The 57,671-nt window shown below is 57.4% G+C and carries 36 protein-coding genes and 12 pseudogenes (1 of these 48 running past the window's edge); 18 read left to right on the top strand and 30 right to left on the bottom strand.

Features of this window, described 5'->3' with window-relative positions:
- The 7 genes and pseudogenes from GCT13_RS17905 to GCT13_RS17875 form a co-directional block, all read left to right on the top strand.
- Positions 1 to 1,131 carry the 3' portion of an acyl-CoA carboxylase subunit beta gene (locus GCT13_RS17905; RefSeq protein WP_087737924.1) on the top strand. Its footprint begins 360 nt before the window's first position, so 1,131 of the gene's 1,491 nt are visible here — the last part of the coding sequence; its start codon lies off the left edge, out of view; the stop codon is at positions 1,129 to 1,131.
- Between the two features lie 10 nt (positions 1,132 to 1,141).
- Positions 1,142 to 2,365, top strand: coding sequence for a hydroxymethylglutaryl-CoA reductase (locus GCT13_RS17900; protein ID WP_087737925.1), 1,224 nt, complete (start codon positions 1,142 to 1,144; stop codon positions 2,363 to 2,365).
- The gene (locus GCT13_RS17895) at positions 2,362 to 3,858 is read left to right on the top strand and encodes an acetyl-CoA carboxylase biotin carboxylase subunit (RefSeq protein ID WP_087737926.1); all 1,497 of its coding nucleotides are present in this window, start codon (positions 2,362 to 2,364) and stop codon (positions 3,856 to 3,858) included. Before GCT13_RS17900 ends, GCT13_RS17895 begins: the two co-directional genes overlap by 4 nt.
- Before the next feature lie 10 nt (positions 3,859 to 3,868).
- Positions 3,869 to 4,483, top strand: coding sequence for an acetyl-CoA carboxylase biotin carboxyl carrier protein subunit (locus GCT13_RS50875; protein ID WP_087737927.1), 615 nt, complete (start codon positions 3,869 to 3,871; stop codon positions 4,481 to 4,483).
- Positions 4,484 to 4,523: 40 nt separating this feature from the next.
- A complete protein-coding gene (locus GCT13_RS17885; protein WP_235851031.1) occupies positions 4,524 to 5,906 on the top strand; it encodes an MmgE/PrpD family protein in 1,383 nt (460 codons plus the stop codon).
- A 55-nt stretch (positions 5,907 to 5,961) separates the two neighbouring features.
- Positions 5,962 to 6,396 carry a MaoC family dehydratase gene (locus GCT13_RS17880; RefSeq protein WP_087737929.1) on the top strand — a complete coding sequence of 145 codons (435 nt, stop codon included), beginning with the start codon at positions 5,962 to 5,964 and terminating at the stop codon, positions 6,394 to 6,396.
- Positions 6,397 to 6,656: 260 nt separating this feature from the next.
- Positions 6,657 to 7,479, top strand: a pseudogene (locus GCT13_RS17875) (IS630 family transposase); the annotation flags it as partial.
- Between the two features lie 209 nt (positions 7,480 to 7,688).
- Here the strand turns inward: GCT13_RS17875 and GCT13_RS17870 are convergent.
- The gene (locus tag GCT13_RS17870) at positions 7,689 to 9,323 is read right to left on the bottom strand and encodes a pyridoxal-phosphate dependent enzyme (protein WP_087737930.1); all 1,635 of its coding nucleotides are present in this window, start codon (positions 9,321 to 9,323) and stop codon (positions 7,689 to 7,691) included.
- 1,273 nt (positions 9,324 to 10,596) lie between these two features.
- On the opposite strand from GCT13_RS17870, the pseudogene GCT13_RS17865 reads away from it, so the two are divergent.
- Positions 10,597 to 10,768: pseudogene (locus GCT13_RS17865) on the top strand (IS3 family transposase); the annotation flags it as partial.
- A gap of 261 nt (positions 10,769 to 11,029) precedes the next feature.
- On the opposite strand, the gene GCT13_RS17860 reads toward GCT13_RS17865, so the two are convergent.
- Positions 11,030 to 12,055, bottom strand: coding sequence for an IS110 family RNA-guided transposase (locus GCT13_RS17860; protein ID WP_087737958.1), 1,026 nt, complete (start codon positions 12,053 to 12,055; stop codon positions 11,030 to 11,032).
- A 56-nt stretch (positions 12,056 to 12,111) separates the two neighbouring features.
- Between GCT13_RS17860 and GCT13_RS17855 the strand changes: the two are divergent.
- A pseudogene (locus GCT13_RS17855) lies at positions 12,112 to 12,615 on the top strand (integrase core domain-containing protein); the annotation flags it as partial.
- Between the two features lie 508 nt (positions 12,616 to 13,123).
- Positions 13,124 to 15,247 carry a prolyl oligopeptidase family serine peptidase gene (locus GCT13_RS17850; RefSeq protein ID WP_152760287.1) on the top strand — a complete coding sequence of 708 codons (2,124 nt, stop codon included), beginning with the start codon at positions 13,124 to 13,126 and terminating at the stop codon, positions 15,245 to 15,247.
- 1,339 nt (positions 15,248 to 16,586) lie between these two features.
- Here GCT13_RS17850 and GCT13_RS17835 read toward each other — a convergent pair.
- The 6 genes from GCT13_RS17835 to GCT13_RS17810 all read right to left on the bottom strand — a co-directional run bounded on the left by GCT13_RS17835 (position 16,587) and on the right by GCT13_RS17810 (position 22,777).
- Positions 16,587 to 17,435: a GNAT family N-acetyltransferase gene (locus GCT13_RS17835; protein WP_143811083.1), complete on the bottom strand. Its 849-nt coding sequence runs from the start codon at positions 17,433 to 17,435 to the stop codon at positions 16,587 to 16,589.
- A gap of 72 nt (positions 17,436 to 17,507) precedes the next feature.
- Positions 17,508 to 18,617, bottom strand: a complete 1,110-nt coding sequence (blsG, locus tag GCT13_RS17830) for an arginine 2,3-aminomutase (RefSeq protein ID WP_087737934.1) — start codon at positions 18,615 to 18,617, stop codon at positions 17,508 to 17,510.
- Positions 18,618 to 19,515: 898 nt separating this feature from the next.
- The gene (locus GCT13_RS51215; protein ID WP_407670814.1) at positions 19,516 to 19,848 is read right to left on the bottom strand and encodes an arginase family protein; all 333 of its coding nucleotides are present in this window, start codon (positions 19,846 to 19,848) and stop codon (positions 19,516 to 19,518) included.
- Positions 19,736 to 20,062 (bottom strand): arginase family protein, encoded by a 327-nt coding sequence (locus GCT13_RS51210; protein ID WP_407670813.1) that lies wholly within the window; start codon positions 20,060 to 20,062, stop codon positions 19,736 to 19,738. Before GCT13_RS51210 ends, GCT13_RS51215 begins: the two co-directional genes overlap by 113 nt.
- Before the next feature lie 678 nt (positions 20,063 to 20,740).
- Positions 20,741 to 21,088: a helix-turn-helix domain-containing protein gene (locus GCT13_RS17815; RefSeq protein ID WP_160111789.1), complete on the bottom strand. Its 348-nt coding sequence runs from the start codon at positions 21,086 to 21,088 to the stop codon at positions 20,741 to 20,743.
- Positions 21,089 to 21,901: 813 nt separating this feature from the next.
- Complete coding sequence (locus tag GCT13_RS17810) at positions 21,902 to 22,777, bottom strand: PhzF family phenazine biosynthesis protein (protein ID WP_087737939.1); 876 nt, start codon at positions 22,775 to 22,777, stop codon at positions 21,902 to 21,904.
- A 914-nt stretch (positions 22,778 to 23,691) separates the two neighbouring features.
- On the opposite strand from GCT13_RS17810, the pseudogene GCT13_RS17805 reads away from it, so the two are divergent.
- Both GCT13_RS17805 and GCT13_RS17800 read left to right on the top strand, forming a co-directional pair.
- Positions 23,692 to 23,955 (top strand): annotated as a pseudogene (locus GCT13_RS17805) (transposase); the annotation flags it as partial.
- Between the two features lie 520 nt (positions 23,956 to 24,475).
- Complete coding sequence (locus tag GCT13_RS17800; protein ID WP_087737959.1) at positions 24,476 to 25,108, top strand: reverse transcriptase domain-containing protein; 633 nt, start codon at positions 24,476 to 24,478, stop codon at positions 25,106 to 25,108.
- Positions 25,109 to 25,639: 531 nt separating this feature from the next.
- Here the strand turns inward: GCT13_RS17800 and GCT13_RS49305 are convergent.
- Positions 25,640 to 26,723, bottom strand: a pseudogene (locus tag GCT13_RS49305) (recombinase family protein); the annotation flags it as partial.
- A 313-nt stretch (positions 26,724 to 27,036) separates the two neighbouring features.
- Between GCT13_RS49305 and GCT13_RS51205 the strand changes: the two are divergent.
- The 3 genes and pseudogenes from GCT13_RS51205 to GCT13_RS17780 all read left to right on the top strand — a co-directional run.
- Positions 27,037 to 27,225, top strand: a pseudogene (locus GCT13_RS51205) (reverse transcriptase domain-containing protein); the annotation flags it as partial.
- Between the two features lie 47 nt (positions 27,226 to 27,272).
- Positions 27,273 to 27,728: a group II intron maturase-specific domain-containing protein gene (locus GCT13_RS50580; protein WP_143811084.1), complete on the top strand. Its 456-nt coding sequence runs from the start codon at positions 27,273 to 27,275 to the stop codon at positions 27,726 to 27,728.
- A gap of 78 nt (positions 27,729 to 27,806) precedes the next feature.
- A pseudogene (locus tag GCT13_RS17780) lies at positions 27,807 to 28,616 on the top strand (IS3 family transposase); the annotation flags it as partial.
- A gap of 27 nt (positions 28,617 to 28,643) precedes the next feature.
- On the opposite strand, the gene GCT13_RS49295 reads toward GCT13_RS17780, so the two are convergent.
- The 9 genes and pseudogenes from GCT13_RS49295 to GCT13_RS17735 form a co-directional block, all read right to left on the bottom strand.
- Positions 28,644 to 29,357 (bottom strand): MerR family transcriptional regulator, encoded by a 714-nt coding sequence (locus GCT13_RS49295; protein ID WP_218274556.1) that lies wholly within the window; start codon positions 29,355 to 29,357, stop codon positions 28,644 to 28,646.
- Between the two features lie 159 nt (positions 29,358 to 29,516).
- A complete protein-coding gene (locus GCT13_RS49290; RefSeq protein ID WP_218274557.1) occupies positions 29,517 to 30,713 on the bottom strand; it encodes a recombinase family protein in 1,197 nt (398 codons plus the stop codon).
- The gene (locus GCT13_RS17770) at positions 30,706 to 30,897 is read right to left on the bottom strand and encodes a hypothetical protein (protein ID WP_087737944.1); all 192 of its coding nucleotides are present in this window, start codon (positions 30,895 to 30,897) and stop codon (positions 30,706 to 30,708) included. Before GCT13_RS17770 ends, GCT13_RS49290 begins: the two co-directional genes overlap by 8 nt.
- A 592-nt stretch (positions 30,898 to 31,489) precedes the next feature.
- Positions 31,490 to 31,692, bottom strand: a pseudogene (locus tag GCT13_RS49285) (ATP-binding protein); the annotation flags it as partial.
- A 243-nt stretch (positions 31,693 to 31,935) separates the two neighbouring features.
- Positions 31,936 to 32,661, bottom strand: a pseudogene (locus tag GCT13_RS17760) (ATP-binding protein); the annotation flags it as partial.
- A pseudogene (locus GCT13_RS51200) lies at positions 32,645 to 33,311 on the bottom strand (Mu transposase domain-containing protein); the annotation flags it as partial. The pseudogenes GCT13_RS17760 and GCT13_RS51200, both read right to left, overlap by 17 nt.
- A gap of 1,367 nt (positions 33,312 to 34,678) precedes the next feature.
- Positions 34,679 to 35,830, bottom strand: a complete 1,152-nt coding sequence (locus GCT13_RS17745) for a porin (protein WP_152760285.1) — start codon at positions 35,828 to 35,830, stop codon at positions 34,679 to 34,681.
- A gap of 933 nt (positions 35,831 to 36,763) precedes the next feature.
- The gene (locus GCT13_RS17740) at positions 36,764 to 38,287 is read right to left on the bottom strand and encodes a CoA-acylating methylmalonate-semialdehyde dehydrogenase (protein WP_087737960.1); all 1,524 of its coding nucleotides are present in this window, start codon (positions 38,285 to 38,287) and stop codon (positions 36,764 to 36,766) included.
- Positions 38,288 to 38,334: 47 nt separating this feature from the next.
- Positions 38,335 to 39,660, bottom strand: coding sequence for an aspartate aminotransferase family protein (locus tag GCT13_RS17735; RefSeq protein ID WP_152760283.1), 1,326 nt, complete (start codon positions 39,658 to 39,660; stop codon positions 38,335 to 38,337).
- Positions 39,661 to 39,773: 113 nt separating this feature from the next.
- Between GCT13_RS17735 and GCT13_RS17730 the strand changes: the two genes are divergently transcribed.
- Entirely contained in the window at positions 39,774 to 41,177 is a 1,404-nt protein-coding gene (locus GCT13_RS17730; protein ID WP_087740322.1) for an aminotransferase-like domain-containing protein, read from the top strand.
- A 122-nt stretch (positions 41,178 to 41,299) separates the two neighbouring features.
- Here the strand turns inward: GCT13_RS17730 and GCT13_RS17725 are convergent, their stop codons facing one another.
- Together GCT13_RS17725 and acs are read right to left on the bottom strand one after the other, a co-directional pair.
- Entirely contained in the window at positions 41,300 to 41,704 is a 405-nt protein-coding gene (locus GCT13_RS17725; protein WP_087740323.1) for an HAD family hydrolase, read from the bottom strand.
- Positions 41,705 to 41,770: 66 nt separating this feature from the next.
- A complete protein-coding gene (acs, locus tag GCT13_RS17720) occupies positions 41,771 to 43,753 on the bottom strand; it encodes an acetate--CoA ligase (protein ID WP_087740324.1) in 1,983 nt (660 codons plus the stop codon).
- 610 nt (positions 43,754 to 44,363) lie between these two features.
- On the opposite strand from acs, the gene GCT13_RS17715 reads away from it, so the two are divergent.
- Positions 44,364 to 44,840 carry a PaaI family thioesterase gene (locus GCT13_RS17715; protein WP_152760281.1) on the top strand — a complete coding sequence of 159 codons (477 nt, stop codon included), beginning with the start codon at positions 44,364 to 44,366 and terminating at the stop codon, positions 44,838 to 44,840.
- Positions 44,841 to 45,109: 269 nt separating this feature from the next.
- Positions 45,110 to 46,000 (top strand): FadR/GntR family transcriptional regulator, encoded by an 891-nt coding sequence (locus tag GCT13_RS17710; RefSeq protein ID WP_087740326.1) that lies wholly within the window; start codon positions 45,110 to 45,112, stop codon positions 45,998 to 46,000.
- 185 nt (positions 46,001 to 46,185) lie between these two features.
- Here GCT13_RS17710 and GCT13_RS17705 read toward each other — a convergent pair whose 3' ends face one another.
- The 10 genes and pseudogenes from GCT13_RS17705 to GCT13_RS17660 all read right to left on the bottom strand — a co-directional run.
- A complete protein-coding gene (locus tag GCT13_RS17705; protein WP_227746888.1) occupies positions 46,186 to 47,133 on the bottom strand; it encodes a BKACE family enzyme in 948 nt (315 codons plus the stop codon).
- Positions 47,134 to 47,329: 196 nt separating this feature from the next.
- Positions 47,330 to 49,492 carry a N,N-dimethylformamidase beta subunit family domain-containing protein gene (locus tag GCT13_RS17700; protein WP_143811233.1) on the bottom strand — a complete coding sequence of 721 codons (2,163 nt, stop codon included), beginning with the start codon at positions 49,490 to 49,492 and terminating at the stop codon, positions 47,330 to 47,332.
- 267 nt (positions 49,493 to 49,759) lie between these two features.
- Positions 49,760 to 50,464: pseudogene (hisM, locus tag GCT13_RS17695) on the bottom strand (histidine ABC transporter permease HisM); the annotation flags it as partial.
- The gene (locus GCT13_RS17690; protein WP_087740330.1) at positions 50,461 to 51,147 is read right to left on the bottom strand and encodes an ABC transporter permease; all 687 of its coding nucleotides are present in this window, start codon (positions 51,145 to 51,147) and stop codon (positions 50,461 to 50,463) included. The pseudogene hisM and the gene GCT13_RS17690, both read right to left, overlap by 4 nt.
- A gap of 46 nt (positions 51,148 to 51,193) precedes the next feature.
- A complete protein-coding gene (locus GCT13_RS17685) occupies positions 51,194 to 51,961 on the bottom strand; it encodes an ABC transporter ATP-binding protein (RefSeq protein ID WP_087740335.1) in 768 nt (255 codons plus the stop codon).
- A 184-nt stretch (positions 51,962 to 52,145) separates the two neighbouring features.
- Positions 52,146 to 53,393: a Zn-dependent hydrolase gene (locus tag GCT13_RS17680; RefSeq protein ID WP_235851247.1), complete on the bottom strand. Its 1,248-nt coding sequence runs from the start codon at positions 53,391 to 53,393 to the stop codon at positions 52,146 to 52,148.
- Between the two features lie 87 nt (positions 53,394 to 53,480).
- Positions 53,481 to 54,260, bottom strand: coding sequence for a transporter substrate-binding domain-containing protein (locus GCT13_RS17675; protein WP_087740331.1), 780 nt, complete (start codon positions 54,258 to 54,260; stop codon positions 53,481 to 53,483).
- A 76-nt stretch (positions 54,261 to 54,336) separates the two neighbouring features.
- The gene (locus tag GCT13_RS17670) at positions 54,337 to 55,680 is read right to left on the bottom strand and encodes an aspartate aminotransferase family protein (protein WP_087740332.1); all 1,344 of its coding nucleotides are present in this window, start codon (positions 55,678 to 55,680) and stop codon (positions 54,337 to 54,339) included.
- Positions 55,677 to 56,585 (bottom strand): dimethylarginine dimethylaminohydrolase family protein, encoded by a 909-nt coding sequence (locus tag GCT13_RS17665; protein WP_160111885.1) that lies wholly within the window; start codon positions 56,583 to 56,585, stop codon positions 55,677 to 55,679. Before GCT13_RS17665 ends, GCT13_RS17670 begins: the two co-directional genes overlap by 4 nt.
- A gap of 668 nt (positions 56,586 to 57,253) precedes the next feature.
- Positions 57,254 to 57,671, bottom strand: a pseudogene (locus tag GCT13_RS17660) (IS6 family transposase); the annotation flags it as partial.

Here is a 57,671-nt window from a genome sequence, read left to right as displayed (position 1 = left end):
GATGCGGGAGTCCAGTTTGCCGATGTGTTCTACAAGACTGTGAAGGCATCGGGTGTTGTGCCACAGATCTCTGTGATATTCGGTGACTGCGCCGGCGGTGCGTCTTATACGCCCGCGTTGACCGACTTCATTATCATGGCCGGCGATGATGCTTCAATGTTTCTGACCGGGCCATCCGTCATTCGGGCCGCAACCGGCGAAAGTGTGACCAACGCCGAGATTGGTGGTAGTCGCATGCACGTTCAGGTAACTGGTCTTGCCCATTTTCGCGCGGAAGGACGACCTCACGCCGTCGCCCTCGCGCGTGACCTGCTCGGCTATCTTCCCCAGAACAACACCACCCGCCCGCCGTTCAGGGATGAGGGCGATATAGCGTACCGCGCCACCGGCAAGCTCGAATTTGTTATCCCGTCAGAGAAATCTGAACCATATAGCGTACTCGATGTGATACAGGAAATTGTCGATAACGGTCAATTCCTGGAAATTCAGCAAGAATTCGCTCGGAATATCGTTTGTGCTTTCGCCCATCTCGCAGGCCGGTGCATCGGTATTGTCGCCAACCAGCCCGCCTTCAAGGGTGGGTGTCTGGACGTTAGCGCATCCATCAAGGCGGCCCGATTCGTAAGGATGTGCGATTCATTTGACATACCGCTCCTTACGCTTATTGACGTGCCTGGCTATCTTCCTGGTCTTGAGCAGGAAACCGGCGGCATTATCGGAGCGGGCGCGAAGCTGTTGCATGCGTACTGCGAGGCCAACGTTCCGAAAATCGCCATCGTGCTGCGCAAGGCGTATGGTGGGGCCTACCCAACTCTCGCGAACGCGTCGGCGACGGATTTCATTTTTGCCTTACCCCAATCGGAAATTGCGGTCATGGGGCCGGAGGGTGCCGTTTCTGTGATCTTCAAACGGGAACTCGAGAACGTCGGACAGGCGGCGGCACGGCGCCTCGAACTGATCGAGGAATATCGCGAGGCTCATGCGAGCAGCATGTATTCCGCTCGGAAGGGATATATCGACAACATCGTTGCTCTGCAAGAAGTGCGGAACACGCTCATATCGAGCTTCGAACTTCTAGCCGAGAAAATATCGAGTACACCGCTACGTCGCCACTCGAACATTCAACTGTGAGGGACACGACATGAAGATTCCCCGATTTCCAGAGAACGACTACAGCACGGATGCGATCGCAACGCGCCTTCACTGGCTGGAGGATCGCACCGGTCGGTCGTTTCCTTACTTGGCAGGGGAGCGCGTTCCGACCGAGCTGGTCACCGGAACGTGCGAGAACGTCGTAGGCTTTGTGGGTGTGCCGGTTGGCGTCGCGGGTCCGGTGAGGATCAACGGCGTTCGGGCGCGTGGAGATTTCGTCGTACCGCTTGCTACGACGGAGGGTACGCTCGTTGCCTCGTTTTCGCGCGGCATGCGGATCATCACGGCGAGCGGCGGATGCAGCGTAACCGCACCGGAGAACTCCAGTGCACTGGCCGGCAGAGGCACGTATGCTTTCTTCGGCGACGCGCTCATCAAAGTCTCTGCCGTCGTCCTTCGGCATGCCTCTCTGGCGACACAGTTCGACGCATGGCTGCGATCCAATGCGGCTGCGGTAGCCGATGCGGCGAACGACACGAGCCGGTACGCTCGGGTAAAAGAAATCAGTCCGCTGTATCAGGGCGATTTGGTGGGCCTTTCGTTCGTCTACGAGACCGGTCAGGCGATGGGTCTGAACATGGCCACGAAAGCCAACGAAGCGGCCTGCAGGTACATTCTGGCCAATGCCGGCGATCTGATCTCCGATTACTACAACACCCTCGGCGGCGACAAACGGTTTGTGCCCGATGAAGCCAAGGGGCGCTATGTCTCGGCGAGCGTTCTCATTCCGCGAGAAGCGCTTCGGGAAATCATGCGCACCACGGCCGCGCGAATGAACCGGTTTCTCGGTGCATGCAATACACTTCTCGCGCAGCGGGGAGCAACCGCCCCCAACATCCACGTTTCAAATGCACTGACTGCGCTGTTCATCGCGTGCGGACAAGACCCGGCGTTTGTGACCGTATCGTTCAAGAACGCCACCACGTCGTTTGAACCGCGGGATAACGGCGATCTACTGGCGTCGGTGACCCTGCCCAACATGATTGTCGGCACTGTGGGCGGCGGCACGCGCCTTCCTGTACAGCGCGAATGTCTCGCAATGATCAACTGCGAGGAGGATGCTCGCAAGCTCTCGGAGATCGCCGCCGCGGTGGCTCTAGCCGGGGAAATCTCGGTCGCCGGCGCTATCACCGCGAATGAGTTCACACGCGCACACACGACGCTTGGCCGCGGAGTGAACAGCGCGTTAACGGCCGCAGGAGCAGCGTCATGATCCGCAGGCTGCTGCTGTGCTGCCGCGGTGAGATCGCGATGCGGTTCATTCGAACTTGCCGTGAACTGGGTATCGAAACGGCTGTCGCGTACCCGGTTGAAGATATGGGCGCGCCTTATGTGATGGCAGCGGATCGACGCATTCCTTTACAGGCTCGCACACCATCTGAAGCGATCCCCGAAGTCATCGCGGCCGCGAAGCTTCTCCCTGCGGACGCAATCGCGCCGGGCTATGGACCGCTCGCGGAAAACGCCGGATTTTCGGCGCTCTGTGCTTCAGAGGGCTTTGTATTTGTCGGTCCCAATGTGAACGCGATCCGTCTCTCGGGCGACAAGCTGCAGGCGAGACAGGCCGCTGAAGAAGCTGGCGTCCCCGTGATTCCGGGCGCCATGATGCCGGCGGACATGGATTTGTGCGTGAGCATCGCAAGGCAGATCGGCTTTCCGATCATTGTGAAGGCTGTACTGGGCGGGGGCGGCCGCGGAATTCGCGTTGCTCAGGATGAACACGAACTCGTCGGCGTGCTCGAGGAAGTCAGGCGCGAGGCACAAGGTGCCTTTGGAAGTGACCAAGTCTACGTCGAGCGATTTCTTGGCGAGAAGGTCCGGCACATCGAGGTGCAGATCATTGCGGACCAACATGGCACGGTATTACATTTGGGTGACCGCGAATGCAGCGTCCAGAGGCGGCGCCAGAAACTCGTCGAGGAGGCGCCCGCCCCCAACCTGAGTGCTCGCGTTCGCCGGAGTCTGTATCGCTCGGCGTTGGGTATATCAAAGGCAATCAGATACGACAGTGCGGGGACGGTTGAGTTTCTCGTGGATCCCACCGGCCGCTTCTACTTCATCGAGATGAACGCTCGTATCCAGGTCGAGCATCCGGTAACCGAATCGGTCTGCGGCGTTGACATCGTGGAACAGATGATCCGGGTGGCGAGTGGCGAGCCGCTGGCGCTTGAACAGGACGACATTCACTTGGCCGGTCATGCCATCGAATTTCGGATATGTGCGGAGGACCCGCTGAACAGCTTCTTCCCGGTAGCCGGCGTTGTGTTGTCCTATGCCGTGCCGGAAGGGCCGGGAATTCGCGTCGATTCCGGGATTACGTCTGGCATGGTGCAGTCCCCGCTCTTTGACAGCCTGTGCACGAAGCTGATCGTGCACGGCCGCGATCGGACCCAAGCGTTGTTTCGGGCTACAGAGGCGCTTCGGGAGTTTAAGGTCGTGGGATTTCCCACCAACGTTGCCTTTCACCACTGGTTGCTTCGCCATCCGGATTTCATTCGCGGCGGCTACAACCTGGGACTGGTGGGGGAGTTCAGCGTCTCTGCCCCCGAGAAAACTGAGATCCAGAAGGGTCTTGTCGCTATTGCCGCAGTGTCGGCCTGGCTCGCAAGACGCAGGGAGCCGTCGGCGGACGTGGCGACAACGGCTGCGCCCGCGTCGCCCTGGCGAATGCGCAACCAACTACGCTCGTACGTTGACGTAATCTAGGAGAGTATCAGTGTCGAACCTAAATGGAACAGGGCGTAGCAGGACTGCCGCTTTTCATGTCACCAGTGACGCCGACTCGAACGAATCCGTCGACGTCACGCTTGCTAGTGCCGACGCGAACATCATCGACGTGATCGTCGATGAGACGCGTCTCCATATTGAAATACAGCACGTCGACTGTGGCGTCGATCAATGCTCCATGCCACGCCGTTTGCACTGCACCGTAGACGGCGTTCCGCGCGAATTCAGTATCGGCAAGACCGCCGACGGCCGCATTCATGTGCTTGCGGACGGCTATGCGGCGCAGTTTGACGTCCGCGCCGGACGGAAGCGTGCATCGGTTATGTCCGAATCAAAACGGACGGGTAGTAAATCTCCACTGATTGTCGCTCCAATGCCGGCCACCGTGCTGGAAATCTTGGTCCATATTGGTAGTCATGTGCATGTCAACGACCCGGTGATGCGTGTGGAAGCAATGAAAATGATTACGACGCTGAACGCTTCTGTCAACGGCGTCGTACGGGGTATTACGGTGACAGAAAACCAGACCGTTAGGGCTGGCGAAACACTGATCCGGATAGAACCAGTGAACGAAATCGCCGCACCGTCACTGACGATCGCCTAAAGAACTTCTTTACATTGCATTCAACGGTTGGAGGACACCAGTGACTCTCGAAATGCACATTGCAAGACATGTTATTGACGCGACGCCGGAAAGCGTCGGTAAGCCGGCCGTGCAGGTCGCCCAAAAATCACTGATCGACATTCTGGGCGTAACACTCGCGGGATCATCAGAGCCGGAGGTGCGGCTGCTTGCCGATGTGGTCGAGCAATGGGGCGGTGAAGGGCAATGCCGTACGCTCGGGCGTCAACGCGCCTTGCCTGCGCCATCGGCCGCCCTGCTCAATGGCGCGGCTTCGCGAGTATTCGACTTCGATGATGTGGTCGATTCGCTAGGGATGCATCCGAGCGTGGCGATTTTCCCTCCTTTGCTCGCCGTGGCCGAACTGACCGAAAAGCCGATCAGCGGGCTCGATTTTCTGGTGGCGTACGCGGTAGGACAGGATTTGTCTGTTCGGTTCGGAAAAGCTCGCCGCGAAACGCTTCTGGAAAGCGGTCGCTATGACCTCAGCAAGGTAATCGCGGCTACCGCGGCAGCCGGCAAACTTTTTGGACTGGACGCGCGGGCTCTTGTCAATGCGATGGGACTCGCCTACACATCGGCCCTCGGCGAAACACAATGTATGATCGACGGCGCGTCCGCGGTTTTTTACCAGCAGGGTCTCGTGGCATCGCATGCAGTCAAAGCCGTTCTACTTGCCGCTGCCGGATTGAGCGGAGCGAATCAGTTTCTGACAGGGCGATGGGGCTACTATTCTGCGTTTGAGCCAGGCTCAAATCTCAATGTCATCGAAGACAACCTTGGAAGGGACTTCAGGAACGTTGACCATATCGCCTTCAAACCCTATCCGACGTGCCGTCCAAATACGTCAGCCGTAGCACTTGCCCGATCGCTCGCTGGTCAGAAGACGTGGCACGCGGACGAGATTGATCGTATTGAGATCAGAACAAACCAGCAGATACGGGACCTCGTATGTTTGCCAGTCGAGGGGAAACAGACTCCGTCGAGCGTAGTGGAGGCGCGATTCAGCGTCGCGTACAACATTGCAACGGCGCTGCTGACGGGAGACCTGTTCATAAATGACTTCACCGAAGAAGCCATATGCCGCGCAGACGTACTGGCGGTTAGCCGGAAAGTGCAATCGCTGCACGATCCAGAATGCGAAGACCCCAAGCTGGGAGCCCATGGGAGAATTAAGATCGATATTCATCTCAGAGATGGCTCGAGCCTGAAGGACTCGATCGATTACCCCAAGGGCAATCCCAAGAACCCCATGAGTCTGGAGGAAATCGATCAGAAGTTTATTAAATGCGTCAGACACACGCAAGATACGAAACTGAACGAAAGCGCCGGTGACCTTCTTTCGTTGCTACATGGATTCCCTTCCGGCAGAGGCACCATAAGCGATCTCATGTCGCTGCTCTGATGTTTGACCACAGCAATTATTGACCTCCAATCCAGACAGTTCGTGGAGCCATTGCATGCCAGACTCTAGCTATAAAGTAGGCGAAACCACATCGCAACTGGTTACGTTCGATGTTGATTCCGTACGGCGGTTTGCGACACTTGCCGGAGACCACAGTCTCTTGCATCACGACGACGTGTTTGCCAAAGCAACCAGATTCGGCAAGCTCGTCGTCAGTGGCACGCAATATTCGGCGCTGATGATGGGCATGGTTGCAACCTTCCTGACGGAGCGCAGGGCGGGTCTTGGTCTGGAGTTCGAGTTCCAGTTCCGCAAAGCCGTGCTAGTAGGGCAGACCCTACGCATGGAATGGCGCATAGTGTCCGTCGAACCCAATCCAAAGCTCAAAGGAGACGTTATCGGCCTCGAGGGTTCATTGTTTGATGAGCTTGGCGAGATGTACGTTCTTGCCCGTTCGAAAAGCCTCAGCATACCGAAGGACCTGCTCTAAAGCGGGGCACCCTTATCCAGCAACTTGGCTGCGCCACCAATCCGTAGCGTGCCTGACGGACTGGCGTTGCGCGAGGCGCTTTTATTTGCCGACCTCATAAGCCGCTGCGCCCCGGCAAGCAGCGCATTGTGCCCCATCGGGCGCTCTTTCTTCACGAGCACTTCCTTCGAGTCCTGTTCCTAGTGCTCCGTTCCATTGTTAACTGATCTATGTTCGTGTAGCATGTTGGCGTCAGTGGAACGGGAGACATCAGCACGTCGATGGGACGACCTAAGGCGGAACTGGTGCTGAACGAAGACGAGCGCTCGCAACTGATATCGATCACACGTTCTCGCTCGATTTTGGCTGCGCTGGTCAAGCGGGCGCGCATCGTGCTGGCTGCGGCTGACGGAGAGCCCAACAGTGCGATCGCGCAGCGCCTGCAACTCACGCGCGCTACGGTGGACAAGTGGCGTCTTCGGTTTCTGGATCGCGCATCAACGGACTCTATGACCAAGTGCGCCCCGGCAAGCCGCGCACGATCGACGATGAGCGGGTGGCTCAGCTGATTCACAAGACCCTGCACACCAGGGCCGCCGATGGCTCCACGCACTGGAGCGTACGGACGATTGCCGCCGAAACAGCTATCTCGCCGACCAGTGTGCACTGTTACTTCAAGCTGTTGGGTCTGCAACCGCATCGCAGCGAAAGCTTCAAGCTCTCGACCGATCAGTTTTTCATCGAGAAATTGCGCGACGTGGTCGGCCTTTACCTGAGCCCGCCGGAGAACGCCCTGGTCTTGTGCGTAGACGAGAAGAGCCAATGTCAGGCGCTCGAGCGTACGCAACCCATGCTGCCGATGGGTTTCGGATACGTCGAAGGCGTCACCCACGATTACGTTCGTCATGGCACTACCACGCTGTTCGCCGCCCTGAACGTACTCAACGGCGCGTACTCGCCACCTGCAAACCGCGTCACCGGCATCAGGAATTCCGGTCGTTTCTGCGCGAAATTGACAAGGCGGTGCCGGCCGACCTCGACGTGCACTGCATCGTGGACAACTACGGTCGATCGCTCTCTGAACGACAGGGGCATATACACCCCCATCGACATACTATTATAAGTTGAAGGGTGAAGGGCCTTCACGCCACTACTCCCATTTCGAAGTCACGAAACATCCGCATTGCGGCAGGCCGCGACTCTCACTCGTCCGGCATGGCCCCCACAACAATCCTTGATCGTGGACCGTTCGTTCTCGTCGTTTAAAAATTTCCAAAACTTCCTCGAAAGAGTATCCGCGTTCGTTAGGCAGTTCAGTTTCGAGAGTCTATTTCGCATTCAAGTATATCCTGCATTCCATGCGGACCACAGTAACTAGCACCTGTTTCAAGAAAATTCGTTTGTTTATAGAGTCGCCTAGCTTTGCGATTGCGCGTATTAACACCGAGCATGAGTCGATTGACGCTTAATCTATTCGACTTGACCCATTGTTTGGCTAGATGAAGTGCCGCCTTACCGTACCCATTGCCTTGACGTGATCGAGCTATACGAAGGCTGTGAAGAGTAATAGCATCTGGCGGTGCCCATTCGGGCAGAGCAGCTTTTTCACGAAGGACGAAAAACCCAACGATTTCGTCCCGGATCGCAACCGAGAAAGGGTGCTCCAGATTCGGATTCGAGCTATTGCGCAACTCAGAAAATACCACGTACAAGGGATCCACGAACTGCGCCTGATCATGGTCCAATTCTAGATGGCTAACAAGTGCACCATCGGAATGGGACAAGGCAATCAGCGTTGGACTGACGTCGCCTTTCGAAGATTCGCCCGGCTCAGTTCGTTGTTTCGGACTAGGTTCGACCGGATGCTGAGTCAAAGGCTGCAGCCGCGTTTCGATCAAACTTGTCGATACAGGAGCGAGAAGACTAGAAAGGACCTGCTCCAGTGTCCGCCTTCCCCATGTATAGCACGACCAGCCCTTCAAGCTTTCCGTAGGCGTCTCTACGGCCACGGGTTCTCGACGAACTGCATCAGGCCACCCAGCAAATGACTTGAGCCAGGCGTCGTCGTAAACTGTTTCGCCGTAGCGGTGACCCTCATCGGGAAAGATAGCAACAACCTTTTTTCTCGGATGCTTACTTGACCACCAGTTGGCCACTCTGTAGGCGGCACCGCTGGCGGGCCCCATAAATAGTCCTCGATTCCTATGCAGTTGGTGAGTTGAGTGAAACGCTTCAACGGGAGTCAGCCAATGAATTTCGTCGAATTCTCTATGATCGACGTTGGAGGGAACGATCTCCCCTCCTAGACCAGCTAATCTTACAAGCTTTCCACTAGGCTGACCAAACAACACCGAATTTGGTGTATCAACACCGATCGCATGCAGTTCGGGGAACGAGGCTCTGAGAACGCGTGTCGTCCCGCACATGGATCCTCCTGATCCGACCGGGCCCACCAAGCAATCAATTTCTCCCAGCCTCTCAATCAGTAATTCGGCGAATTTACCGTAAGCTAGAGGATTAGCTAGGTTTGAATATTGGGAGGGCCAAAAGCTGCCGGGCATCTCCTTTAAATGCTGGGCGAGCCGGTTCAAGCGGGCCTGCTGAAGCCCACCACTGCGCGCAGGTTTGTCGACAATATCCAAGCGTACGCCGAGTTGGACCAGGCGCCTCCGAAGATGCCGATCTAATGTCCAATCGCTAACCAAAACAAGTTTGTAACCGTGCCGTGCAGCAAGCATGGCTAATGCGAGACCAAAGCTGCCGGAAGACGACTCACAAATGGTGCCTCCGGGTCTAAGAAAGCCCTCCTCTACGGCTCGCTCAAGCATAAACCGCGCTGGTAGCAGCTTCATAAGAAAAAAGCTCGCTCCATATAGGTCGCTATTCAACTCGACGATTCGGGGATTTTCAAAGTCCTCAAGCTTGCGCATCAAGGTGCGGCTAAACATCTCTCACTCCTCAGCTAAGATTCAGTCGGTCGGTCGCAACAGGGCGTTCGAAAACACTATCTCTGCAGATCACGAGTGGCTACCTCCATGTTCCGCCTCGTCCGTCCTTTGCTCATAGCTCACGTTCAGTGCAAGTCGTCGCGACACTCCGCAATCGGGACGCTGCGCGATATCCGTAGTTCGGCATTCGTCAGGCAGTCGGCTCAGTTATGGTCTTCCCGACTTGTGACTGGTTGTCCGGCAACGTACTTCCCTGTCCGTTGATTTGCCTTTCGATCCCGTCGATGTTCCGCATTCGAGATACACTGAATGATGATGACTTTCTTCCCACCGTCCCTCAGCACCGCAAGCGCATTCTTGGACCTTGTCGACGCCACCTGTTCCGTAGAAGAAGGGTGGCGAAAGTTGACACGTTCAAGTATTCTTCGCGACTAGTAACGCGCGCAGTCTAGATAGCTAAATTTGAAAATATCCCCTCGTGGGCATCACTCATTGCTAATGCTCTCGGGCACTTTCTGTACCAATCGTGGGATATTGTCGGAAACGCCAGCTACACCGCACTGTTACAGTTTTTGCAAATTGTGACTTATCAAGTTTGCGATGTCACGTCCGCTACAAACCGCCCACATCTGTCATACATGCTACAAGCAGCGCTGAGGCGCTTCACGGTAACCATTGGTTTTCACCCTGCATCGCGGTTGCCGCGCAACGGCCGCCACTGGCTCCATCCTTCGCGACTTCTGGCGCCTCGTTGGATGATTTCTTGCAGACCTTCTCGCGCGAGGAAAATCCAATCGTCGAGGGCGGAGACAACTATATGCTGAGTTGTCAGTGGCAACATCAGGTGTCGTACCGTCCTGCTAACTAAACTAAAAGGATGTGAAAATACACCTTTCCAGAAGCAACGTTCCTCGCTCTATGCTGCTATCGTCGCAATTTTCCATTGCGAAGTTTGTACTCAAACCCAGATTCTTTTTCGACGGATTGAGACCTGTTTTCGCCTCATTACCACGATTGCTGCCACTACGGGAAGACCTGTCCCGGTGAGCGCGTGCGTACCAGGTTGTAGACGGCCATGCTCAACGCGAACATCCTTTATGGACACAGTCACATTTGTGCTCTGGGGAAAGCATGGCGTCGCCTTCATTGCGTCTATACGATCACGATCGGTCGGCTACCCGCATTCAAGGGCCGGCGCTTTTTCAAAGCGCTTCTTCATGTTCGTCTTCTTCTCCGAAAATGAGGCTGACCCGGGATTCTGGACCAGTCAGACGTGATGTTGCGCCGGGAAGGCTGGCGCGATAACCACAAAAAGGGTCTACGGGCTCTATCGCGAGCAGGGTTTGTCCTTGCGACACAAGCGGCCCAGGCGAAACAGGTCAGCAAGACCGCGACAACCGAAGCAGACAGTCACCGCGGTCAACGAGATCTGGAGTATGGATTTTTCTATGGTCCACCCGCAAACCGCAAGCGCGGACTGGTGGCGGTGGACGACTCGCGTTTATCTATCCGGCCTGTCGTGATCCGCTTGCTGGCGGATCTGGCCTGCATGATGTAGTCGCACGCTCCCATCCCGATTAGTTGCGCGGCATGTTGACTGCCGGAAGTCCAGACGGGTTTGGGGAAGCGACGGGTGGTCGTTTGCGCCATGCCGTTTCGCTGCGCGGGTTGCGGAAGGTAATGATGATCGGGACACTCGCTGGTGCTCAGATGTGGTACCGGTGCTGAAATTCGATACCACTGCGCATGACAGCCCATGCAATGCGTACGAGCTTGTTGGCCAGTGCGCAGATCGCAATGTGGATGTGCCGACGCTCGGCGAGCTGCAGCAGCCACCGCTGGACCGGATCGTTGGGGTGCTTGTCTTTCCATACCCACAACGCGCGTGCACCCTGCACGAAGAGACGTCGCAGATAACCGTTCCCGCGCTTGGTGATGCACAGCAGACGTGGCTTGCCGCGGGTTGTATGCTGCTGTGGCACGAGTCCAACCCAGGCAGCGAGATCGCGGGCACGCCTGAAAGCGGACGCGTCGCCGACAGCGGAGACGATCGCAGTTGACAGCAGGACCCCGATGCCCGGAATGGTCTGAAGACGCCGGCAGAGTTCGCTGTCGCGAGACATGCACGTTATCCGGTTGTTCATCTGGTCGATTGTTGCTTCCGTACGGTTCCACATATCGAGCAGCATGCGTCCGAGATCACGCAACATGGGCGTCAGGCCCGAGTCGTCGTCCTCGAGTAGCGCAGGCAAGGTAGTGCGCAGGGCATAGAATCCTTGTGCGATCTCGATACCGCGATCGAGTAGCAGTCCGCGAATCTGGTTGGTCAATGCCAGGCGCTGCTGGAGCACCCGCTCGCGGGCACGATGCAGCGCCTGAACATCCATCTGTTCCTCGGTCTTGAGCGGCACGAACCGCATCGTGGGAAGTCTGACAGCTTCGGCAATAGCCTGCGCGTCGTTGAAGTCATTCTTCTGCGACTTGACGAACGGCTTGACGTACTGTGCCGGTAAAAGCCTGACCTCGTGTCCGAAGCCCTGGAATTTGCGGGCCAGATACTGCGAACCGCAGCATGTTTCGATTCCGACAAGGCATGGTTGATGTTGCGCCATGAACTGCAGTAGCTGACTGCGGCTAAACTTCTCGCGCAGCAGGACACGGCCGCCACCATCGCAGCCGACGACGTGAAACCAGCGCTTTCCGAGGTCGATCCCTAAAGTTACCGAGTTCATGGCAGCCTCCATGGGGTGGTAGTGCCCACTACCATAGAAGAAGCGGGTGGACCATACCATTAGTAGCTGACGCGTTGTTTGATGGTCGCGTTTGCGCACGCTCACGATCGTTGATAACTACACGCGTGAGTGTCTGGCTATCGATGTCAAGGCCTCGCTCAGAGGCGAAGACGTGGTTGCCGCGCTGGATCGCATCACATCAGATCGGCCACTACCGCGCTTTATCAAGCGCAGACAACGGGTCCGAATTCATCTCGAAGGCGCTGGACCGATGGGCATACGAGAACGGCGTAGAAATAGACTTCTCACGTCCCGGCAAGCCGACCGATAACGCAAAGAATGAGTCGTTCAATGGACGCTTCCGCGAGGAGTGCCTGAACTCGAACTCGCACTGGTTCTTGTCGCTGGAAGATGCCAGGTGCAAAATCGATGTCTGGCCTGAGTACTATAACGAGGCGCGTCCCCATTCTGCACTGCAGTGGATGACGCCGGCCGAATTAGCTCGCCAGCAAGCGTGTCGAGCGAATTCGGCCCATCCAACGGAGCCGGACATTTCCAATTCTGAGCGGTGCCCTGATTCCGGGTCAGCCTCAGTCATCGATAATCGGCGGGGTGCACCAAAGAAGATTCGGCACTGCCGGGAAGAGGCTCGCGAGTTAGCAGAACATGACTTTTTCTACAGAGCCTAGTTCGTGTCCCACTATCGGTCCTTTCTCATCCTTCAGATCGAGTAGCACAAGACCTGCTCGAAGACGGGCTTTCGGGCAAGCTCAAACGCCCGCAGTTCGACGCGCACATTGATATCAATCAAGGGCATATGCGATTGGGCTGCCAAAATAGTGGCATGCTAAGCAGTGCTAGTCCACCGCCAACAGGCTTCCCAATGCGCGATACAGTGCATTTCCATATTGAGAAGTGGACCCGAAGCCTTCGGTGTCGGCGCATCTGGCGCCGCACACTGTCCTAATCTGAGCGCATCGAGTTATTAAACGATAAGCAGCTTGACGAGCCAACCAACTCCCACCGAAAGGGGTTGCCGAACAACGTTTTCAATCAAACGGAAGAGCTATGTTTGCTTCGCAATCCGAGATCATGTGGTCCCCACTGGACGCCGCTTCAGACCCGTATATCGGTTTGGAGGAACTCAGCAATCCAGCAGTCGATTCATGGGTATGTGCGCAGACCGCACGTACCATGGCTATGTATGGGAATACGACACACGCTGACGTGCTAACCGAACGGATTGCCGACGTCATGCTGGCCCAGGATCGCATCGCTACATGCACGCGCTACGGTGACTGGGGCTATAACATCTGGAACGACCAACAGCACCCTCTCGGCTTCATTCGGCGCACACCATGGGACGCATGGGTCGCGAGTCAGCCACGATGGGAGACTGTGCTGGACATCGATGCGCTTGACCTGAACCAGCGGGACGGTGATGATACGCGGTGGGTTCTAGCCAGCTTCACCTTGATCTATCCGACGTATGATCGCGCGCTAGTACGCCTTTCGCCTAGCGGCTCCGATGCCTGCATTGTGCGGGAGTTCGACGTAGGAGCCCGCACTTTTGTGAAGGACGGGTTTCAATTGCCAGAACCCGGTCATCACCAAGTAACGTGGATCGATCGTGATACGGTATATGTGGAGTGGGATGACAGCGCGGTAAACGCGGCTCCGGCCGTCACCGTCACCGGCTTTCCACGACAGGTGCGCAGATGGGCGCGCGGAACCCACATTGCAGACGCACCGATTGTGTTCGAATGTGAGCCCGGCGATTTGGCTGTGGTAGCACGTTACGACCCGATTTACGCTCGCCATCGCGCATCGCGCTCGACCACGTTTTTTGAAGCGGAACGCTATTGGCTCGACGAGAGTTCCAACGAATGGCGGCGGTTCGATGTGCAGCCTGATGCTGGAATTTTCGAGTGGAATGAATGGCTGCTCGTCACGCCGCGCACCGACTGGAATGTCGATCCCACGATATATAGTGCAGGATCTTTGCTGGTTATCCGCCGTGATGCGTTTCTCGAAGGCGACCGCCACTTCACTGTACTTTTCGTACCGTCGAAGACGGAAGTGTTATCAGGTGTGCGGTACACAAAGCATTTGCTGATGGTCACTTGCAGGAACGAGAGCGTGGCGCGCATAACCCTCTGGCGCTCTCCGGCCTCGCCAGATAGTACGTGGGAAGCGCGAGCGCTTTCGTTGCCGGAGGGGTGCGAGGTATCGGTGACGGCTGTCGACTGGACGCGTGACGATACTGCCTTGATTTACCTTGACCACTTTCTGACGCCGCCGGCACTGTATTTCGCCGATCTCGCTGAAGCTGCCCCTTGGCGCCTGCTTCGTCGGCTTCGTCCGAGATTCGATTCAACTGGACTAGTTGCACTGCGACGGCATGCCACGGCGCCCGATGGCGTGCAGATTCCTTATTGGCTGATTGGCCGTGAGTCCAATCTTGAAGGCAACCCTCAGCCTTGTCTGCTGTACGGATATGGCGGCTATCGAGTCACAGTTGACCGTCCACATTATTTGAGCACGATGGGATTCTCGTGGCTGGAACCCGGTGGCGTTTATGCGATCGCCAGCATCCGGGGTGGCGGGGAGTTTGGCCCTGAGTGGCATCGGGCGGCGCAACGTGAGAAGCGGCAGGTGGCTTTCGACGATTTCACTGCTGTTGCGCAGGCGTTGATTTCCTCCGGAGTCACCACCCCTGAACGGCTGGCTATCAGAGGGGGAAGCGACGGTGGCTTGTTGACTGCAGCGTGCATGATTCAGCGTCCTGAGCTGTTCGGCGCGGTTATCTCGGAAGTGCCGGTACTCGACATGTCGCGATTTAACTTGCTATCGATGGGAGCGCTGTGGGTCGACGAGTTTGGTAATCCAGATAACCCGGAACACTACCGAATATTGATGGGCTACTCGCCGTATCAAAATGTGAAAAAAGATGTTTCATATCCACCCGTTCTTTTCACTTCGTCGTCGACAGACGATCGTGTGCACCCCGGCCACGCGCGCAAGATGGCTGCAAAGATGCAGGCTCTCGGGCACGACGAAGTCTGGTACATGGAACATCGCGACGGCGGCCATGGCACGGGCGTCGAACCAGAGGCGAGGGCTCGTGCTTCTGCGACGATTTTCGAGTTCCTGCGGGCGAAGATCGGAGCATCGTTGCGGCCGGTCACGTGAATGTCCCAATGCCGTCGGCGCAGGCGTAGCTGTCGAGGCGGCTGGCGCCGCGCGACCAACCGGCTATCCGAATTCGAGACGCATCCGTCGCAGATGTGTCGAGGGGTGGGTGTCGGATATTGCCTCATGGGGTCGGCGCTGTTTGCGAGCAGGGTAGTGGTAGCCCTATAACATGGACGCCCCGGCTGGAACAGGACAGGTGTGCATTTTCGAGACATCGACTGAGTCCATGCATTCGACTCCTGATCTGCCTGCAAGCAACGCGAGCTCATAGCCGAACTGGATGTCAGTCAGACGTCGCATCCCGCGCCACATCATGGTATTGCTTGGCGGAGGGTCGCTGGCGCGCGCAAGGTAACCGCCGAACTGAACGAGCCTTATCACGTTGCGCACGAGCGGCGGTGCCTGCGCATTGTGAGACGTGTCGACGTGTCGTGAACGACGTGTTCAAGCAGTTCAATTTCGGTGCGTGTGAACGCGAGCTCTGCGCGGGCCTGCGGCGCCGAGCGGCCGAGCATTGTGAGTCAGAATATGCGCCAGCTTAGGACGCAGAACTGCAATCAGGTCCGCTAGCCGATCCGCTGTACGAAGCCGGGATTCTTCCACTTTGCAGCTCGATTTCAGGATTTTGTGGAAGGTCTCGATTTTCCAGCGCATCGCGTACCACTAGAGCTTCTCGATTGCCGCGGCACGAGAGCAAACCGGCAGATTGGTGATCAGTTTCCATTCAATAGGAGGACGCCCAGGCTTCCACACTGGAATACCAGACGAAGCGCAAAAATCTTTGATCAAGGCCGAGATAATCTGGTATAAGACTGGCTGGGGAGGATCTTCTCCGTGGATCGATTTCTTGGTGCGGAAGCTGTTCGCACAACAAGTACTGCAATGACGTGCTAGAGTCATGAAAAACTACGCCATGCGCATGACGCAGCGAGATGCATAGTTGTCCAAATTTATCTTCTCATTTGAGGACCGCGAGGTGAACCGGTTTTGCTGTAAGTGGGCCATGTAGCCGAACATCGAAAACTGCTCGAAGGTCTCAGCTGATCTATTTGGTTCCTGCCCGCTGTCGCTGCTTGGATTGAAACACGTTTCCACAAAATACCACACTGGCGCCGCCACTGGGGCGCGATAAGCAACGGGGAGCAATCATGAACTGGCAAATCGTCGCCGAAAATTGGCAGATGTTCGCCTCGGCACTTGCCACTACAGTCTGTCTCCTGTTGGGTTCGGTACTGCTTGGGTTTGTATCGTGTGGCAAACGCATGAATGTCGGGATACCAGCGAAACGTGGCACCAGACGTGCGGCCATCGGTTGCGGAAAGTCGCTGGTCATTGCTCACTCCGATACTTGTGACATGGACGTATCAACCCGCTTGGCGAGTAGATAGTCCAACTGTTGCTCATGTCCAACTTGGAAGAAGTGTTCGCCGACCTTGACAAACCGGTTCTTCGCATAAAACCGTTGTGCGCGTTCGTTGGACTCAGATACACCCAGCCAGATGGAGTCTCTTCCCAGGGACCGCGCATGCCCTATCGACGCATCCATCAGGGCAGGTCCAACTCCAGCGCCGTGATAGTCCGCGTGCACATAGATGCGTCGAAGCTCAATCGGGCTAGCGCCGGGCACACAATCCGGCACGTCCTCGTCGTATAGAAGCGAAAAGCCGGCAATCTGACCGGCACACTCCGCAACCAACAGCGTACGCGTCGAAGCCGTCATGTGTTCAATGAAGTGTTCGGGCTGAAGGTTTTCTCTTACAAACGCGGACAACGCTTCTTCGGTCGTATCGGGTGGACATGAAAACGGCACGGCCGCGATTGCGACTCTGCTGAGGGAATCCGCATCTTCGAGCACCGCTGAACGGACTACGAGAGCGTCTTGCACGTTGGCTACCATGAGTTGCACCGAAGGAAGGAAGTCGTTAGGGATTTTCAAATGCGGGCTGAATCCTGAAACGCCGCTCATCCGCGCGTGGACGACGCGTACCGCGCAGTGCTTTCCGCGGCACCGGTGGCAGCACTCCTGTGGTTTCGTATCAGCCATGGCAAGCTTACGTAACTCCACGCGATGCATGCCGATCGCATTCCAGTCGCGGTCGAGCATATCGGCAATGCGCTTCAGTGCCTCGGCTAAGTGTGTGGCAGCATCAGCCGACAGGGCCATGCGGTACAGTTCGCCGCGCACGATGCTTCGGTTTCCGTATTGCGAGCGGCTAGGAATGGAAGCCGCGCCATAAGCCCCGTCTGTATGTACCAGTTAAAGGTTTTGGATGATCTCTGTCTGCCCGAGGTAATTTCGGATTTCGCAGCCGTCGTCCAATCGCCTGACGTAGCTGCGGCCGGCGGGGATTTTTCCAAGATCGGTAGTAATGATGTAGTCAGGTACCGCGAAGCCGGTCGTGTGTCCGAACAGACCGTCAATTACTTCGAGACCTTTTTCGAGAGTGGTCATGAAGTGCGACACACCCGTAACATTGTCGCAGTGGTAAAGGTAGTATGGTCTGACGCGGATGCGCAGAAGTCCGGTAACGAGCGCCCGCATGATTTCGACGCTATCGTTCACACCCTTTAGTAAGACTGATTGATTTTGGACCGGAATTCCGTGCCGCAACAGTCGATCACATGCAGCAGAAGCCTCTTTGGTAATCTCCTTTGGATGATTGAAGTGCGTCTGAAACCAGATTGGCTGATACTTATCCAGCATCCGGCACAACTCCTCTGTAATTCGCATCGGTAAAACAACGGGACACCGGCTTCCAATACGAATTATCTCAATGTGAGGGATCATCCTAAGCCGCGAGACGATCTCTTCTAGCTTCCGATCGTTATACGAGAGAGGATCACCCCCCGTCAATAGCACGTCGCGAATTTCCGCATGCGAAGCAAGATAGTCAAAGTCAGGCTCCATCGATACGCCTTCACTCTCCCCGAAGTAGGTGCCCGCAACGTCCGTTGTATGGTATTTTCGCGTGCAGTGCCGACAATACACGGGGCACATCGACGTGACGAGGAACACGACGCGATCGGGATACTTGTGGATCACTCGATTCGTCTTGCGATACGATGCATCGGAGACCGGATCGATTCCGGCACCCGGATATATCAGCATTTCCGCGGCGGACGGGACCGATTGAAGACGCACAGGACAGTCCGCATCCTCTGGATCCATGAGAGAGGCATAGTATGGCGTGATACGCCAAAGATACTTGCCTCTAACGGATTCGATCGCATCGCGTTCAGCATGCGTGACGTGAATCCACCTCGCGAGCTGTTCCAGCGTGGTCACCGAATTCTTCATCTGCCAGTGCCAATTCGACCAGTTTGCCTGCCCAGCGTTGCCCGGCAATTCATTTGTTGACGCTTCCATACACCCCCCACTAAATTTGCACTACCACTCAATACCCAGTGAAAACTCCCCTTTCGGCTCGCGCGAGCGCTTGTTGGCGCCAAGCTGTAAGCCACGACCGCCGGCAAAGCCGGTGCCCGGAAGAGCTTGCTAGACTGCTCAATTCCGTCGTCCGATAAGGCATAGGCACGATCCCGACATGGCTACGCAACTCAACACGTCACCGGGCAACCGTACCTTCTCCAGACATATGCGACAAGCGCTTGATCCTACTCCGTGAACTCCCCCATAGATTCGCAGAATCGAGCATGAACGAGTCGACGCGAGTTCGTCAGCCATTTAAAGTCCTAGATCTCATCTCCAGTCACCGACGCTCTCATTTCGAACACCACCAACACAAGACATGCCATGCATTATCGAACCGACCTCATTCGTTCGAAGAAAATCAGTTGATAATCGACACCAGACCATGATTGACTATGAAAAAACTCTACGATCTGCTTTATCGTATAAAATTCCTCACGCGATCGCCTGTATCAACACACGATACTTGGCTTCTTTCGATACACGTCGGAGTCTTGCAGAAGAAAATATGAGCGGATGAACCCACTACCGCCAAGCACAGGATAGGATAGAATGCCGTGGTAGAGCTTGATCGAGGGCAAACCAATTTCACCTTGAGAAAACCCTCGGCTTCCGTTATTGAAAAGGTACTCGATTGCGCTCCCACCCAAAATCCATCCGAGGGGCGCGTTGCAGGTCAGCAAAAACCCCGAACATCATGGGAGTGTCTCAACTCGCACCGACGACGATGCATCGGGGTTGGAAGCAGGCTCCCGGTACTGCGATTCGCGTCGATCAGAGGTGCGTATTCCGTGATGTCGAACGCATACCGCGCAGCAATCAAGATGAGAACCTCTCATCCAGATCGTCGCGCCATAAACGCACCAGCGCCGGCTTGCGCGAAGCCTTGCACGAGCCTCATCGCGTCGTACGCAGGTAATCCTAGCGGCCCCGGAAACTGCGTTGCAAGTGCGGCAGCATGGTCGAGCACATCCGTGTCGAAAGTACAGCAGACGCGGTCCGTACCGTCGGTCACACGCTCGATCGCTTCCTGCATGACAGGTTTGAGACCGCGCTCACAGAACTCCTCCATTGTATAAAAACGCACGCCCAGATCCCGGCCTGTACTTGATTCCGCCGGCTGCGTTCGCGAAGCCGCGCAGCCCCAGGAATGCGACCTTCTTCGGATCGATATGACCACTCTCGATCAAGGGGCGCATTGGACACCCGCAGTAATGGCGATCCCCCTTGTAGTTATCCATCAGATCGGGGTGGCCGTCGAACCTAACGACGTCAATGTTCTTGTCGTGATGCTCTGAGAAAGCACGGATCGTGGCTTCAGAGATGGTGTGAATCTCGCCAGCTACCACCGGCGTGTGACCGCACTTAAGGACTGCCTTGATGACCGATTCACCGATTCGGTGTTGGACAGGCCGATGTCATAGCTCATCGGGTTGACCTCTACATCGCCGGAATCGGAGACCCCGTTGGTCTCGACGGAATTGACATAGGTCCACGCTATAAGGGCGCAACCGCGAAAGAGCCCTGACGCAAACCGTCTGGACCGCCCACGCCAACCGACTTCGTTGATTCGTATTCCTACAAACGGAACACCAAAAAATGCAAAACAACCAGGCTTAGGTTCATCTGGCGTGGTCAGCAAGGAGCCGAGTCCTGCGTATGCGAGGGCGACAACGCTTTGCACTGCCCAGGACGGGCGTGTTTGAGGATACGGAATCGACATAGTTAGCCTTGGAGAGTCGATTAAAACTGCTTCGCTGCAGATTTTTCGGTCTCAACTTCGGCACCGATAGCATATGAAACATAACGACGGAGCGCTTGTTGATGATCCTGTTCAGATAACTTGTCACTCGAGATCAGACAAATGAACAGCATTGGCACATGTCGAATATTATCTGCCCCAATGCATGGGTTTCACTGACGGGCGGAAGCTTCCCACGCGTGATTAGTACCTTGAGCATCGGTACCAGATAGGCCAGCAGATTCTCATTGATCTGGCGATATTGATCATTGATGTCTTCGTTCTTCCCACTGATCAAGGAATACGCGATCGCATATCGTCACGTTCTACGATCGATACGTTTCAGCGAATGCTGCGTAAGCCGACTCAGAAAACCCGCGATATAATCAGCCTTATTATCTCTTGCCCGCCGAGTTGGTTGCTCCGACTGCATCATTTCTGCATCCGATTGAGCGATTATTGCCAAGAGGATCTGCGCTTTCATATCAAAATGGTTGTAAAGGGTAGTAGCCGACAGACCCGCCGAAGAGGCGATCGTTTCGATGGAAGTCGCAGAATAGCCGTTTTCCGCGAAGAGAATTCGCGCGGCGTCCAAGATGTTAGCCTGAGTGTTGACTTTATTCCGCTCGCGCACCCCTATCGCGCGAGGCTCTACTATTTTGTCCAATGCTACCCAATCTCTCCGTCTTTGAATGATCGACGCTACTTTGTCATTTTTCCGCGAATGACAAAGATGTTTCCGCAGCACAAACTATCGTGGCGAACCGCTTTGACGTCGCTGTCAGCGCCCTGAAATCCGCCGCCCAATTCAGTCACGATCGCCCCGATCCGGAAGGCGCGGTTTCGGCAGAGGATCGATGATCAATCGTCACCCCGGCGTACCCGAAACCTCACGTATCAGTAAGCGCAATATCGACGGCGATCCCTCATCACTGATGCACGGACACACGCGGTCAAAATCGACCTCACAGATTCCGCCGTCAATCGACGGAGCCCATTCCGGCGCGTCAGAAGGCGGGGGTTTCGCGATATCATCGAAAACCTCAAAACCGCAAGCATTGTGGAAATATCGACGACACCACTTGACCCATGATTGGCGTTGATGTCGATCTGCGGGGCGATCGAGGCGCCGGAGGTTTGCTTCGCAAACTGTCACTTGAACTCCATCGGAAGTTCGGCCGCTTGGACGGCCCGCTATTCCCACACCCGCTCAATACGTCGCCTAGTTGGGTGCCCAAAGTTTGATTTGATCGGCGTCGAATAGCTGGGCTGGTCATCCTATTCATGGACGACCGTCATGCATCGCTTACCTCTCTACCGCAGCCAGCATGATATCGTGCCATCGTCCCCCCTATATCGTGGAGCGGTAACCCGTGCACCCCATCATCCGACATACCGCTTGAAATTGCTCGATTGGCAGACATCCGTTTAGACGTATGCCATATCGGTTATAAACTCACCCAATTCCGAATCCGCGCTACTAGCGCATCAGCCAGCCATCTAGACAAGTAACGCACGCGCCGCCAACGCGTATATTCCCCCTCACATCCACGCTCACCCTGACACGTCCGTCTCGACCGACGCATCGCCCCTGCGCGGCAACATAGTCTACGCCTTCCGAGGGTAACAAACCGCGTTCCCACTGGAATGCTGCCACACTGCCGTTGCCGCTTCCGCACACCGGATCCTCCAGTACACCAGAGGACGGCGCGAATGCGCGCACTTCGATTGCGGCCTCTCCATGCTTGTGGGTTCCGAATACAGTCAACCCCGCCACGCCGAGACGGCGCTCCAGTGCCGCAAGCCTCGCGAAATCCGGCCGCAGGTCGATGACGGAAGTCGCGTCGTTCAACTGTGCGACAATCCAATTCAAGCCAACATTAACGATTGCAGGCGCGGACTCAATCTCTACTTTGCGGCCAAGAATCAGTGCAAGCTCTGTCAGATCTGCTTCGCCCAGCGGTTGAAACTGCGCTGGGGGAAGGCTGAAATACAACTCAGGCACTGCTTCTCGCTTTCCGACGGACAATTGGATGAGGCCGGCATCGCATTGCTGAATCAACCGACCGCCTGGACGCGACGTGGCAAGCCCAGCTTCCAGGATAGCGTGGGCACTACCTAGCGTCGGATGTCCAGCAAACGCAAGCTCACTACGCGGCGAAAATATACGCAAGGTGTAGTCCGCCTCGGCCGTCTCGGGGGGAAGTACGAATGTGGTTTCGGAAAGATTGGTCCAGTTCGCGATGCGTTGCATTTCGTCGGCTGCCAGCCCCTCGGCATTTAGCAAGACGGCAACTGGGTTGCCAAAAAAACGTCGGAAGGTGAAGACGTCCACTACCTTGTAGAATAGTTTCATATCGGCTCCTTGTTGACTTGAAAAAATATCTACTCACCGACTCGGAGCCACCATCTCTTTCTGTTGGCCACCTTGTCAAATTTCCGCCTCCCTGAACGCTGTGCTTTGCCATACCGTCTTGGTAGTCGAACGGACCGAGCAATTACGCAGTCGCGCACCCAACCAAAATCGGTATGCTCTCAAAGAACAACAAGGCGTCGACAGCTACGCACTGATCCTTGCTGATCTTGTGGGTGATCGCTTCCAAATCTTGTTGCTGCAGCAACTTCGCGTTTCTCAACCACCGTGCCTCCGAGTGAATAATTCTTTCTGGCAAGCACCGCCGTGCCCTCTCCGAGCGGCCCGAAAATGCTGCGAGCCACCTTTCGTTAAAGACCGCCTCGTAGCCACTCAGTCATTTTGGATGCCACCATGAATCGCAAACCACCGTCCGGACGCGCTGAATTCAGCGCGCTCAGCGCGCGCGATGTTTCACTTATAAAGCAAATATTCAAAAGATTTTCACGAGCACCCACCGTATTAGGTGATCATTCCAATCCCACCCGCCGCAGCTAAACTGAAAGACTTCCCCCGTCCCCGGATGTTTGGCAGCTCGATATCGCATCACACAAGCGTGCTAGTGCTTTGAAAAGCAGACCGATCGAGGATCTCTCGGCAGATTAGGAAGAGGTAGCTCCGACATTACAGCGGCAAAGGTTTGCAACGATCGTGCCAACATAAAGATGCAGGTTTTCACGCGCGCGCGACAGAGTTTGATGAAGCGCGATGGCAATTCAGTGGCTATTATTTTTGTCACGAACACTACAAAGCCAACATCCTGCTCAGTAGTCGGGTTTGTGACGTTTGAGCTTCCCCTGAAATTTCGCCTTCCAGCAGGTCGCATATAAACTCGACCCAAAGGAAGGAAAGAAGAAATGTTCAAGGTCCCAAACCAGGTGTACACGGCAGAGTTCAAGGAAGCAGCCGTGCAACGAGTTAAGGACGGGCAAGGCGTGAGCGCCGTGGCCCGGGAACTGGGCGTGTCGACGCAGACGGTGCGCAACTGGCTGAAGGCTTGCGAGGCCGGCAAGCTCAATGGCCCGGGGGCGAAGGTCGTCACGCCGGAGCAGATGGAGCTGTCGCGCCTGCGCGCGGAGAACAAGCGCCTGCAGATGGAGCTGGAAATCGCAGAAAAAGCGGCGGCGTGTGTGCTATGAAAGCTGTTCGATCGATGAGGGTAGGCCCCTCGATGTCGTCTTTCAGGAGAAGGCATCAAACCACTTCAAGCTGCTGCGTTTAAGAGACGTGGTGGTGAGCGTTGAAGCAAAAGGCGCAGTGAATGCGTCAGGTATGGAATAACGAGACGAGCGCAAGCGAACCGTCGATGAGGTGTCGTTTAGCTTTTCCACTCGTCGCCAAAACCAAGGTTCACGCTGCACCTTGGGACAAACCAAGCGGGAGCCTGATGACTGGCTTGGTGGCGACCGGCATAAAGGCGGCGTGACGTTACTCCAGGCGATTGAACGGAACATAGGAACCTGTCATCTCGATGCGAAGGGAGAAGCTTGATTTGAAGGACTCGAAGAAAGCGAGAGTACCGATGCGGGGTACAGGGACGGAGCATTTCGTAGTAGCGGTGAAACCTCGTAATGGGGGCGGAGCGAAGGGAATGCGTCATCCGGCAAGACTGGTGGGCCAACCAGACAATGGGATGAGCCGATGAGTCGAGCCAGACCGTTTGCAATATCGAAGCAGTCTGTGTGGGCAGCATGGCTTCAGGTGAAAGCGAACCATGGTGCGCATGGTGTGGACGGGCAAACCGTCGAGGCATTTGAAGAGCGGCTTGGACGCAATCTGTACAAGCTGTGGAACCGGATGTCTTCAGGGAGCTACTTCCCACCGCCCGTGCGTGGCGTGGAAATTCCGAAGGGCAATGACAGGAACCGCAAGCGGTTACTGGGGATCCCCACCGTGGCGGACCGCGTTGCCCAGGTAGTTGTGCGCAACTATCTTGAAGCGCAGGTAGAGCCCTGCTTCCATCCGGATTCCTATGCTTACCGTCCTTCCAGGTCGGCGCTGGACGCAGTTTCTGCTGTCCGGGGGCGGTGCTGGAAATACGATTGGGTGCTGGAATTCGACATCAAAGGCGCGTTCGACCATGTTGATCACGAACTCATGCTGAAAGCGGTGCGGCAGCATGCCCGTTGCACATGGGTGGAGCTGTACGTGGAACGCTGGTTGAAGGCGCCCATGATGAGGGGGCAGGAATTGGTATCGCGGACGCAGGGCACGCCGCAGGGTGGTGTCAGTACGCCTCATACAATGTTGCATACTTTTCGCTCCGTCGTCTGAATCATCCGAATTTTCGCTGGCGAATGCTCCCGGCTGCGGATCGACCCTGAACACCACCACGATTTCCTCCTTGTGGATTTCGACGCGTTTGACCAAACCCAACACGATCCTGCGCTTCGTTTCAAGATCAATCGTGTCCAGTTTTTCGGTGACGGCGCCCGCGAATTCCTCGACCCGATTGATGACCAGGAACAGCTCGCTTTGTACGGCCCCTTGTTGCCTCGACTCCAGAATCTGCTGATCAATCTGCTCAAGCCGATTCTTCAGTTGCTGCATCTTCGGCTCGAAGTCGGTCTTATCGATGATGCCGTCGGCATAGCTGTCGATCAACCTCGACTTGCCTTTTTCCAGCTGAGTCCGCTGCTTTTCAAGGCTGCTCGTGTCGAAGCTACTCTTCTCGTCGCGCTCGATCATATCAAGCCGACGCTCGTATTCGTTCTTCAGTCGCTCTGGATGCCTTAGTAATTCGACGATCTGCTGCCACACCAGATCATCGAGCTTGTCCGTTCGCACTTGCGGATTGTCACAGATGCGATTGCCGCCGAAACGATACGCGTCGGTTCCGACGCAGCGGTAATAAGCGTAGTCCCGCTGATGCCCCTTGGCCGCCGCTTTGCTCACCTTCTTCGCGTAGTAGGCGTAACGGCACTGGCCGCAAACCGTCAACCCTTGCAGCAGGCGTTGCGGCACATTATCCCGACGCTGACGTGCCAGCTTGCGGTTCTCGGCAAGCTGCTCCTGAACAGCATGGAACAGCGCTTCACTCACGATGGCCGGCACCGGAATTTCGATCCATTGCTGCCGGTCCGCACGCACCGTCGAATAGGGTTTCCTGGGCACATCGGCGCTATGGCGCTGGGCACGTACGCGTACCAGGTGATCACGCACCTGCGTTTTGCCGAACGCAGCCCGCCCCATGTACGCCGGATTGCGCAATATGCCCCATACCACACTGCGGTCCCAGAACGGCTTGCCCGATGCCGTCACGGTACCCGCCTCCGTAAGCCGGCGCACCACTTCGCCTATGCTCAAGCGGTCCATCCCCACCCACTGGAAGATCGACCGGACTGTTGCTGCCTGGGGCAGTTCGATAACGTAGCGGGCCGGCGTTCCGTCCAGCTGCCGGCGGATGTAGCGGTAGCCATAGGGCGCCCCGGACAGTACATTGACGCTGCCGCGTTTTGCGCCGTGAAGCTTGCCACGACGGTGACGCTCGGCGATCTTCGCCCGCTCGTACTCCGCGATCATGCCCTGCATCTGCAACAGCAGCGACTCTTCCGGCGTCGTACCGATTGCGTGATTGAGGAATACGACCTGCACGCCGCAGGCCGTGAACTCTTCCATCAGCAGCGCCTGGTGCGCATATTTGCGCGCCAGGCGGTCCGGTGACAGGATGTAGACGATCGATAGCACCGAGCGCGGCACAGTCCCTCAGTCGCTCCAGCTGTGGCCTGATCAGCGTCGCGCCGCTCACGCCTGCGTCAACGAAACACATGTCCTCGACGATCTGCACGCCGTCCGCTGAAAGACGCTCCTTCAGGGCGGCAATCTGGCTGTCGATGGTGCCGCGTTTGTTCTGCTGTTCGGAGGATACCCGCGCATAGAGCGCAACCATCGCAGCTTTGTTCATCGTCTACCTCGCTTGATGGTCACTTGCTTGGCCGCGGCAGGCCGCGTCGCGGACGGCTGCGCCGTGGAGCGTGCTTTGATCGGACTGATCTGCTCGTACGCCTTTTGCAGCTGCTCCTGGGCATAGCGGTTCGGCTCGAAGGCCAGACGTACATGCCATTTTTTACGTCCTCGGGTCATCACCGCACCTTCCTGTTAGCGGGAGCGACCGTCTCAAGGACGAGGTCCACGTCAATCTTGGAACAGCTTCTGGACCAGGGCGCTAGGCACTCCCTCGAAATGCGCAGGCTCCATTTTATGCGGCAGTTTGCTCTGTTGTTGGCGGCGTTCTCAGCCCGGTACTCTTTAATCTCTATATGCATTATGCCTTTGATACCTGGATGGCGAGGCACTTTCCGGGCACGTTGTTCGTGAGGTATGCGGACGATGGATTGGTCCATTGTAAAAGCGAAGCCGAAGCCAGACGGTTGCAGGAGGCAATCGGTGCGCGTCTGAAGGCCTTGGCCTGGAATTGCATCCTGAGAAGACGAGGATCGTGTACTGCCGGGATGGGAATCGCAAGAACGACTATCCCAACACGAGCTTCGACTTTCTCGGATACACCTTCCGTGGTCGGCTGGCCAAAAGCAAGCGCGGCATATACTTCAACAGCTTCAGTCCTGCCCTCAGCGGCAAGGCCGCGAAACGCATCCGCGACAAAATGCGGGAGTGGAAGATCGGTCGTTGGACGGATGCTGGGATCGAAGACATTGCCGAGCGAGTCAATCCGGCCTTGAGAGGTTGGTGGAACTATTACGCAGCGTTCTACATGAGCGAGTGCAAGCGCGTGATCGCCCACCTCAACGACATTCTGGAGAAATGGGCGGCCCGTAAATACCGCCGGTTTAAACGGCGTCGTGCCAAGGCTAGGGACTGGCTCAGGCGGATGGCCGAGCGTGCGCCGGAGATGCTGTATCACTGGACGCTGGGAGTGTTGCCGTCGGCTGGATGACAAGAGCCGTATGAACCGAGAGGTTCACGTACGGATCTGTGAGGGCCTGGCGGGGAAGTTCCGCCGGGCTACTCGACTCTTCGCGAAGGACCTCCTGTGAAGTACGCCTGGATTGACACGCAGTACCGGCACTATCCGCTGTCGGCGCTGTGCGAGGTCCTTGGTGTCAGCGTGAACGGCTATCGCGCCTGGAAGCGCGGCGGCACGCCCGGGCGTCAGCGGCTGACCGATGCGCAGTTGCTCACGCTGCTCCGGACGATTCATGCCGAGGTCAAAGGCGCCTATGGCTCGCCTCGCATGACCGAAGAGGTTCGCTCTCGCGGCTTCCCAGCCAGCAAGGCACGGGTAGAGCGGCTGATGAGCGCCAACGGTATCCGGGCCCGCCACAAGCGTCGTTATCGCGTGACAACCGATTCCCGGCACAAGCTGCCGGTGGCGCCAAACGTGTTGAACCGCAACTTCACGCCAGCCGGGCCCAATCAGGTATTCAGTTCGGATATCACGTACATCTGGACCGACGAAGGCTGGCTGTATCTGGCCGTCACGCTGGACCTGTTCAATCGGGAAGTGGTGGGCTGGTCTGTCAAGCCGCGCATGACGGCGGACCTGGTGAGCGACGCGCTGACTATGGCATGGTTCCGTCGCCGGCCCGCGCCCGGCGCGCTGCACCACTCGGACAGTGGCAGCCAGTACGCCAGCCATGAATTCCAGCGCAAGCTGGGCTCTTACAGCATGCGCTGTTCGATGAGTCGCAAGGGCAGTTGCTGGGATAACGCGCCCACGGAAAGCTTCTTCAACAGCCTGAAGAACGAGCGCGTACACGGTGCGAGGTATCGCACGCATCGCGAAGCCATTGCAGACCTGTTCGAATACATCGAAGTGTTCTACAAGTGTGATTCATAGTGCCCCACCTCGCTATGTGCTTGATAAATCGAGAGAGCCCTGTCCTGTCGTTGGTATTGTGGGGTATGCGCGCCGGGCGCGGGTACGCGCGACGAACTCGACGACCGCGCTGGTGTTCAGCGAATCGCGATTAAAGATCCATGGCCCAAGCGATAGCGGATGCTCCGCCGCGATCTCGCCGTGCTCGACTGCGAGCCTGAGGGTTTTGGGACTCACGCCGATAAGCGCTGATGCCTCGGTAAGGTTCATCCATCCTTCGGCTGAACGCCGCTCGCTCGAATAGACGGGAATTCGATGGTGACTGCGCAGCGCAGTGACGCGCTCCTGCGTCCAGAAGTTACCTCGTCCAGTTCGCAGTCCATTCCGATTGAGCATGCTGGCAATCACCAGATCCGGGCAGATGCGAGCCAGCAGTCGAACTGCATCGATCGCTTCAGGGGATGTCTGGGTGGCGCATTGGCCCCGACGTCGGCGCGGTACGCGGATCTCGGTATGGACGCCACCCTTCCAGTGGATGACGAGCACGATCTCGCTGGTTGCGTCGTCGAGATCAACGACAACCTCATGGATCAAGGTGCGCACGATGCGCTTCTTCAGGCGGGCGTCAGCCTGCGGCCATATCAACTCGAGCGCTGCGGCAAGGTCGTTGAATTCGTCGGGTTGAACCGGCGGAATCTGGCCAGATACTTGCGAGCGCTGCTCAATACGCGACTCCAGTTCTTCCACACGCAGCAGTGCATCATTCCATCGGCGTTCCAGCTCGTCGGCGACGAGCCGGTTCTCCGGATCCGCAGTGTCATACTGCTTCTGCGCACGGTTTGCGGCGTAACGGGCTGCCTGCAGGTCGCGCTGTAATGCGGTCAGTGCTTCGTCATGCTTATGGGTTTATTCTTCACGAGCCACGATAGCTGCCTCAATTGCTGCAGGTTGGACTACCCGCAGGACGGCCTGGGCGATTGCCGCATCCACGCGCGCGCCACCAAATGCGATGCAACGGGGCAGTCCCTTGTCCAGCCACGCACGATGACAGCTGTAGCGCAGGGCGTCATGCCGGCTACCTGTGTAGTGTACCGTGAGCTTGCTCGTGCAACGCCGGCACCTCAACAGACCCGTGGCAAGTGCCTCGCCGTTCTTCGGAGCGCCGGCGTGTGCGCCCATACGCGCGTTGATGCGAATGGCGCGCTGGATCCGTTCGAACTCGTCCCAGTCAACGTACCCGTCGTGGGCATTGGGGATGAGCGAAAGCCACTGGTCTCGCGGCTTGCGCCGATCGCGTTTGCGCGGCTCTCCCGTCTCATAGTGGACGGTACATTCGGTCTTCCCATACGCATAGGCGCCGCCATACACCGGATTGGTCAGGATCTGGTGTATGGTCCCATAAGACGGTCGCTTCCAGTGGATCTCACCACGCGGTGTGCATGCAGGCAACAGCAGATCATGTTCCAAAAACCAGAGCAAGGTCTGCCTTACCGAGCCAATTGCGAGGAACTGACGGAATACCGACCCGATGGCTTCCTGCACGCGCAGATCCGGAACCTTCTCCAGGCGCTGATCCTCGGTCTTGCGATAGCCAACCGGCGCGATGATGACAAGCTCGCCCCGTCGGGCCTTCTCTCGCCGTGCTTCCAGCGAGCGCTGACGCAGCAGATCCAGTTCGTATTCGTTGAGGCTGCCCTTCAGTCCAAGCAGCAGGCGGTCATTGCCTAACCGCGGGGCATATACGGTCTCCTGATCTATCAGCACGGTATCGACAACGCGGCACACCTCAACCAGTTGCTGCCACTCGCGACTGTTGCGTGCAAACCTCGATACCTCGCGGGCAGCCACTGCACCAACACGCCCAAGACAGACTTCAGCCACCATGCGTTCGAAACCTGTGCGAGTCTGCGAGCCGGCCGCAGAGCAGCCCAGGTCTTCATCGATCACTTCGATTTCCTTCCAGCCCAACTGGCGCAGACGATCCTGCATCGCGTACTGCAGTTTCTGGCTCTCCAGATTGTGGCTGACCTGGTACGCGGACGACTGGCGAACGTACAGCGCGGCCTTGCGAGCGAGATGTTGAACTCGAATCTTGTCACTCATCGCACACCTCCTGTTCGTGTGCCACGACGTGCAATTCGCGTCGGTGTTGCCGCAGTAGCTGCACCAGCAGGCGCACTATCTGCTGCCGCACTTCCACCGGCAGATGCGCCCACTCGGGCGTCTCTGGACAAGGCTGAAACAGATCGGGTTGATCGCCCGGATGGGGGTTCGGAACGCGTCGCATCGGCTCCTCCTGTACAGGACAAAGGACGGTGCTCGGCTTCTACCACATTTGACTGTGAGGCGAGAGTTCGATCGGTCAACAGACGCTGAAATTCGCGCAGCGCCTCGCAGTCGACGATCGGTAATACTGAATATGTGATGCGACCGCAGGCGATGGGATCAAACATCCATTGCGGCATCTCCGATACGCGTGCTGTTGCCTCGAGAGGGTCGAGTGCACATCGCAGAATGATCTCGCCATTCTTCTCGATGACGTTAAAAATCCAGGCCATTCGACCGAACCACGGGTGCCACCGATAGAGAACTTCTCGTGACTCGGTAATGTGGGTGTTGTGTTTGCGGCTTGTATAACCGCAATCGTCGTCATTCTTCGCTCAGCTTTGTCTCGCCAATCCGGTTTATGCAAGACTGGCTCGCGGCCCAGCGGACGAAGGACTCGGCTGCATAAATCGGGGCCTCTGGAAGGCGAAAAACAGAGGGAACCTCACGTTTGTGTAGTGCCGTCCTTATCGACTCTGTCGAACGCGATCTCAAGTTGATACAGCTTCAGACGCAGACGGAATCGTAGTTTGGTACACCTGCTCCTGCGGTTATTAGCTGGGTGTTTCCTCGTTCGAGTTGCGTTTGCGTTTGATGTCGGCCACGTCGTTGATGTGCGGTGGCGGAATGCGGTTGATCATGCCGGCCTGACGTTTTTCTTTCAGCCTATACGAGTCGCCGGAGATCGGTACGACGTGTGCGTGTGAAGTACCCGATCAAGAAGTACGGCCGTGAGCGTTGCGTCGTCGGCGAAGGTCTGGTGTTGGCGGCGGCGTAAATCCGACACCAGACGGCGGCGCAAGGTTGAGTTAAACACTCGACCATGCGCCGCAGGCATTGCCGCCCGCAGGGCGAGTAAAGCAGGATCAGAACCCGCCCTCGATGTCGTCGATATCGGTATTGGTGGGCGGCGAACGCCTGCTGGGGCGACCAGTCGGCGTCGATCACGAAGTGCAGCCCGCGAGACAGGCCCGAAGGCGGGTGGGTGCGGCGGCTCACGGCTTCTTCTCCGGGCGCGCTGCTCGGCCCGCTCGCGCGCTTCCTTGACGCGATACGACTCACCCTCGATGGCGATGACCTCGGCGCGATGCACGAGGCGATCGACCAAGGACACGACGCAGGCCGCACCTCCGACCATGCTGCAAACGGTTTGTTCGTAACCACCGTGCTCGCGGCGCCGTACCTGCGGCTCACCAGTTCGAACAGCAGGTGGGCATGACGGTTCGAGTACGAGAGCTAGCCAACTTCGTCAATCAGGAGCACTTCGGGCGAAGCGTAGCGATGCAGGCGCCGGCGCAGCGCCGAGTAACTGCCGAGCGCGGCCTGCTCGCCGAGCATCTGGCCAGCCGTGGTACAGGGCGCCGTGTAGCCGTGGATGAGCGACTGGTACGCGAGGTAGTGCGAGTGTCGATTTATCGACGCCGTTCAACCCGATCAGCACGACGTTGGACTTCTCCCTGACGAACTCGAGCGCCATCAGTTCCTCGAGCGCTCCGCGGTCAATACGTTTGGGCCATGCCCAGTCGCAGTCTGCCAGCGGCTTGAAGTTGCCCAGGCGGGCGTCGCGGATACGCCGCTCCAGTGAACGGCGCGCGCGTTCCTGTTCTTCCCACTGCAGCAACCGCTCGACCCATGACGCGTCGGCGATCTCGCTCCAGTGCGCGAGCAACCCGTACATCCGCAGGGCATGGGCGCGCTCGTGCAACTGCTCAGTCCTGTTTGTCATCGTCGGCCTCCGCTGTGAGCTGGTCGTAGATGTCGAGCCGGCGCGGCGTCCCGCGCTTGTCCTTGTTGCACACGTGTTTCGGCAACTTGATGGCGATGGGCGGAGGGGCTCCACGGGCAGTCCGCCGGCGCTCCAGTGCTAGGCGCACCGGGTTCTGGTGCGCCGCGGCGCCGCTCGCGAGGGTTTCCTCGATCGCGGCCTGCAGTTGGGCGGCGCCCATACCGCTCGACCTGACGTAGCACCTGCGCGGTAATGTTGCCCGGATTGCTGCCGCGTTCGGCCGCGTGCAGCATCAGTGTCCGGACAGCCGGCGCGACGTGCGCGAGATGGTCCAGGCCGCGGTGGTGGCCGGCCTCACGTTTGTACTCCACCAGCGCATCGATGTGCGTTGCGATCTCGATCTGCGCGCCGCGGTCGTAACTGCGAGCATGCTCGGCAACGACATCGGCGCCATCGAGGATGCGTACCTGATGCTGGTCCGCACGAACCGTGAGCGCGCGTCGCACATGCGTGTGCGGTATCGAGTAGCGTGACGCTCGTTTCGGTTGCTGATGCGGCGTCGCTCCCGTTCGGATTGATCGTCCCACATACGGCGCCGGCAGCGGCAGAAAATGCGGCCGCTCTTCAAGCAGCACTTCGGCCGGTATACGCACCGGTTGTTGCGACGTTGGCGCTCCTTGATCGCGAGAACTTCCGGGCCCGCTCGTGTATGACATGTCGCACGGACAGTACGGGTGACTCGCCATACATCTGCTCAATCTCGTGCAGATTTGAGCTCGTTGCGACGACGCAGATCTCTCAGACCCATTTGGCAGCCTCCGCCGGCACGTCGAAATTCGTGCTCAACGTTTCGCACTTACTATCATTGGTCTCCCGCCAGAAAGCCGAGTCGGCGCGGATCCAAACAGTTCGTGAACAGGATTTTTGATACGTCCATAATTACCCCGGTATGCTAAACACCCACGCCCACTTTTCACTGCACGCCGCGTAAAAACGCCCCGCGCAGAACACGCATACAGGTGTTGACGACTGCGCTCCGAATGCTCAGCCTGGCGCTTGGCCTCATCCTCGGTCTCTCGTATACGAAATCTCGGCGATGCGCATCGCAGGCCGCTCCGCATCGGGTGGGAAAATGCACCATTTTCCGCTTCGGTGTCGAAAAAAGAACATCGCCTTTGGCCCGCCTCCGTTGTCTGCAACAACGCAAACGTAACGTCCCGCACTTGATCGTCCGTAATGGCTAACTCGAAATCCTCTCTTCGGGTCGGGCGCCAACCAATCCTCCACCATACGTCTCAACGACATTCCCACAATCGCCATAAACGTCCCCCTCCTTTGTTAAGGTTCGCGCCCGAGATCGTCTCGATGCGTGACAGCGGCTTCGGCTCGACGGGGCCGAACTTCGAATCGACCATCGGCCACGGCAACAGATCGAGTGCGCAGCTCGCCGACGGGGCCGCCGCTTCCCGGGACCGCGCTGGCTTGTCATCACGCCTTTCACGAAGCCGAGATGTCGCGTCCCTTCGTGATGCGCCTTTCGGACCAGAACCCTACCCTTCTGCGACATCCACGCCGTACTTGTGGGCCGGCGGCGACGCGTGGCTCGCACGATCGTCTCCCGCCAGCGCAACAGCAGCCGACGCGCGTGTCTTTCGGTGCAGCCTCGCGGCGGAGATCTGTCACAAACCGCCGCGAAGGCACGCTGGCATGAAAGACGTGAGTCTCGGAATTACAGTCAACAATTACCGTTGTTCGATGCGCTTTCGCGCATGCCCACGCAGCCCAAGCCATCCCCCTCCGCGGAGAGAATTGCAAGGATTGTGTCCATCATTCGCTACGCCTCCACTGCAACCACTTCAGATATGCCGTCTGCGGCGGCCCAAAGCTTGGCGGCAGTCGATGGCATCGCTCGTCGTTGACGATCATCCACAGAACTGCGTCAAAATCGTGCGAGGATCGCTATTCCTTCATCGCAGTGGACTTGCACCACCTACTTCTTGCCGGTCTCCCGACGCACTCAGAACTTGTGCCGCATTGCCGCCCGGATCACGAACTGATTCGAGTTCGAGGAAACGCCTGCCGCACCTGGCACATACGCGACGTCGAGCACCGTTTGAGTCTTGTCACCTCCAGCGTGTTGGTATGCACCCTGCAGGTACAGATCCGTACGCTTCGACAGGTTGTAGTCAGCCATCAACCCGATCGATTGGTAGTTGGGATGCAGTTTTCCGGTGGTCGCATTGAAATCGGCCCGCGTGTAGGTGTACATCGCGCCGACAAAGAATGACGGGGTGAACTGATATTTCCCGTTCAGTTCGAAGTTCTGGAAGCGCAGCGACGACAGCGTCGAGCCAGCAGGCGGCGTGATCGCGCCCACATAGCTGGTGCTGAGCGGTTGCGCGACGTCGGTGTTCGTATATGCGAAGCCCAATGTCGCCGACCCGATCGTATAATTTATTCCTGCACCGAAGATGCGCAGGCGCTCGCCCAGGAAGTTTTCGTCGCCGCCGTTGTTGATCGCGCCAGTAGCGGTTGAAGATGGGTTGTTGGCCTGCAGATACGACGCAGCGATCAAAAGATCGCCATTCGTGTACTGCGCGCCAAAGCTGTACTGGCGATTATTGGCAAAATTTGTGTCGTTGCTGAAGCTGTAAGTACCCCCGAACTGGAAGCCGGCGAGCGACGGACTGGTGTACTTTACGGTGTTGTTTACGCGAAACGTGTTATCCGTGTTGTCGTTGTCATACGGGTGGGAAAAGAGGTAGCCCGCCCAGTTGCCGTTCGCGGTGGTTTGCGCCAGAAAATCGACCAGCGAGTCGTACTGACGACCAAGTGTGACCGAGCCATATGTATCACTGGCGACGCCAACGTAGGCCTGCCGCCCGAACATCAAGCCCCCCTGCGCGAGTTTTCCGTTGTTGACGTCGTAGCCGCTTTCGAGCCGGAACACGGCCTTCAGACCGCCGCCTAGATCCTCTGTGCCCTTCAGGCCCCACCGGCTACCTTGAACATAGCCGCTCTGGAGCTCGTAGACCTTGCTCCCACCCACGTTGTTGGTGAAGTCGAAGCCTTCGTCGATCACGCCGTAGAGCGTTACCGAGCTTTGTGCCATTGCGGGAACGACACATGCCGACAAGACGGATGCTGCGAGTACGTTGCGTGCTTTCATCGTATTCTCCGAACCTGGTTACCAATTGGTAACGATATTTTTCGAATTTACTATTCTTTCATCGAATATTACGTATACCTAAACATATCTTTCGAGCGTCTCCTGTTTTGTAATCGATCTATCGCCCTATGCAATCAATACTTGGAACGCTCAGAGAGCGTACGTCATCACCCACTGGCACCCGCCAGGGAATCCTGTAAAACATCAGCAGCATCACCGAGAAATCTGGCACCCAGGATGATCCTGTGGATCGAAGGCGCTGTAGCCTCGGACTTTCGGGCGTTGCGCCCATCCGACCACAACGTCATCGACCGACAATCATTATAATGATTTACCTATTTTGTCAAAATTAAAATTTGGAATGGTGGCGCCGGCCCTTCACGCTCACGGGAAGGTGGTCCGACATGTGGTCAACGGCAATCTGACGAAGGAACCGTCGAATGGTCTAACGGGTCGGTCGTATTGACCAGCGGCTCGGTGACCCAGTTGTGGCGTCACCTCGCTTTCGCTGCTGCTGAGGTAGCCGATGAGTCTGGAAGGCGTGCTTGCACGTGCGGGCGTCACGCTCGTCGTGAACGAGGCAAGGCTCACACCGACCGCAAATCGAGACGGCTGTCGTCGCGCCACTCGGCACGCCAGGGTGGGATATTCTCTTTGCGTCCGCGGACGGTTTTCCATCACAGCGGCGAGCCCCCGTTGAGTCACGCGCCTTCTTGATAGCTGCTCAACCGGACCGAAGGAGTCCTACGGTTTAGGTAATTGCATCGAGCCTGTCCGCCGGTCCAAAAAATGCGCCATCGTCCCTACTTTCACGACCTTAAGAACGCGTGAGGTTCGGTTCAACGGCGCGAAGCGCTCTCGCGGTCGGAGACTGCCCGCTGTATAACCACCGCCAGTCGCCCCGGCCCGGCAACCGGCACTGCGGCTGGAGCATTACTTAGCGACAGGCATCGTGAACTCGGCACCCTTGGCAATGCTGTCCGGCCAACGCTGCATTACGCTCTTGTAACGCGTGTAGAACCGCACACCTTCCTCGCCGTACGCATGATGATCGCCGAACAGCGAGCGTTTCCAACCGCCAAACGAATGCCATGCCATCGGCACCGGAATCGGCACGTTCACCCCGACCATGCCCACCTTGATCTGCCGCGCAAACGCTCGAGCAACTCCACCATCCGTGGTATACAGCGAGACACCGTTTGCGAACTCGTGTGCATTGATGAGCTTCACCGCCGTAGCGAAGTCCGGCACACGAATCACGCCGAGCACCGGGCCAAAGATCTCCTCCTTGTAGATCTTCATGCTCGTATGAACGCCGTCGAACAGCGTGCCACCAAGAAAATAGCCAGGCTCCGAGCACACCGGATGGTCGCGCCCATCAACGATGAGTTTCGCGCCCTCCAATTCGCCCGAAGCGATGTATCCCACCACCTTCGCCTTATGCTCGGCAGTCACCAGTGGCCCCATTTCCGCATCGAGGTTTTCGCCGTTTTTGATGACCAGTGACTTGACGCGCGGAATCAATTTCTCGATTAGCGCGTCAGAGGTGCTGCCAACAGCAACCGCGATCGAAATGGCCATGCAGCGTTCACCTGCCGAGCCATATGCAGCACCAATCAGGGCGTCCACGGCTTGGTCGAGGTCGGCGTCGGGCATTACGACGAGGTGATTCTTGGCACCGCCGAGTGCCTGGACGCGCTTGCCGCGGCGCGAAGCTTCAGTATGGATATATTCCGCAATCGGCGTCGAGCCGACGAACGACAGCGCAGCGACATCGGGATGTTCGATGAGTGCGTCAACTGCCACCTTGTCTCCGTTGACGACGTTGAAGACGCCGTCGGGCAGACCAGCTTCCTTCAGCAATTCGGCGAGACGCAACGACGCCGACGGATCGCGCTCGGACGGCTTGAGCACAAACGTGTTTCCGCAGGCCAATGCGACGGGGAACATCCACATCGGCACCATTACAGGGAAATTGAACGGCGTGATGCCGGCTACCACACCCAATGGCTGGCGCAGGTTCCAGTTGTCGATGCCAGTACCGATCTGGTCGGTGAAATCGGTTTTGAGCAGGTTGGGAATACCGCAGGCAAATTCCACAACTTCGATGCCTCGCACCACCTCGCCTTGGGCGTCAGTGAACACCTTGCCGTGTTCGCGCGTGATGAGCATCGCGAGTTCGTTGTGGTGCTTGTCCAGCAACTCCTTGAACTTGAACAGGACACGTGCGCGTTTTAGCGGAGCCGTTTCACTCCAGCCCGGGAAGGCCGCCCTAGCCGCCTGCACTGCCTGGTCAACTTCCACTACCGAAGCAAGCGCGACTGAACCGGTCACCTCACCGGTCGCGGGGTTGAACACGTCCTTAAACTGCCCGCTCGACGGCTCAACTATCCGACCGTTGATGAAGTGGCTGACCTGCTTCAAAGCGAGTCTTGCCCTCTCGTTGACAACATTCATTTCCATACTCCAAGGCTGTCTGGCCAATTTCTGCCAGACGTGAGATTTCAGGCCACGCTGCGCAGGGCGTCACGAACCGTCGAGAAAATCTGGGTAATCTTCTCTTCGTCGATAGTCAGCGGCGGCGAGAATGCAAGGATGTCCCCTGTGTAGCGCACGAGCACGCCGGCCTCGAAACATTTCAGGAAGACTTCGTGTGCACGGGCGCCCACTGCACCAGGCCGCGATTCGAGTTCAATACCAGCAACGAGGCCAAGATTGCGGATGTCCTTCACGTGCGGGGAAGCACGCAGCTCGTGTGCAGCATCCTCGAAGACGCCTGAGAGCTCGCGCGCCCGGTTGAAGAGGCGGTCGCGCTTATATATGTCAAAGGTAGCAATTGCCGCCGCGACAGCGGCCGGGTGCGCCGTATACGTGTAGCCGTGAAAAAATTCAATGGCGTTTTCCGCCCCCGCGTTGACAACCGCGTCGTGCACCAGGCGACTAGCCGCCACCGCTCCCAATGGAACCGCCGCATTGTTGATAGCCTTGGCCATCGTGAGGATGTCCGGCGTTACACCAAAGTACTCGCTCGCCGTCGGCGCGCCGAGTCGGCCGAAGCCGGTGATGACCTCGTCGAAAATCAGCAGGATGCCGTGTTTCGTGCACAGTTCACGCAGCCGCTCGAGGTACCCCTTCGGTGGCACAAGCACGCCCGTCGAACCTGCGAGCGGCTCCACGATAACCGCCGCAATGGTCGATGCGTCGTGCAACGCCACGAGGCGTTCGAGTTCGTCCGCGAGGTGGGCGCCCCACGTTGGCTGGCCGCGCGTGAACGCAGCTTCCGCGATGTTCAGTGTATGCGGCAGATGGTCGACGTGCGGCATCAGGTTGCCCGAGAACGTCTTCCGGTTCGCAAGAATACCGCCAACAGAAATGCCACCAAAGCCTACACCGTGATAGCCGCGCTCCCGGCCGATGAAACGCGTACGCTGGCCTTCGCCGCGTGCCCGATGATAGGCCAGTGCAATCTTCAGGGCCGTATCGACCGATTCCGAACCTGAATTCGTGAAGAAGATGCGGTCGAGACCTGCGGGCATGAACTCCGCTACTTTCGTCGCTGCCTCGAATGCGAGCGGATGGCCCATCTGGAACGTCGGCGCGTAATCCATCGTCGCGAGTTGCTGGGCGACCGCCTCCGTAATTTCCGAGCGACCGTGTCCGGCATTCACACACCACAGACCTGCAGTTGCATCCAATACGGGGCGGTCATCGACCGTCGTGTAGTACATGCCCTTGGCCGACTTGAAAAGACGCGGCGCCGCCTTGAATTGACGGTTCGCCGTGAACGGCATCCAGAAGTTCGAGAGGTCAGGTATGTTAGAAGTGCTCATGTGTGTCTCCGTGAAGATGGCACCTACTCTACCTACGTCGCGCGATACAATCACTGGACAGCACAAATCAAACGACCAAACCGTGTTGATTCTTTCCCTCAGACTGTATTGAAATGTTCAAGCTGAACCTCTCGCGAGTGCGAAAAAGCGAAGGCACTCTGGTTGACCAGATTGTCGCGTCAATCGAACAGGAATTAAGTCACGGCACCTATCCCGCTGGCACAAAACTGCCCTCGGTACGTAATTTCGCGAAGACACATGCCCTTAGTACGTACACGGTTTCGGAAGCGTATCAACGGCTCGTTTCGCTTGGCCTGGTTGTTGCCCGAGCCGGCGCTGGATATCGCGTGGCAACGCCTGAGGCCCACACCCCAGATGCGTCCGCGTGGAGTATGCCGAGTTTGAACGCATCATGGCTGCTATCAGATGTTTTTGCAGACCACTCCGTGCCAATCAAGGCGGGGTGTGGCTGGATTCCGAATGACTGGGTAAACGAGAGCGGCATTCAGCACGCATTGCGCGTCGTGAGTCGCGTTCCGGGCCCACGAATCGGGGGGTATGGTCATCCATACGGCCTTGCTGCGCTGCGCGAGTTCATCGCGAGCGGCTTGCGCCGATACTCGCTGCCTGTTGGCAGCTCGGACATTCTGCTCACGCAAGGCGTTACACAGGCACTCGACCTCGTCGTCCGAACTCTGTTGCAACCGGGCGACACCGTGATTGTGGAGGACCCGTGCTACTGCAATCTCCTCCAGATTCTCAAGGTAACCTTCGTCAATGTCGTGAGCGTCCCGCGCACACCTGATGGCATCGACATCGCGCAACTGGAAGAGATCGTCCGTGAACACCGCCCTAAGGGCATGTTTATCAACACCGTGCTACAGAACCCGTCAGGTGCCTCGCTTTCTGTTTCTTCTGCATTTCGACTGCTTCAAATTGCAGATAGAGAAGGGCTTTGGGTTGTGGAAGATGATATCTCGAGGGAGTTGGCACCTGCAGGAGCGCCGTGCCTCGCTGCAATGGAAGGGTTGAAGAATGTCATCTATCTCTCAGGCTTCTCAAAGACCATCACGCCTGCAGTGCGCGTTGGTTATATTGCGGCATGCCGAGACCTCATTTCACGATTCGCGTTGACCAAGATGGCAGTTGGACTTACCTCATCGGAAGTCACAGAACGCGCGGTGGCAAATGTGCTGATCGATGGGCATTATGACCGCCATATCGCGCATATCCGCGAACGGCTCTTTAATGCTCACACGCGCGTAGCCGAATCGATGACCAATTCTGGTCTGGAGATTTTCCACATGCCAAAGGCTGGTCTGTTCCTATGGGCAAAGTTACCGATTCATCCAGAAGACAGCATGGCAGTGACGAATGAAGCGCTTGCCAAGGGAATCTGGCTCGCACCGGGATCGTATTTCCGCCCGGGAGAACCGGCGTCAGCGTGGTTTCGCTTTAACGCCGCAACTTCGGACGTCCCGGAACTGTGGACATTCATGAAAAACTATCTACGCTGAACTCCCTCCGTGCAAGCGCATCACAGCGCGGACCGAACACCCTTCGATTGGTAATTGCCTGGTTTTCGCTGCGCGGCGCCCCTCGGTTCCGGTGCCATCTAATGCGAATTTCGGCCAGCCCTCTATAAGGGCAATTGGCTCAGTGCGTCATCGAGGTGAATGCACCGGGCGATGCCAAACGTCCGCGCTTCCTCCAATTCCTTGCCACTGCTCCCCAGGGCGATGACGCGATGGGGAGCAGTCTCTAGCGTATGCAGCGCAATGGCATAACGATCAGTGAATTCCCGCGACGAAAGAATCGCGGAAAAGTACGTCACTCCGTCCTGTCCAAGCGCGGAGCCAATGGCACTATTTAAATACTCGGCGCTTAGATTGCTCATCAATAGCAGCGGATATCCGTCATCCCTGATGCGTTGAAGCAACTGTTTAAGCGCCGTGCGCTGTTCGCGACCCGCTTCAGTATCCGGGCTATCGTCCATTGCCGACCAGACGTCATCCATATTTGCGAGAATTGCGTCAATTGCCATTGCGGGTTTCCGTGACGGGCTGAGTTTTCTTGCATTATTCAGGTTCCGGATGCGATCCAGGTTGAGCTATTGCGCCTCGCTAAGCTGATGAAGAATCGTGGGGTTCTCAAGCGTCGACACATCCTGCGTGATCGCCTCGCCCTTGGCGAGCGAGCGGAGCAGACGGCGCATGATCTTGCCCGAGCGCGTTTTCGGCAGGTTCTCGCCGAAGCGGATGTCCCTGGGCTTGGCGATCGGCCCGATCTCCTTGCCCACCCACGCGCGCAGATCGTTGGCGAGCTTCACGGCCTCGTCGCCCTGCGGACGCGTGGCCTTGAGCACCACGAACGCCACCACGGCTTCGCCGGTGGTGTCGTCGGGGCGGCCCACCACGGCGGCTTCGGCCACGAGCGGGTTCGCCACCAGCGCCGACTCGATCTCCATCGTGCCGAGGCGGTGGCCCGAGACGTTCAGCACGTCGTCGATCCGGCCCATGATCGTGAAGTAGCCCGTGTCCTTATCGCGCACGCTGCCGTCGCCGGCCAGATACAGCTTGCCGCCCAGTTCCTCGGGGAAGTAGCCCGACTTGTAGCGCTCCGGGTTGCCCCATACGTTGCGGATCATCGCGGGCCACGGACGCTTCACGACGAGAATGCCGCCCTGCCCGTTCGGCACGTCCTGGCCGGTTTCGTCGACGACCGCGGCCATGATGCCCGGCAGCGGCAGCGTGCACGATCCCGGCACGAGCGGCGTCGCGCCCGGCAGCGGCGTGATCATGTGGCCGCCGGTTTCGGTCTGCCACCAGGTGTCGACGATCGGGCAGCGCTTGCCGCCCACGTTTTCGTAGTACCACATCCACGCTTCGGGATTGATCGGCTCGCCGACCGTGCCGAGAATGCGCAGCGAAGAAAGGTCATAGCTCTTCGGGTGCACCTTCGCGTCGGCTTCGGACATCTTGATGAGCGAGCGGATCGCCGTCGGCGCGGTGTAGAACACCGTGACCTTGTGTTTGGCGATCATGTCCCAGAAGCGGCCGGCGTTCGGGTACGTGGGCACGCCTTCGAACACGACCTGGGTCGCGCCGATCGTGAGCGGGCCATAGGCGATATAGCTGTGGCCCGTGATCCAGCCGATGTCGGCCGTGCACCAGAACACGTCCGAGGGCTTGTGATCGAAGGTCCACTTCATGGTTTGCGCGGCCCACAAGAGGTAGCCGCCCGTGCTGTGCTGCACGCCCTTCGGCTTGCCCGTCGAGCCCGACGTGTACAGGACGAAGAGCGGGTGTTCCGCGCCCACCGGCACCGGCGCGCACGTATCGCTCTCGGCCGCCGAAAATTCGTGCATCCACTGGTCGCGGCCTTCGTGCCATGCGACCTTGCCGCCCGTGCGCTGGTAGACGATCACGCTGTGCACCGCTTCGCAGCCGCCCATGGCGAGCGCTTCGTCGGCGATGCTCTTCAGCGGCAGCGCCTTGCCGCCGCGCATCTGTTCGTCGGCGGTGATGAGCGCGACCGCGCCCACGTCCACCATGCGCTCGTTGAGCGACTTCGACGAGAAGCCGCCGAACACCACCGAGTGCGTCGCGCCAATGCGCGCGCAGGCCTGCATGGCGACCACGCCTTCGACCGACATCGGCATGTAGATGACCACGCGATCGCCCTTCTTCACGCCGCGCTTCGTGAGCGCATTGGCGAAGCGCGCCACGCGCGAGAGCAGATCCTTGTAGGTGACGTTCGTGACGGTGCCGTCGTCGGCTTCGAAGATGATCGCGACGCACTCGCCATTGCCCGCTTCGACGTGGCGGTCGAGGCTGTTGTACGAGGCATTGAGCTCGCCTTCTTCGAACCACGTGTAGAACGGCGCCTTCGATTCGTCGAGCACCTTCGTGAAGGGCTTTTGCCAGCTCAGGGTTTCGCGCGCGAGGCGCGCCCAGAAGCCTTCGTAATCGCGTTCGGCTTCGGCGCACAGCGCCTTGTAGGCGTCCATGCCGGACACGTTGGCCTGCGATGTGACCTCCGTGGCAGCCGGAAATATACGGCGTTCCTGCAAGAAAGATTCAATTGTTGACATTGGTTCCTCCAAAGCGCCTGGGAAGGCCCGATTGCCTGTCGGCTTGTCTTTCCCGCCTCGAGTGCAATAGTCGACGCGAACTGGCTGAAGCACGTCAACCTGGTCCGCGACTTCAAAAAGATCCTTGCACGCTCACTACCCGATAGCTCTGAAACCAGCGAAGCCCGCGCGTTTCCCGCATTTCACAACATCATCGATTGCGTCACAGGGGGCGTCCGGCCTCCCCGAATCCCCAACGCGCAATCGAACGGCCAGACCGCCACTAATCCCGAAGGCTTGCGCTCGCATGCAGGATTCGTACTGGCATTCATCTCCGGCTCCCGTGCGAGGCGCTGATGCTCGCACTCGCCAGGCCAGGAGGATCGCTAACGCCGCCTTGGGAGCGGCAGCCCCGGTCCGCTGATCGTCACGCACTTCAACATATCGGAGTCAAGCATTCTCTTGTTTCGTCAAGCCAACACTCTGCCCGCCGTGCGGACGCGTATCTGAAGCCTGACGCCGATGCGGCCTTCGACATCACCAACGTAAAACATTATAATGATTTCTCTGATTTGCCAAAATCAAATTTTTTGGAGTGCATCGGACCCTTTGCGCTCACCTGGAGGATGGTATGACACTTGATATGGTCACCCGGCAATCCAACGAAGGAACGGCCGAATGGTTACAGCGCCTACAGACCCGTGGTGGATGGGTGTCTCCGATCTACGAGACGCTGAAGATCTCGGTCGTTCAAGCGCGCTCTGGATCCGTTCTGTTATCGATGCCGGCATCGTCGGTTGCAGGTAATCCCACCGGAAAGCTGCATGGCGGCGCGCTCGCCACGATACTCGATTGCGCCATGGCGCTGGCTGTGGACTCGGCTCTTGGCGCCACGCAAGTATCTGCGACCGCCGAAATGTCGGTTCGCTTCCTGGGAGCTCAGGAGGCTAACGGCTCGACCGTATTGGCCAGCGGCTCGGTGACCCAGTTGGGGCGCCGCCTCGCTTTCGCTGCCGCCGAGGTGGTCGACGAGTCTGGACGGCTGCTTGCAAGCGCGGCCGGCACGTTTGTCGTGAACGAAGTAAAGCTCACACCGACGCCAAACTGATCAGGTTGGTCGCACCATCCGCTTCGCGAGGGCCGGGAAATCTCTTTCCGTCCGCCGGGGATTCCCCATCGCGGCAGCGGCAAGCGTCCTGTTGAGCGGCACGTTCGTTTGATTGCATAGATTACAATTGGTGTCATTCGAGCGTTTCCTTCTCGCGCCGGCGTCGCGGCGATTATCGCGCGCGCCCCTAACGGCCGGTTCGGATACGTTGTTCCTGTGTCAAGGCGGCACAAGCTGCGGCCAGACCATTCGGGTCCGAGAGTCACCACATGTCAAAGATGATTAGACGAACTACAACACGCTCCTCGGCAAGCCTGGCCCAGTCGGCCTCACGCTCGGCAACCACGGAGCAGTCCCGCGTCGTCCTGCCCAAAAGTATTACTGCAAGATCGGGGCGGACTGCGATGCGACAGGCGCGTTACATCGCAGAGGACATCAGGGCAATGATTATCCGCGATAATCTGAGTCCAGGCGATCGGCTGCCGAGCGAGAAAGACCTGATGGCGACTTACGGCTCGGCAAGAGCCACGGTACGGGAAGCGCTCGCGATTCTGGAAAGTCACGGCCTCGTCGAAGTTACGCCCGGGAAAAACGGCGGCGTCAGTCTTGCGGATATACCCACGGACACCGTATTACAGGGACTGCAAACTTATCTCTATTTCCGCAATCTCACATGGCAACACATTTACGATGCCCGGGAAAGTATCGAACCTGAAATTGCGCGTTCGTCGTGCGAATCTGTGACACCGGACGTCCTGCAGTCCCTCGAGAATACGGTCGAACTCTGCCGTGCGGGACTCAGGGGTGAACTCGACCGACGCGGACATAAGAACGCGGAAATAGATTTCCACGAAATCATAGCCAGAAATTGTCCCAATCCGTTGCTTCGATTCGTCGGCTTGTTCCTGTGCAGGGCGGAAAGGGAGATGATTGAAGACCTGCTCACGTTCGACGACGAGGATTCGTCGCTGAAGGTGATCAGGGAACACGAGGAATTGATTGAAATGTTCCGCCGTGGGGATGTTGAGCATGTGCATTCGTTGATGCATCGCCATCTTCTTGGAATGGCGGAGTCCATCGAAAGCAGGCGTGAAAGGCGTAACGGCGGAGCACATGATGAACCGCCCGTAAAGCGGCAGAAAGCCAAGGCAACCCGTTGAGAAGCAGCCAACCCTGTTGCACAGGCGCTGCGGGACCTTACGGTGCTTGGTCGGTTGGCGAGCGCTATCGCTTACCGACCTTGTTGACCTTGTAGCGGCTCCGGTCCAGTTTGTGGAGGATTCGCGCATGGCCTCGGCCAGCCGGGCCGGGGCCATGTCGTTGCGCACCTTGCGATCGTAGACGCTCAAAAACTTACGTGACCTCTGCCCTTGAGCTCCAGTCGCGCTCGAACCTGGTCCGGGGTAGCTACTTCCTTACCGAGTTCTTCGATGATGCGTCGAATCTTGGACACTTGCTCAGCACTACTTTGCGCAAGTTTGCCGCGGCCTATTGTCAGGCTGTCCTCTAACCCTACACGAACATTGCCCCCGAGTAGCACGCCCATCGTTCCAAGCGGTATCTGGTGCCGACCGCCGGCAAGTACCGAGAATTCGTAGTCTCGCCCAAGAAGTCGATCCGCAGTTTGCTTCATATGGAGCAGTTGTTCCGGTGCAGCATCAATTCCGCCGAGAATGCCGAGCACAAACTGCAGGAAGATCGGACCGGTTAGCAGCCCGCGGGACCGGTAATGCGCGACAGTTTGAATATGCCCGACGTCATAACATTCAAGCTCAAAGCGAGCTCCTCGCTGAGTGCCAATGACGGACAGGATCTCCTCAATATCAGCGAATGTGTTCTTGAATATTGTCTGTCGTGACGCTTCAAGGAACGGCTTTTCCCAATCGAATTGCCACTCGTTGCGACGCTCGGCCAGCGGGAACATGCCAAAATTCATTGACCCCATGTTCAACGAGCACATCTCCGGATTAAGCTGGAGCGGTGCGGCGAGGCGTTCATCGATCGACATGGACGAACTGCCTCCAGTCGTCACGTTGATGACAGCGTCGGTGGCTGACGCTATTTGCTCGACGACACTGCGGAAAAGATCGGGGCTCGATGACGGCTGACCATTCAGGGGATCCCTGACATGAAGATGGATGATGGCCGCGCCAGCTTCCGCAGCCTGAATAGCATGCGCAGCAATGTCCTCGACCTTGTATGGCAGATATGGTGAAAGTGACGGTGTATGGATAGATCCCGTGACTGCAGCGGTGATGATGGTAGGTCCCGTATGCATTGGCTTGTCTGACATGCTTGCCTCTAATAGCGAAAAGACGATTAGTCGAGCGACTGTTCCGCAGCAACGCAGTGGATCCTTTGTGGGCAATGCCACGAATTGGAACCAGGCCTCAGCAGCAGCTACCGGCATTTGAGCCGGAAGCCTGTGGTGGAATGAGGTCGTGCGGCCATCCCCGGATGGATGCGGTCGCCCGCTGAAACTTCCGGGACTATGCGTCGCGCCGCGTCATGCGCATCGCGTAGTTCTTCATGATCTTTGCAACGTCGTTGCAGTACCTGTTGTGTGAAAGGCTGCCGCACCAGGTTATCGACCCCACCGAAAAGACGGATCCTCCCCAACCTGTCTCGTACCAGATCATCTCGGCCTTGATCAACGACGCAAGTGGGCCGTGATCGAGCGACTCGTCATGCGCAGTGAGTGCGTCGAGCGCGGCACCGAATGCCGATGAATGCCCTTCGGATGTCGCGAGGAGAGTGTATTGCTCTGGCGAACCCGCAATGGTTGAAGTCGAGTCGAGTTCAAACCCTGCTGCACCGCCCCCCGAGAGTCCGTAATCCCCGATGATTCCCGAAGGAACGCCATCAAGCAGCCAGCCTCCAGGCTGTTCACGCGCGTGATCGTGAACGCGATAGTACGAGCCTTCGAAAGGCCCCTGCGCCGAGAATCCAATACCAACCAGCCGCTGCGGAGGTCGGCCGCTGTCACGCCAAAGGCCTCCCAGTCGACCATCGAATGCGTTATGGAGTTCGCCCGGCAAACTGGTCCAGTTCCGGATCCCGTTGTTGCCACGGCGTAGCTCAAGCGCGCCGGGAAACAGTTCGGATAGGGCAATTTTCCAGTAGAACCCGTTGCCCCCAAGATAGGCAAGATTGCCTCCCTGCTTCAGGTATCCCTCGATGGCGTCGAGTGTGCGTTCAGTGTGGTACTCAGGATGGGTGCCTGTGAGGACCGCGCGATAAGGTTCGAGCATAGCCTGACCGTGACGCTCGAGGTCGTCGTCCGTCACGATGTCAAACCCGATACCCTCGTGTTCGAGCCAGTCCAGCAGATAGTGATCTGCAATGTAGTGGCGACAGCCTGATCCGCGTGGTTCATTGAATGTCACGAAACCAGGGCGCATCGTCAGCATTGGCCGCAGACGGGTAGAAAAGGCGACGCCGCTGCCGTCAGCGTGCAGGTTGTAGGTTGATAACCCAACTTCCGGATGATCGTCCGGATTATGTGGATATGCTTGCCACGCAGTCACCTTGGCGCGGAAATCTTCATCAAAGTTACCGCGCGCAAAGTTTGCGTAAGCCTGATAGGTGTACGTCGGTATGACGATCGCGAGTTCGTGGCCCGGCCGTCCGGGACGTGCGCTCACCCAGAACGGTAGCCAGTCGCGATCAACTCCCCGGTCGTCTGCAAGTGCCATCGCGTAAGAACCGGAAGGAAGGTCGTCAGGAACAGTGAAGGTAAAGGACGTTTCCCAATTGACGTCGTGAATATCTTCTTGATGAAAATGAATCGCCGCATACTCATCCGGCGCAGCACGCCAACTGAACTCGCGGCCGGTCCAATTCGAGGAGCGAACTGCGCGCGTAGGAAGATTAACGATTCGGCCGTGACGGGCACCCGGACCGCAGTCAAATACGTCTCCCGTATCAATTCCAAGCGCGAAATCCCATGCTGCGATCACGCTCGAACCAGCGTGGATTCGCGGTGCTTCGATACGCCCATTGAAATGGAGCGTTGGCGCATCGGCGGAGAGAGCCGCGATTGCAACGGCAGGCGCGGGAGCGCTCCAACCACCGGTAGGCACGGTTGCATCTGCTTCCGAGCCGATGTAGCGCGAATCAATCGGCGTAAAAGACAGCTTCAGCTTTCGCGTCCTGGCGTCGAAACAGAGGGAAATACCCGACCATCGGGCTCCGACCGGGCAATTCGCGCGCAGATTCACAGTTGAACCACTGTCGTTGGACCAAGTTGCAGTGGCCCCCTCGCCATCGATACCAATCTGCCATCCTTGTGCCTTGTTCGAGTCCCACTGCGACATAATGCACTGTGAGCCGTTCTTTGCTAACGTCGGCAACACCCGGACAGAAATTGACCAGTCATTGTCAGGGTTAGGCCACGGTACGCCAGGTACATGAATCCAGGAACCTCGATGAATCAACTGCTCGACCGATGGTGCGTTGGTCGAATAGATGTGGCCCAGGTCAACCATACGCAAGCCAGGCCCCGCAGGATTGACGTCTGCATGGATCACTCGAACAAGTCGCGCCGTGAAGGGAGACTCCAGGCGGCTGGATACCTTGAAGGCGATGGATTCGCCGGATACGGCCGAGAGTCGATCGCTGTAACCGACCAGGTCCATGGTAGTTTTCAACATTGCGGCAACTCCTTTGATTCAAACGCGCAAGGCAGACTGCCAATAAACGCGCCAGAAAACTCCGTCATCCATTGATTAACGATTCGCTTGACGATAAAGGTTTTACGGTCACACGAAACCTGCATTTCCTACAAGTATTCCCTATTCCGAATCGCGGCGGAGATGCTTCAGAGGCCACTTTATCGGAAGCAGCGTCAGGAAATGTCCCATAAAGCGCTGACTGCGGCGTGTGGATAGACAATTCGTCACACGACCTGCACCGGTCGACCTTGGCGCGAGGAACGCCAGCCATTTTTTCTCGGCTTTCTTGAATGCACCGATCAGCAAAAATGATATCGATAGGTATATCAGCGCAGCGATCGTGAAGCTCGAGAACGTCATGTACGTCGCCGAGTTCATGTCTCGCACGACCTTCATGAGCTCCGGCACCGTTGCGGTGAAAGCAAGCGTCGTGGCATGCAACATCAGGATGATCTCGTTGCTGTACATCGGCAATGCGCGGCGAAGCATAGCCGGGATTATCACGACACGGTAGATCGCGCCTGATGACATTCCAAAGGCTCTTGCGGCCTCTATCTCCCCACGAGGAATGGCCCGCATTGCGCCTGCGAATATTTCCGTAGTGTAGGCTGAGGTACTCAGTGAAAATGCCAAAACTGTGCAGTTCATACCACTTCTGAAGAAAGCACTCAGCATGTCGCTTGCCTTCACAAATTCGAGGCCATATATTCCAGTGTAGATCAACAGCAACTGCACATAGAGTGGCGTCCCGCGGATCGCGAATGTGTATGCCTTTACCGTCCCGGAAACATATCGATTGGACGAATTTCGCGCAATGGAAAGGGGCACCGCAAGTACGAAACCAAACGCGACTGAAAGAACAAGCAACCATAGCGTCACTACCAGTCCGCTAAAGTGATCACCGTCGAAGACAAGTAGAGGTAACCAATACTGTCGAAGTAAGTCAATCATCGTGAGACGCCTCGAGCATGTCTGGAGTAGTGGCGCTGCAGCCGGTCAAGCGCGACTGTAGAAATCGCAGCCAGGACCAGATAGACACCGGCTGCAACCAGCATGAAGAAGAAACTGTTGAAGGTACTGCGTCCGGCATTCTGCGCAGCCTTGACAAGGTCTGATAGCCCGATAATCGATACCAGCGCCGTTGCCTTCACGATAACCTGCCAGTTGTTACTGATTCCAGGTAAAGCGTGCAACATAAGTTGCGGAAAGACGATCCGTTTAAATGCAGTCCAATAGGTCATCCCATATGCCATCGCTGCCTCAATCTGCCCCCGGCTGATTGACAGATAGGCCCCTCGAAAAGTCTCGACGAAATATGCTCCGTACACCAGACCAATTGTCACGGAGCCCGCCCAGAACGGACTGATGTCAACCTGCGCTGCCCCGAAGCGGTCGGTCACCACGTTCAACGCGATTTGAATGCTGTAAAACGTCAGCAACATCAGTACAAGATCGGGGACCCCCCGGATGATCGTGGTGTAGCAGGTGGACAGGAAGAAGCTTAGCCGGTTTCCGGACAGCTTGGCCGTCGCGCCGAGGAGCCCCACGAGAAACGCCACGACAAGCGATAGCAGTGACAGTCTCAGCGTCTCCAGGGCGCCATAAAATATTTCTGTGCCATAACCGCTTAGCATGCCCTGCTCCTTCTGATCCAGGAATCGCGTTGTGATCGACGTAGGTTCATTTGAGACTGCCCGAGAGGAAGCGCTGGAGTCGCGGACTTTGGGGGCGAACGAAGATCTCTTCGGGAGCGCCCTCCTCTTCTACTCGCCCTTGTTCAAGGAACATGACACGGCTTGACACTGACCTGGCAAATTCCATTTCATGTGTCACCAGGACCATCGTTCTCCCCTCTTCCGCTAGTCCCTGCATGACCCTGAGAACCCCGCCAACGAGTTCGGGATCGAGCGCCGACGTCGGTTCATCAAAGAGGAGGACGTCTGGTTCCATGGCAAGGGCACGCGCGATTGCAACCCGTTGTTGCTGCCCCCCGGACAAGTGCGATGGATACGCGTCGCAATGGGTCCGCGGCATGCCGACTTTCTCGAGATAGCGGAGCGCGCGGTCGCGCGCTTCCGAACGGCTGACCTTTGCGACACGATGCGGAGCCTCCGTCACGTTTTCCAGCACCGTCATATGCGCCCAGAGATTGAAATGCTGAAAGACCATTCCGAGTCGAGCTCTCAATCGTTGCAGCTGCTTTTTGTCTCTGACGATGAGATCACCGCGGGCGTTGGGGAAAGTTTGGATCTCCTCGTCGTGCAACTTGATGGTGCCTCCGCTGGGGCTCTCCAGGAAATTGATGCAACGGAGGAACGTGCTTTTGCCCGACCCAGAAGAGCCGATCAGGCTGATCACGTCTCCCGCGCGCGCCTCCATGGACACACCTTTGAGTACGGAATGCTCGCCAAAATTTTTCGTGATGTCGCGTATGCTTAGTGTGTTCATAAAATACTCATCCTGTGTCTCAGCAGGAAGTCTGCGTCCAGGCAGGCAGTGCTCCGCCTCAGCACCCTCGCCTGTTGAGCGATGGATACTGACGCGGCCCGGCCTCTCGCAGATCATAAGGTTGGCACTATGGCCCATCTCCTGCTGCAGCGGCGCAAGCGGAGTGTGCCAGCATCGCCGGCGACTATGCGTCGTCAACTGCCGCTGCTTCGATGATCATCTGGAGCAAGACGTTGGCCCCTGCCTCCAGGTCCTTTGGAGATGCGTTCTCGATTTCGTTATGACTGATCCCGCCCTCGCAGGGAACGAAGATCATCGCGGTAGGTGCTACGCTGGCCAGATAAACCGCATCGTGTCCGGCACCACTAAGCAGATCCATCGACGGATAACCAAGATCTGCGCTTTTCCGCCTGACCGAATCCACCAGGAAGCTGTCGAAGGGCTGAGGAGCAAAATGAACGACCTGTTCGACTTCGACGGGCAATTCACATTCCGAGCATAGCTTTCGGAACTGCGTGTCCAGTAAGTCAAGGAGCTCGGCAGAATCGGCACGAAGGTCGACAGTCATTGCCACCTGGCCTGGAATGACGTTCCTTGAATTCGGGAACACAGACATACAGCCGACAGTTCCCCGCGCGTTCGTGGAAGACCCGGTTGCGATCTGATTGACCCCTTTGACGAGGTCAGCCGCGACAAGCAAGGCATCCCGACGCAAATTCATTGGAGTTGGACCGGCGTGAGCTTCCTGTCCTTGAACCTTGACGTTGTACCATCGCTGACCCAGCGCTCCGGTGACGACACCGACCGTACAGGCCGCCGTTTCGAGAACCGGACCCTGCTCGATATGGGCCTCGAAATATGCTTTTGGCGAGTACGATGGCTCAACGCAACCTTGATAGCCAATAGACTTCAGTGCATCCTCGACTGATATCTGGTCCGAGTCTTCGCGAGAAAGCGCGTACTCGAGTGAAAAGGCCCCGCTTGCCACGCCGGATCCCATCATCACTGGAACAAACCGGGATCCCTCTTCACTCGTCCATACGACGACTTCCACTGGCGCAATGGTCCTTAGTCCGTGGTCGTTAAGTGTTCGCAGCACTTCAAGACCTGCAAGAACGCCATAATTTCCGTCGAACTTCCCGCCAGTCGGTTGCGTGTCGATGTGACTTCCCGTCATTACCGGGGACAGTTCGGGGTTCGTCCCAGGGCGGCGAGCTACGATGTTTCCGATTTTGTCGATTCGTACAGTACAACCAAGTTCGGTTGCCCAACGGACAATCAGATCCCGGGCTTCCTTGTCCAGTTGTGTCAGGGCGAGTCGACAAACTCCGCCCTTCTCCGTTGCGCCGATCTTCGCAAGGTCCATCAGACTGCGCCAAAGTCGGTGACCGTCAATTCTCAGATCAGACAGCGTCAGGATACTGTCGCTCACGTTGCACCTCTATCGCTATACATTTTCGATGCCTTCCGGTGTTTCCCGCTCTATTCAGCAGATGGAATTCTTTCTCAGTACGGGTAGTTAATTCGAGATGTCGAAGTCAACGTACTTGTGAGTGATGGTCGTGTACGTTCCATCGGACCGGATCTTTTGCAGCGCGTCGTTGATGGACTGCCTGAGACTGGGGTCGTCCTTGCGAAGGCCCATGGCGGTATAGTCAGCGATGCCATTCACCGCGATAGGTCCTCCGGCAAACTTGAACCCGCGACCCCGCTCGGTCTTGAGAAAGCCCACACCAGCCTGGATCTGCTCCACCAGAACGCCATCCAAACGGCCATTTACAAGGTCTGCGAGCGCCTGGTCCTGGTTGGCATACGGGACGACCGTCACGCCCGAATTAGCCCACTGCGCTTTTGCGATGGTCTCCTCTACGGAGCCCTGCAAGACACCGACGCTCTTGCCCCGCAGGCTCTCAGCGATGGGTTGCAACGTGCTCGCCTTGGACACCAGGAGCCGGCTATGCGCGCTGTACAGCTTGTCGCTAAAGTCGATTTCCTTTTTTCGCTGCTCGGTTGCCATCATCCCCGAGAGAATCACATCGATTTTTCTCGCTTTCAGGCTGGGAATCAGACCGTCGAAATCTCCTTCGACCCATTCACATTTCGCGTGCAACTGGGCACATACCGCGTTCCCCAGATCAATATCGATACCGACGAGCTTACCGTCAGGCGACTTGGATTCGAAGGGCGGATAGTCGGGGGATGTGCCGAACCGAATCGTCGCGATGTCCTTGGAGTATGAAAGCGACGGCAGGACAATGAAAGTAATGACGACAGCCAGCAAAACGTGAAGCTTTTTCATGATGTTCTCCGATTTTGTTTAATACAGTCAGGGGTTGATGCGCGTGATTTCCAGTTTCGCGGGTCGTGTACAGACCTCACCTTCCGAGCTCAGAAAGAGCCTCACGGGACGACCTCGCAAACTTTTCGACGATCTCAGCAAGTTCGCTATCCGTAGCAATATAGGGCGGCGCAAGTATGACCGTGTCACCCAATACTCCGTCGACATTGCCGCCAGACGGGTAGCAGATTAGTCCGTTCGCGAGCGACCTCTGCCTAACCTTGAGATAGAGTTGCTTTTCAGCGGCAAACGGTGTCTTGCGCTCCCGGTCCTCCACAAATTCAACGCCCCAGAAAAAGCCGCGGCCGCGGATATCGCCGACAGCTCCGATGTCCGCCAACTCTGCTCTGAGCATCTCGCCGAACCGCTGCCCGGCGGTCTGGACGCGTTCGATCAGACGATCCCGCTTGATAATCTTCTGGACAGCGACGCCAGCGGCGCACGCGGCCGTATGGCCAGTGAAGGTGTGCCCCGTCATCGGGCCACCGTATGCGCCGTTGATAACGTCTGCGACCTTCTTCGTATAGACGGTCGCCCCCAGTGGAATATAGCCTCCACCCAGTCCCTTCGCGATCGGCATGATGTCGGGGACCACGTCATCGAATTCCAACGCTCGCCAAGTTCCGCATCGGCCGGAGCCACACATCACCTCGTCTGCGATCATCAACACCCCATGGCGGTCGCAGACTTCCCTGACGGCCTTGGCATAGCCCTTCGGCGCAGGAACAACGCCACCTGCAGCGCCGACCACGGGCTCAAATACGAACGCTGCAACGTTGTCGGCTCCAATGCGCAGGATTTCCTGTTCCAGTTCGTCGGCGCAGGCCCTGCCCAGTTCATCCGCAGGCACGTCATTGAGGGGCCGGTACTCGTTGGCCGGACTGATCAACGACGCGGAAATGAGAGCGCCCTCGAAGGGTGCCCTGCGTTCGAGAAAGCCGGATATGGAAAGGGCGCCAAGAGTGTTCCCGTGCCATGACCGCTGGCGCGAGATAAAGCGTCGACGGCTCGAGCTGCCAAGCGCGCTGTGATACTGCAAGGCGAGCTTCAATGCCGACTCGACCGCCTCCGACCCACCGGATACAAAGACCATCGACGTGAAGTCCGGTCCACACGCCTCCCGGACAAGCTCGGAAAGCTCTTCCAGGGGGTCGCTGGTGAACAGATACCGGTAGCCATGGGCGATCTGTCTGAGTTGTGCAGCAACGGCCTCGTTGACCTCTTCATTACCATGTCCAAGACTGTAGACGGCCGGTCCAGACGAGCCATCGATGTATTGCTTCCCGGTCGTGTCGAAGACATATACGCCTCGACCATACTGCACCTTCGGCAACTTCGGAGCGGCAATCGTCGTACCGCCCTTAAATTCGACTTTGCTCATTTCGCCCCCTCGACAAGATTCCGGCGAAGCGGCATCGTCAGACAATGCGCGGCGCCGCCCTCAATGACGAATTGCTCGAGGTCAGGATCGAACACATGAAAACCCTGTGCCCGCAACGCGGCGTTGACACGAGGATTTTGTTTTGAGGAAAGCACCCGATCGTCGCCAAGGGCGACGGCGTTGGCACCCATGTTCATCACCTCGCGGTAGCCGACGTCAACCAGTTCATACCGTTCTCGCAGCCACGCGACGTCGTCCGGGTCGAGAATATCTGTGGCGCACAGCGCTACCTTGTCGTTGACAACACTGAACAGAACGTCGAGGTGCAGGAAGTACGCAGGAACCTTGACAAAGCGTGTTTGCCAGCCCGCCTCTGCAAACCATGCGGCAACCTGCTGGGCCGCCGCATACGTCGTCCGCACCTCGTTCACGCCGATGAGTACTTGACCCGGCGACAGGATCTGGACATCCCCACCTTCGAGACTTCCAGCAGTCACCTTTTTCCACACCGGAATATCAGACGAGGCGCAGAAATCGACGATCGGCCCCCACTCCCCCTGTCGCTCGGGTCTAGCCATCTGGCACAGAAGCAAGCCAAAGGGTGTCATCACGCTGCTGTCTCGCGTATAGGTTTGATAAAACAAGTGCGGGTCCTGCTCAAGAAGACGGCAGGTGACACCAGCTTCGGCAAGCGCGGATCGCAACTCTCGATGCTGGTTCATCGCGGCGGCAACATCCGCGGTCTTCCCCGCGTCCAGCGCACCAATAACCATAGTGTTTGAGCGCGCCCAATCGTAGTACATCGCATCGCACACGAGCACCTCCGTGAGGCGGCCATACTCGCTATCGAGGAATGCGTGTGCGTCTACGCCTTCTGCCACCTTTCCCGACGAGACTTGATTCATGAAAAGTTTGTCCATTGTTTCGTTAAACCAACATTTACCCGGACCGCGGATGCATCACGGCTTCGTCCTGACGACGCCGCGGCCTGAGACCTCCAATATTAATGATTATAATGATTAGCGCCAGAAGACCTTGATAGTATTTTCCCTACCCCTCACGCTCATGAGCTGCACCTTCGGTTGCAAGCAGGAGACTGTGTCCGGTGCTTCAGAGGCAGGCGGGGTTCGGCCAGGTGGTGCGGTGATTGACCGATTTAAGCAAGAACAGCCAAGTGGTGGCTCACGATTACCGTCAGTCCGGTCACTGCTGCCAACGGGTTGTCGCCGCGAATCCGAAGCCTCTAGGTGACCTAGCCGGACACGGCCGTACGCCTCGGCATCAACCTCACAAACCAGTGAATTTCGTTGCTCAGGCCGATACAGAGCTCTACGGCGCTGGAAACTGGACTGACGGCGTACGAGCTGAAGGATCAGGATGTCTGCGCGGTTTTGCTCTGACGTCCGCCCCGTTAAGCACCAGCACTTCCAGAAGCCCGGGGACAATCGCGGTAGGCGGCGGCTATGCACCTCCAAGGCGGTCGTAGCCGCACGCATCGTTGTGCTCGCACGACAAAGGGTACTGTCGCAATAAGGAAGCTGAGCGGCAAGAGCGCCGAAATATAGAGGACTGCTTATGCAAAGAGCGAGTAGAATTGCTGGACGGGAGAGAGTGCCCTATCGCCATCGTTCATCTGAGCTTTGCGAATCATATGCATTGTTTTGATTCCACCCAGTATGATGCGTGCGCAACGAAAATTCTTGAATCCCATCATTGGGCGGGTTCGACGCTTGATGGCCCGGTGATCCTGTTCGACAATGTTATTCAGATACTTTTTCTGGCGGACCCTGATGGGCACATCCCGCCTGGCGTTGATCGCTTGCAAGGCAGCCAGATTCGATCCGCTCCCCCCTGATTCGAATGTAGGTCTCGTCCATCCTCCAGCTCCTGCCGACCGTCCGTTTGCACCGTCGAAACGCCTTCTCCAGGACCGGCAACAGTTTGAGTGCCCAACGATGAACCGTCGAATGATCGACCGCAATCCCGCGCTC

The sequence above is a fragment of the Paraburkholderia franconis genome (assembly GCF_009362735.1).
GTDB classification, from domain to species: Bacteria; Pseudomonadota; Gammaproteobacteria; order Burkholderiales; family Burkholderiaceae; genus Paraburkholderia; species Paraburkholderia franconis.
This window is presented reverse-complemented; position numbering and strand designations above follow the sequence as displayed.

Bases quoted from the DNA above. Each gene is read 5' to 3' on its own strand.
- GCT13_RS17900 (WP_087737925.1), top strand. From the start codon at position 1,142: ATGAAGATTCCCCGATTTCCAGAGAACGACTACAGCACGGATGCGATC.
- GCT13_RS17895 (WP_087737926.1), top strand. From the start codon at position 2,362: ATGATCCGCAGGCTGCTGCTGTGCTGCCGCGGTGAGATCGCGATGCGG.
- GCT13_RS17880 (WP_087737929.1), top strand. From the start codon at position 5,962: ATGCCAGACTCTAGCTATAAAGTAGGCGAAACCACATCGCAACTGGTT.
- GCT13_RS17870 (WP_087737930.1), bottom strand. From the start codon at position 9,323: ATGTTTAGCCGCACCTTGATGCGCAAGCTTGAGGACTTTGAAAATCCC.
- GCT13_RS17860 (WP_087737958.1), bottom strand. From the start codon at position 12,055: ATGAACTCGGTAACTTTAGGGATCGACCTCGGAAAGCGCTGGTTTCAC.
- GCT13_RS17850 (WP_152760287.1), top strand. From the start codon at position 13,124: ATGTTTGCTTCGCAATCCGAGATCATGTGGTCCCCACTGGACGCCGCT.
- blsG (WP_087737934.1), bottom strand. From the start codon at position 18,617: ATGGAAGCGTCAACAAATGAATTGCCGGGCAACGCTGGGCAGGCAAAC.
- GCT13_RS17810 (WP_087737939.1), bottom strand. From the start codon at position 22,777: ATGAAACTATTCTACAAGGTAGTGGACGTCTTCACCTTCCGACGTTTT.
- GCT13_RS17800 (WP_087737959.1), top strand. From the start codon at position 24,476: ATGAGTCGAGCCAGACCGTTTGCAATATCGAAGCAGTCTGTGTGGGCA.
- GCT13_RS49290 (WP_218274557.1), bottom strand. From the start codon at position 30,713: ATGAGTGACAAGATTCGAGTTCAACATCTCGCTCGCAAGGCCGCGCTG.
- GCT13_RS17770 (WP_087737944.1), bottom strand. From the start codon at position 30,897: ATGCGACGCGTTCCGAACCCCCATCCGGGCGATCAACCCGATCTGTTT.
- GCT13_RS17745 (WP_152760285.1), bottom strand. From the start codon at position 35,830: ATGAAAGCACGCAACGTACTCGCAGCATCCGTCTTGTCGGCATGTGTC.
- GCT13_RS17740 (WP_087737960.1), bottom strand. From the start codon at position 38,287: ATGAATGTTGTCAACGAGAGGGCAAGACTCGCTTTGAAGCAGGTCAGC.
- GCT13_RS17735 (WP_152760283.1), bottom strand. From the start codon at position 39,660: ATGAGCACTTCTAACATACCTGACCTCTCGAACTTCTGGATGCCGTTC.
- GCT13_RS17730 (WP_087740322.1), top strand. From the start codon at position 39,774: ATGTTCAAGCTGAACCTCTCGCGAGTGCGAAAAAGCGAAGGCACTCTG.
- GCT13_RS17725 (WP_087740323.1), bottom strand. From the start codon at position 41,704: ATGGCAATTGACGCAATTCTCGCAAATATGGATGACGTCTGGTCGGCA.
- acs (WP_087740324.1), bottom strand. From the start codon at position 43,753: ATGTCAACAATTGAATCTTTCTTGCAGGAACGCCGTATATTTCCGGCT.
- GCT13_RS17715 (WP_152760281.1), top strand. From the start codon at position 44,364: ATGACACTTGATATGGTCACCCGGCAATCCAACGAAGGAACGGCCGAA.
- GCT13_RS17710 (WP_087740326.1), top strand. From the start codon at position 45,110: ATGTCAAAGATGATTAGACGAACTACAACACGCTCCTCGGCAAGCCTG.
- GCT13_RS17705 (WP_227746888.1), bottom strand. From the start codon at position 47,133: ATGTCAGACAAGCCAATGCATACGGGACCTACCATCATCACCGCTGCA.
- GCT13_RS17700 (WP_143811233.1), bottom strand. From the start codon at position 49,492: ATGTTGAAAACTACCATGGACCTGGTCGGTTACAGCGATCGACTCTCG.
- GCT13_RS17690 (WP_087740330.1), bottom strand. From the start codon at position 51,147: ATGCTAAGCGGTTATGGCACAGAAATATTTTATGGCGCCCTGGAGACG.
- GCT13_RS17685 (WP_087740335.1), bottom strand. From the start codon at position 51,961: ATGAACACACTAAGCATACGCGACATCACGAAAAATTTTGGCGAGCAT.
- GCT13_RS17675 (WP_087740331.1), bottom strand. From the start codon at position 54,260: ATGAAAAAGCTTCACGTTTTGCTGGCTGTCGTCATTACTTTCATTGTC.
- GCT13_RS17670 (WP_087740332.1), bottom strand. From the start codon at position 55,680: ATGAGCAAAGTCGAATTTAAGGGCGGTACGACGATTGCCGCTCCGAAG.
- GCT13_RS17665 (WP_160111885.1), bottom strand. From the start codon at position 56,585: ATGAATCAAGTCTCGTCGGGAAAGGTGGCAGAAGGCGTAGACGCACAC.